This window comes from bacterium (Candidatus Blackallbacteria) CG13_big_fil_rev_8_21_14_2_50_49_14, from assembly GCA_002783405.1.
Taxonomy (GTDB): domain Bacteria; phylum Cyanobacteriota; class Sericytochromatia; order UBA7694; family UBA7694.
In genome coordinates this window covers 57,672-114,958 of sequence record PFGG01000074.1, presented here as the reverse complement: position 1 = coordinate 114,958, position 57,287 = coordinate 57,672, and the positions used below count along the sequence as shown (strand labels likewise).

55 protein-coding genes and 1 pseudogene (1 of these 56 only partly in view) are annotated in these 57,287 nt (G+C 50.4%); 17 read left to right on the top strand and 39 right to left on the bottom strand.

Annotated elements, in window-relative coordinates; genetic code table 11:
• Nucleotides 1-27 precede the first annotated feature (27 nt).
• Complete coding sequence (locus COW20_21435; GenBank protein ID PIW45260.1) at nt 28-681, top strand: hypothetical protein; 654 nt, start codon at nt 28-30, stop codon at nt 679-681.
• Nucleotides 682-826: 145 nt separating this feature from the next.
• Here COW20_21435 and COW20_21430 read toward each other — a convergent pair whose 3' ends face one another.
• The 8 genes from COW20_21430 to COW20_21395 form a co-directional block, all read right to left on the bottom strand.
• Nucleotides 827-1,216, bottom strand: coding sequence for a hypothetical protein (locus COW20_21430; GenBank protein PIW45259.1), 390 nt, complete (start codon nt 1,214-1,216; stop codon nt 827-829).
• Nucleotides 1,217-1,387: 171 nt separating this feature from the next.
• Entirely contained in the window at nt 1,388-1,879 is a 492-nt protein-coding gene (locus COW20_21425; GenBank protein PIW45258.1) for a hypothetical protein, read from the bottom strand.
• A gap of 124 nt (nt 1,880-2,003) precedes the next feature.
• Nucleotides 2,004-2,507, bottom strand: a complete 504-nt coding sequence (locus COW20_21420) for a YqeG family HAD IIIA-type phosphatase (protein PIW45257.1) — start codon at nt 2,505-2,507, stop codon at nt 2,004-2,006.
• Between the two features lie 3 nt (nt 2,508-2,510).
• Nucleotides 2,511-2,984, bottom strand: coding sequence for a hypothetical protein (locus tag COW20_21415; GenBank protein ID PIW45256.1), 474 nt, complete (start codon nt 2,982-2,984; stop codon nt 2,511-2,513).
• Nucleotides 2,985-3,061: 77 nt separating this feature from the next.
• A complete protein-coding gene (locus tag COW20_21410; GenBank protein ID PIW45264.1) occupies nt 3,062-3,469 on the bottom strand; it encodes a rhodanese-like domain-containing protein in 408 nt (135 codons plus the stop codon).
• Between the two features lie 204 nt (nt 3,470-3,673).
• Complete coding sequence (locus tag COW20_21405) at nt 3,674-5,857, bottom strand: hypothetical protein (GenBank protein PIW45255.1); 2,184 nt, start codon at nt 5,855-5,857, stop codon at nt 3,674-3,676.
• On the bottom strand, nt 5,838-7,640 hold the full coding sequence (locus COW20_21400; protein ID PIW45254.1) for a hypothetical protein: 1,803 nt from the start codon (nt 7,638-7,640) through the stop codon (nt 5,838-5,840). The genes COW20_21405 and COW20_21400 overlap by 20 nt, the downstream gene beginning before the upstream one ends.
• A gap of 168 nt (nt 7,641-7,808) precedes the next feature.
• The gene (locus tag COW20_21395) at nt 7,809-9,422 is read right to left on the bottom strand and encodes a peptide chain release factor 3 (GenBank protein ID PIW45253.1); all 1,614 of its coding nucleotides are present in this window, start codon (nt 9,420-9,422) and stop codon (nt 7,809-7,811) included.
• 280 nt (nt 9,423-9,702) lie between these two features.
• On the opposite strand from COW20_21395, the gene COW20_21390 reads away from it, so the two are divergent.
• Complete coding sequence (locus COW20_21390; protein PIW45252.1) at nt 9,703-11,037, top strand: hypothetical protein; 1,335 nt, start codon at nt 9,703-9,705, stop codon at nt 11,035-11,037.
• Nucleotides 11,038-11,080: 43 nt separating this feature from the next.
• Here the strand turns inward: COW20_21390 and COW20_21385 are convergent, their stop codons facing one another.
• On the bottom strand, nt 11,081-11,503 hold the full coding sequence (locus tag COW20_21385) for a hypothetical protein (protein ID PIW45251.1): 423 nt from the start codon (nt 11,501-11,503) through the stop codon (nt 11,081-11,083).
• Between the two features lie 372 nt (nt 11,504-11,875).
• Complete coding sequence (locus COW20_21380; protein PIW45250.1) at nt 11,876-13,984, bottom strand: hypothetical protein; 2,109 nt, start codon at nt 13,982-13,984, stop codon at nt 11,876-11,878.
• A gap of 190 nt (nt 13,985-14,174) precedes the next feature.
• Here COW20_21380 and COW20_21375 point away from each other — a divergent pair, with 190 nt between their 5' ends.
• Entirely contained in the window at nt 14,175-14,969 is a 795-nt protein-coding gene (locus tag COW20_21375) for a hypothetical protein (protein PIW45249.1), read from the top strand.
• Nucleotides 14,966-15,616, top strand: a complete 651-nt coding sequence (locus COW20_21370; GenBank protein PIW45248.1) for a metallophosphatase — start codon at nt 14,966-14,968, stop codon at nt 15,614-15,616. Before COW20_21375 ends, COW20_21370 begins: the two co-directional genes overlap by 4 nt.
• Here COW20_21370 and COW20_21365 read toward each other — a convergent pair.
• On the bottom strand, nt 15,613-16,791 hold the full coding sequence (locus COW20_21365) for a hypothetical protein (GenBank protein ID PIW45247.1): 1,179 nt from the start codon (nt 16,789-16,791) through the stop codon (nt 15,613-15,615). The genes COW20_21370 and COW20_21365 overlap by 4 nt on opposite strands.
• A gap of 104 nt (nt 16,792-16,895) precedes the next feature.
• Between COW20_21365 and COW20_21360 the strand changes: the two genes are divergently transcribed.
• The 3 genes from COW20_21360 (at nt 16,896) to COW20_21350 (ending at nt 20,086) form a co-directional block, all read left to right on the top strand.
• The gene (locus tag COW20_21360; GenBank protein PIW45246.1) at nt 16,896-17,780 is read left to right on the top strand and encodes a hypothetical protein; all 885 of its coding nucleotides are present in this window, start codon (nt 16,896-16,898) and stop codon (nt 17,778-17,780) included.
• A 96-nt stretch (nt 17,781-17,876) separates the two neighbouring features.
• Entirely contained in the window at nt 17,877-18,839 is a 963-nt protein-coding gene (locus COW20_21355) for a hypothetical protein (GenBank protein ID PIW45245.1), read from the top strand.
• Nucleotides 18,839-20,086: a hypothetical protein gene (locus tag COW20_21350; protein ID PIW45244.1), complete on the top strand. Its 1,248-nt coding sequence runs from the start codon at nt 18,839-18,841 to the stop codon at nt 20,084-20,086. The genes COW20_21355 and COW20_21350 overlap by 1 nt, the downstream gene beginning before the upstream one ends.
• A gap of 117 nt (nt 20,087-20,203) precedes the next feature.
• Here COW20_21350 and COW20_21345 read toward each other — a convergent pair whose 3' ends face one another.
• Nucleotides 20,204-21,535: an L-lysine 6-transaminase gene (locus tag COW20_21345; GenBank protein PIW45243.1), complete on the bottom strand. Its 1,332-nt coding sequence runs from the start codon at nt 21,533-21,535 to the stop codon at nt 20,204-20,206.
• A 148-nt stretch (nt 21,536-21,683) separates the two neighbouring features.
• Nucleotides 21,684-22,475, bottom strand: a complete 792-nt coding sequence (locus COW20_21340) for a 4-hydroxy-tetrahydrodipicolinate reductase (GenBank protein ID PIW45242.1) — start codon at nt 22,473-22,475, stop codon at nt 21,684-21,686.
• Between the two features lie 100 nt (nt 22,476-22,575).
• Between COW20_21340 and COW20_21335 the strand changes: the two genes are divergently transcribed.
• Nucleotides 22,576-23,205 carry a hypothetical protein gene (locus COW20_21335; protein PIW45241.1) on the top strand — a complete coding sequence of 210 codons (630 nt, stop codon included), beginning with the start codon at nt 22,576-22,578 and terminating at the stop codon, nt 23,203-23,205.
• Nucleotides 23,206-23,232: 27 nt separating this feature from the next.
• Here COW20_21335 and COW20_21330 read toward each other — a convergent pair whose 3' ends face one another.
• The 8 genes and pseudogenes from COW20_21330 to COW20_21295 form a co-directional block, all read right to left on the bottom strand.
• Nucleotides 23,233-24,159 (bottom strand): hypothetical protein, encoded by a 927-nt coding sequence (locus tag COW20_21330; protein PIW45240.1) that lies wholly within the window; start codon nt 24,157-24,159, stop codon nt 23,233-23,235.
• Between the two features lie 66 nt (nt 24,160-24,225).
• Complete coding sequence (locus COW20_21325) at nt 24,226-24,462, bottom strand: thioredoxin family protein (GenBank protein ID PIW45239.1); 237 nt, start codon at nt 24,460-24,462, stop codon at nt 24,226-24,228.
• Between the two features lie 13 nt (nt 24,463-24,475).
• On the bottom strand, nt 24,476-25,477 hold the full coding sequence (locus COW20_21320; protein ID PIW45238.1) for a hypothetical protein: 1,002 nt from the start codon (nt 25,475-25,477) through the stop codon (nt 24,476-24,478).
• Between the two features lies 1 nt (nt 25,478).
• Nucleotides 25,479-26,519 carry an arsenical-resistance protein gene (arsB, locus tag COW20_21315; protein PIW45237.1) on the bottom strand — a complete coding sequence of 347 codons (1,041 nt, stop codon included), beginning with the start codon at nt 26,517-26,519 and terminating at the stop codon, nt 25,479-25,481.
• A complete protein-coding gene (locus tag COW20_21310) occupies nt 26,516-26,974 on the bottom strand; it encodes a glyoxalase (GenBank protein ID PIW45263.1) in 459 nt (152 codons plus the stop codon). Before COW20_21310 ends, arsB begins: the two co-directional genes overlap by 4 nt.
• An 18-nt stretch (nt 26,975-26,992) precedes the next feature.
• A pseudogene (locus COW20_21305) lies at nt 26,993-27,373 on the bottom strand (low molecular weight phosphatase family protein).
• A 10-nt stretch (nt 27,374-27,383) separates the two neighbouring features.
• A complete protein-coding gene (locus COW20_21300; GenBank protein PIW45236.1) occupies nt 27,384-27,923 on the bottom strand; it encodes a hypothetical protein in 540 nt (179 codons plus the stop codon).
• On the bottom strand, nt 27,775-28,212 hold the full coding sequence (locus tag COW20_21295; protein ID PIW45235.1) for a hypothetical protein: 438 nt from the start codon (nt 28,210-28,212) through the stop codon (nt 27,775-27,777). Before COW20_21295 ends, COW20_21300 begins: the two co-directional genes overlap by 149 nt.
• Before the next feature lie 370 nt (nt 28,213-28,582).
• Between COW20_21295 and COW20_21290 the strand changes: the two genes are divergently transcribed.
• Nucleotides 28,583-30,136, top strand: coding sequence for a sodium-independent anion transporter (locus COW20_21290; GenBank protein PIW45234.1), 1,554 nt, complete (start codon nt 28,583-28,585; stop codon nt 30,134-30,136).
• Between the two features lie 90 nt (nt 30,137-30,226).
• On the opposite strand, the gene COW20_21285 is transcribed toward COW20_21290, so the two are convergent.
• The 8 genes from COW20_21285 to COW20_21250 form a co-directional block, all read right to left on the bottom strand.
• Nucleotides 30,227-32,182, bottom strand: coding sequence for a hypothetical protein (locus COW20_21285; GenBank protein ID PIW45233.1), 1,956 nt, complete (start codon nt 32,180-32,182; stop codon nt 30,227-30,229).
• On the bottom strand, nt 32,173-34,941 hold the full coding sequence (locus COW20_21280) for a hypothetical protein (protein PIW45232.1): 2,769 nt from the start codon (nt 34,939-34,941) through the stop codon (nt 32,173-32,175). The genes COW20_21285 and COW20_21280 overlap by 10 nt, the downstream gene beginning before the upstream one ends.
• Nucleotides 34,934-35,341 carry a hypothetical protein gene (locus COW20_21275; GenBank protein PIW45231.1) on the bottom strand — a complete coding sequence of 136 codons (408 nt, stop codon included), beginning with the start codon at nt 35,339-35,341 and terminating at the stop codon, nt 34,934-34,936. The genes COW20_21280 and COW20_21275 overlap by 8 nt, the downstream gene beginning before the upstream one ends.
• A 15-nt stretch (nt 35,342-35,356) precedes the next feature.
• The gene (locus tag COW20_21270; GenBank protein ID PIW45230.1) at nt 35,357-36,886 is read right to left on the bottom strand and encodes a leucyl aminopeptidase; all 1,530 of its coding nucleotides are present in this window, start codon (nt 36,884-36,886) and stop codon (nt 35,357-35,359) included.
• Nucleotides 36,887-36,932: 46 nt separating this feature from the next.
• Nucleotides 36,933-37,271 carry a transcriptional regulator gene (locus COW20_21265; protein ID PIW45262.1) on the bottom strand — a complete coding sequence of 113 codons (339 nt, stop codon included), beginning with the start codon at nt 37,269-37,271 and terminating at the stop codon, nt 36,933-36,935.
• A gap of 207 nt (nt 37,272-37,478) precedes the next feature.
• Nucleotides 37,479-39,935 (bottom strand): ATP-dependent helicase HrpB, encoded by a 2,457-nt coding sequence (gene hrpB / locus COW20_21260; protein ID PIW45229.1) that lies wholly within the window; start codon nt 39,933-39,935, stop codon nt 37,479-37,481.
• Nucleotides 39,932-41,260: a hypothetical protein gene (locus COW20_21255; protein PIW45228.1), complete on the bottom strand. Its 1,329-nt coding sequence runs from the start codon at nt 41,258-41,260 to the stop codon at nt 39,932-39,934. The genes hrpB and COW20_21255 overlap by 4 nt, the downstream gene beginning before the upstream one ends.
• A complete protein-coding gene (locus tag COW20_21250) occupies nt 41,218-42,216 on the bottom strand; it encodes a hypothetical protein (GenBank protein PIW45227.1) in 999 nt (332 codons plus the stop codon). Before COW20_21250 ends, COW20_21255 begins: the two co-directional genes overlap by 43 nt.
• 223 nt (nt 42,217-42,439) lie before the next feature.
• On the opposite strand from COW20_21250, the gene COW20_21245 reads away from it, so the two are divergent.
• Genes COW20_21245 through COW20_21235 form a run of 3 tightly spaced genes read left to right on the top strand, consistent with a single transcriptional unit; the run spans nt 42,440 to nt 45,849 of the window.
• Nucleotides 42,440-43,870: a hypothetical protein gene (locus COW20_21245; GenBank protein PIW45226.1), complete on the top strand. Its 1,431-nt coding sequence runs from the start codon at nt 42,440-42,442 to the stop codon at nt 43,868-43,870.
• On the top strand, nt 43,830-45,011 hold the full coding sequence (locus COW20_21240; protein ID PIW45225.1) for a hypothetical protein: 1,182 nt from the start codon (nt 43,830-43,832) through the stop codon (nt 45,009-45,011). Before COW20_21245 ends, COW20_21240 begins: the two co-directional genes overlap by 41 nt.
• 13 nt (nt 45,012-45,024) lie before the next feature.
• Nucleotides 45,025-45,849: a short-chain dehydrogenase/reductase gene (locus COW20_21235; GenBank protein PIW45224.1), complete on the top strand. Its 825-nt coding sequence runs from the start codon at nt 45,025-45,027 to the stop codon at nt 45,847-45,849.
• A gap of 6 nt (nt 45,850-45,855) precedes the next feature.
• Here the strand turns inward: COW20_21235 and COW20_21230 are convergent, their stop codons facing one another.
• On the bottom strand, nt 45,856-46,290 hold the full coding sequence (locus COW20_21230) for a MarR family transcriptional regulator (GenBank protein ID PIW45223.1): 435 nt from the start codon (nt 46,288-46,290) through the stop codon (nt 45,856-45,858).
• Between the two features lie 110 nt (nt 46,291-46,400).
• Here COW20_21230 and COW20_21225 point away from each other — a divergent pair, with 110 nt between their 5' ends.
• Nucleotides 46,401-46,949, top strand: a complete 549-nt coding sequence (locus tag COW20_21225; protein ID PIW45222.1) for a glutathione peroxidase — start codon at nt 46,401-46,403, stop codon at nt 46,947-46,949.
• A 109-nt stretch (nt 46,950-47,058) separates the two neighbouring features.
• On the opposite strand, the gene COW20_21220 is transcribed toward COW20_21225, so the two are convergent.
• The 4 genes from COW20_21220 to COW20_21205 are packed head-to-tail and all read right to left on the bottom strand — an operon-like array spanning nt 47,059 to nt 50,330.
• Nucleotides 47,059-47,517: a hypothetical protein gene (locus COW20_21220; protein ID PIW45221.1), complete on the bottom strand. Its 459-nt coding sequence runs from the start codon at nt 47,515-47,517 to the stop codon at nt 47,059-47,061.
• A 1-nt stretch (nt 47,518) separates the two neighbouring features.
• Nucleotides 47,519-47,941 (bottom strand): secondary thiamine-phosphate synthase, encoded by a 423-nt coding sequence (locus COW20_21215; protein PIW45220.1) that lies wholly within the window; start codon nt 47,939-47,941, stop codon nt 47,519-47,521.
• The gene (locus COW20_21210) at nt 47,941-48,525 is read right to left on the bottom strand and encodes a hypothetical protein (GenBank protein PIW45219.1); all 585 of its coding nucleotides are present in this window, start codon (nt 48,523-48,525) and stop codon (nt 47,941-47,943) included. Before COW20_21210 ends, COW20_21215 begins: the two co-directional genes overlap by 1 nt.
• A complete protein-coding gene (locus COW20_21205) occupies nt 48,525-50,330 on the bottom strand; it encodes a DNA topoisomerase IV (GenBank protein PIW45218.1) in 1,806 nt (601 codons plus the stop codon). The genes COW20_21210 and COW20_21205 overlap by 1 nt, the downstream gene beginning before the upstream one ends.
• Before the next feature lie 341 nt (nt 50,331-50,671).
• Between COW20_21205 and COW20_21200 the strand changes: the two genes are divergently transcribed.
• Nucleotides 50,672-51,328: a hypothetical protein gene (locus tag COW20_21200; GenBank protein PIW45217.1), complete on the top strand. Its 657-nt coding sequence runs from the start codon at nt 50,672-50,674 to the stop codon at nt 51,326-51,328.
• A 48-nt stretch (nt 51,329-51,376) separates the two neighbouring features.
• Here COW20_21200 and COW20_21195 read toward each other — a convergent pair whose 3' ends face one another.
• From COW20_21195 to COW20_21185, 3 genes are all read right to left on the bottom strand, one after another.
• A complete protein-coding gene (locus tag COW20_21195) occupies nt 51,377-51,715 on the bottom strand; it encodes an ArsC family transcriptional regulator (GenBank protein ID PIW45216.1) in 339 nt (112 codons plus the stop codon).
• 115 nt (nt 51,716-51,830) lie between these two features.
• Complete coding sequence (locus tag COW20_21190; protein PIW45215.1) at nt 51,831-52,517, bottom strand: DUF1361 domain-containing protein; 687 nt, start codon at nt 52,515-52,517, stop codon at nt 51,831-51,833.
• A 77-nt stretch (nt 52,518-52,594) separates the two neighbouring features.
• Nucleotides 52,595-54,766, bottom strand: a complete 2,172-nt coding sequence (locus tag COW20_21185) for a dehydrogenase (GenBank protein PIW45261.1) — start codon at nt 54,764-54,766, stop codon at nt 52,595-52,597.
• 140 nt (nt 54,767-54,906) lie between these two features.
• On the opposite strand from COW20_21185, the gene COW20_21180 reads away from it, so the two are divergent.
• The 3 genes from COW20_21180 to COW20_21170 are packed head-to-tail and all read left to right on the top strand — an operon-like array spanning nt 54,907 to nt 56,128.
• A complete protein-coding gene (locus COW20_21180) occupies nt 54,907-55,248 on the top strand; it encodes a competence protein TfoX (protein ID PIW45214.1) in 342 nt (113 codons plus the stop codon).
• Complete coding sequence (locus COW20_21175) at nt 55,245-55,898, top strand: class I SAM-dependent methyltransferase (GenBank protein ID PIW45213.1); 654 nt, start codon at nt 55,245-55,247, stop codon at nt 55,896-55,898. The genes COW20_21180 and COW20_21175 overlap by 4 nt, the downstream gene beginning before the upstream one ends.
• Nucleotides 55,895-56,128, top strand: coding sequence for a hypothetical protein (locus COW20_21170; protein PIW45212.1), 234 nt, complete (start codon nt 55,895-55,897; stop codon nt 56,126-56,128). Before COW20_21175 ends, COW20_21170 begins: the two co-directional genes overlap by 4 nt.
• 11 nt (nt 56,129-56,139) lie before the next feature.
• Here COW20_21170 and COW20_21165 read toward each other — a convergent pair whose 3' ends face one another.
• Nucleotides 56,140-56,469 carry a hypothetical protein gene (locus COW20_21165; protein ID PIW45211.1) on the bottom strand — a complete coding sequence of 110 codons (330 nt, stop codon included), beginning with the start codon at nt 56,467-56,469 and terminating at the stop codon, nt 56,140-56,142.
• A gap of 39 nt (nt 56,470-56,508) precedes the next feature.
• A protein-coding gene (locus tag COW20_21160) for a hypothetical protein (GenBank protein ID PIW45210.1) crosses the window boundary here: on the bottom strand, nt 56,509-57,287 show its 3' portion. The gene runs 64 nt beyond the window's last position; only the last 779 of its 843 coding nucleotides appear in the window; its start codon lies off the right edge, out of view; it ends in the stop codon at nt 56,509-56,511.

Here is a 57,287-nt window from a genome sequence, read left to right as displayed (position 1 = left end):
AGCTCCGATGAAGGCACCGTGCGTCAGATGGAAATGGCAAATACCAATTTTCAGGCAGCCTTTGAAACCCTGAATACCACCCTGCGTTCGATTGCCGAACAGACCAAAGATTTGCCCGATGTGCAAAGTGCGATGAAAGCCACCGATGGCTCGATTGCCAAAGCTTTCAACAATATCAGCGCGATTGAAAAAGCCACCGTCAGCGCCCAAGATGTGGGCAGCAAACTGGATCGCCTGGCCGATGAACAGCAGGCCCAAGCCACAGGCCGTACCACCCCCTTCGCTGGAGTGGGCGCAGGCATTGGGGCGGTAGCCGGCGCTGCGATTGGTTATTTCGCCGGGGGTAAAAATATCAAATCCGCAGGTATTGGTGCCGGTGTAGGTCTGGCTGCTTCAGCAGGCATTGGCGCCCTGATTGGCCACAGCATTGATATGAAATATATTGGCGCAGCCGATGATTTGCGCAAGCTTTCAGGTGAAGTCCGCAGCTATAATCCCGAAGCTGAAAAAGGCAAGCTGCTGAACGAAACCCAAAATACCTATAACACCATCTTGGAAGCCCGTGAGCACCATGATTTGGACAATGCCCGCGTCAGCACCAATAATCTGCGCAGTATCCAAAGCCGGGTCAGCCCGGTCGAACAGCAATCCGCCCGGATTCTGGGAGCTTACCAAAAGTAAAAATTTGTATCTTTCCTCCCTCTTTATAACACTTGAGTTGGCCGGTCTCTACCGGCCATTTTTTTTTGGCTGCTTTATGCTCAGCAAAAAGCCCCTGACCTCTCCAGGTCAGGGGCAACAGACTGAAGGTCTGTGTCAAGGGCTCTTATTTGGCAGAAGCGGCAGAAGCTGCTTTGGCCTTGGAAGCACCGCCGTCTTTGCCCAGCTCTTTGTTGAGCAGGTCACGACGGGATTTGAGTTCATCGATATGGCGCTCAAGTTCATCAATACGCTCATCGAGATTGTCTTTTTCTACTTTGGTAATACCCAGCGTGGTACCAATCTGTTGAACGCTGTTGACAACCTGTTCCCAACGCTCAGTGAATTCTTTTTCACGGCCTTCGAGGTTGCTGCGAACTTCAGAGACGAATTTCTTGGCTTCGTTGTCGTGCAGGGTGCCTTTTTTGACAAACTCATCAGCGACTTCCTGAACCTTATCGGCAGAGAGGGAAATGAATTCAGCGGTCAGAAGAGAAGCTTTCTTTAAAATATCCATGGTTAAATCTCCTTTAAAAAACGAACTAGCGGTTATTAATGCCTTCATGATTCTAGTCTATAACACGGTGCGTAAAAATGCAAGCAGTTTTATTGCACGGTGCGTAAAAAAATAAAAAAAAGCGGACTGAATCAGTCCGCTGGTCTCTACAAGTGAGAAAATTGAGAAGGATTAAACGCCCACCTCTTCCAGATGGCGCAGAATATCGAAGGTGCTGATCACACCAATTAAAACCCCCATATCATCCACCACAAACAGGCGGTGAACCCGTTTCTCGAGCATTTTTCGAATCACGTCTCCGGCTGAAATATTCGGTGTTACAGAATAGACCACGGGGGTCATGATATCGGTCACGGGGGTGGCGTCTACATTTTCCATATGCAGTTCACCCAGCATTTTGTCGCTGCTGTCGAGCACGACGCGCTCGTAAAACTCAGAAACAGAAAAAGGATAATCTGTTTTTTCGCGGTCATAGCGCACGATATCGGTTTGGCTGATCACACCCAGGGGGTGATTTTCTCCGTCTACAACCGCCAAGGCCCCAATCCCCATATCGACCATCAAGGCTGCTGCTTCCTTTACGGTTACAAACGCCCTGACCGAAATAGGCGCGGGGGTCATAAGATCTTTTGCACTTGTAACAGCAAGTTGTACAGTTGACATGATGAATACCTCAATTCAAGGGCCTGGGCCCGGTTCTCTTGTAACATTCTAGTGTGAAACGGGGTTGCATCAGCATGATATGAAACAAAACCAAGCTTGACCTGGATCAAGGTTTCGTATCAGCTCACTCTTTGCTGGCTACCTGCCGCAGGGAATTTTCAAAATCATAAATCAGGCGCTTGAAACCTCGGGGCTCGGGCGTAACAGGAGCCACCAGACAGGTTTGCATACCCATCCAGCTTCCCCCCAGAATATCTGTTAAAAGCCGATCGCCAATCACAACCACCTGTTCAGGCGCAAGCTGCATGGCCTGAAGGGCCAGTTGAAACCCCGGCGGAAAGGGCTTGCGTGCACGGGCCAAGGCCTTCATTTCCAACGCTTCAGAAAGCTTTTCAATATGTTCAGGGTAGCGGTTATTTGAAACAATATAACAGTGAAACCCGATTTCACGGGCTTCTTTCAGCCAGGCTTGAACGGCAGGTGCGACCACCGCACTGTTTTTCAGGGTCAGGGTATCGTCCACATCGAGAATCATGCCCCGCAAACCCGCAGCCCACCAGGCCTTTAAATCAATCGCTTCAACACGGTCAAAGATATAACTGGGGCGCAGTAACTGCTTAAAGGGCACGGTTCAGGGTTTCTCCTTGCGTTCTGTTTTACGGAATGAAGTCTGACGTGAGGCCCGGTGTTGCTGATGATGCCGGATCAGGGCATCTGGAGAACTGTCGGGGCGCTGTGAAAACACAGCATAGTAAAGCTGGCTCAGGCCAGGAATCACAGTATAGCGACCCCGCGTGGCATTGAGTGCGCAATAGGCAATAAAACCTGCCGTGACCAAAAGCGAAAGCGCAATTAAATTTCCGGTAATCATTGTCAGAATAAAGCTGAAACCTGTCATCTTGGCCATCAAGAGGCTGAACAGCCCTGTCAGCAGAAGAATCAGCAAATTGGCCAGCGAGAGCAGAGCGGCATGAATCAGGTGATACCGGGTGAAATAATTGAGCCGCCAGCGCTTAAACAAGAGCAGAACAGCCCAAAAGGGCGGCAGATAACCTGCGGCCGCCACAGTCAGCTCTTCGTGTGAAAGGAATTCGTCTTTGCGCATGCTCGCTCCGTCTTTTTATTATTCTAGCACGGAGCCTCCTGAATCGCATGAAATCAGGATTCTGGAGCTTTATCCCGCTAAGGCTTAACGACTTTTTGCCCTGAACCCTGCCATTGGGTAAAACCCCCTTCCAGGTCATAGACTTTTTCAAAACCCGCAGTTTTCATGATTTCAAGGGTGCTGCCACTGCGGCGGCCAGAATGACAGTAGAGCAGATAGGTCTTTTTTTTATCGAGTTGTTTCACTTTGGATTCAAAATCAGGCGCATAATAATCCAGTTGCTGAGCCTTGTCGAGATGCCCTGACTTAAATTCATCAGCGGTACGCACATCCAGGATATACAAATTGGGAGTGCTTTGAATCAATTGAGCGGCCTGGGTCACGGGAATGGTCTGGTGAATCCCTGAAGAGGTCTGACTCTGCTCAGAAGGGGTCTCCTGTTTCTGCTGTGGGGCACAGGCTCCCAAAAAGCTCAGGCTGAGCATCAGAATCAAAATCGGTTTCATGGCATACTCCTGGTGGTAGATTCTACCCACCAATATACCCCTTTGGGTATAACATTTGCAAGCTATCTCAGCGAATATCCTTGAGTTTAGCTATTAGGTTCCAGGTTTGTACATTGTGGGTCTGCCCCTGGGTTCTGGCCATCTGGGCCACGCCCCGGAAAGGAGCGGCTTAAAAATCTTCCGCTAAGATTTCTGCCCCAATAATTCAAGCAGGGTCAAAACAGCATCCTGGTTCCGAAGCCGGTAACGGGCCCGGCTTTCTCCTTCTCCCACCCGAAATGTCAAAGCCGAATCTGGCAAAGCGGCCATCATTTCTTCATCGGTGGTATCATCTCCAATCGCAAGGATCTGGTAATCCTGCTCCTCAGCACCATGCTGGGCAAGATAATTGCGCACAAAATAGCCCTTATTGGCTTCAACCACCCTGACTTCGACCACCTTTTTCCCGGCCAGGACCGTCACTGGCAAATTGGAAAAACCACTTTCAAGTTCTTCTTTCAATTTGCGGGCTTGGTATTGCGCAAAAGCGGGGGGAGAAAGACGGTAATGCCAGGCCAAAGAAAAAGCCTTTCTTTCAAGAAAACTTTCAGGAACCCGAAGGGCATAATCAGCCATATGTTGCTCTGCACTGGCATACCAGGAATCCTTATCGCTCCAGACCTGGGATTCCCAAACTTTCTCAATGGGGTGATAAAAGGCGGCTCCATGCTCTGCTGCCAGCGCAATCGGTAAATCCTGAAACTGGCTGTTTAAAAATTCTGCTGGCCGCCCACTCACAATCACCACTTCAACCTTTCGATTTTGAGCCAGATGGGCCAGCAAACCAAAGGTCATGGTGCTTAAAACAGCCTTCTCAGGTCGGTCCTCAATCGGCACCAGGGTGCCATCATAATCCAGAAAAAGCAGCAAAGGCTGTTCAAAATAAGGGGCGAGTTCTTTCTGCATTTCTTCACGTGATTTCAGACTGCGTTGGCGTAAAGAGGGCGCCATTTCACCCGCCTGGGCCAGGGTTTCCATAAAACCGGCCGCCCAATCAGAGGCTGTATAGCCACTTAAAAATTTCAACATGGAGCGATGTCTCTGCTGACGCTGCTCAAGGGGCAAAGCCAAGGCCTTTTCCAAACTGCGTGAGGCCTTCTGCGTATCCCAGGGATTGATCACCAAGGCCCCACTCAGCACCGAACTGGCTCCAGTAAACTCGCTTAAAACAATACTGCCTGGGTTTTCGGCATTCTGACTTACCAAATACTCCATGGCAACCAAATTCATGCCATCCCGTTGGCTGGTCACCAGCAAAACATCTGCCAGCCGGTAAAGGGCCAACAGCTCATGAAAACCAATCGAAGTGTACATGTATTGCACCGGCACATAATTGGGGCGTGAAAATTTACCGTTGATCTCCCCGACCAACTGCTCCATCTGGGCCCTGAGTTTTTGGTATTCTTCGACGTCTTGACGGGTGGGTATTGCGATCTGAAGCAGGGTAACTTCCCCTTGAAGTTCTGGGCAGTTTTCAAGCAAATTGCGAAAAATTTGAAGTTTAAGTAAAAGTCCCTTGCTATAATCCAAACGGTCGACCCCTAAAATCAGATAACGATAGCTTTTGTCTTCGCGATATCGTTCCAAAACCTGATTTGTCTCTAAGGACTCTGCCGCAGCCAGCAGGGCGGGGGTATCAATGCTGACCGGGTAAACCCCCAATTGCAGATTGCGACGCTCCCAGATCAGGTTCATCAGATTGGAATCGAGGTCAAAAACAGATTTCAAGGCGCTGCAAAAATGGCGCAGATAGGAATAATCATGAAAACCAATCAGATCAGCCCCGAGAATGCCTTCCAAAACCTCATGCCGAACCGGTAATTGACGAAAGAGTTCAGAACTGGGAAAGGGAATATGCAGAAAAAATCCTGTTTTTAAGTCTGGCTGAAGCTGACGCAGCATTTGCGGCAAAAGAAAAAGATGAAAATCGTGAATCCAGACCAAATCACCGGGTTGGGCTATTTCTGCCACAGTTTGCGCCAAAGTTTGATTGACCTCACGGTAGGCCGCCCAATTTTCAGGATCATATTTAATCAGACTGGCCTCATAGTGGAACAGGGGCCAAAAGACATCGTTGGCGATGCCATTATAAGAGCGATCGTAGAGCTCAGCTTCAATAAACACAGGGAAATAGCCCTGGGTAGAAGCAGGCTCAAGCTCAGCCCACTGCTCAGGGGTCATATCGCCTGGAGCAAGCCCCACCCACAGCTGATCCGCATCATTGTGAACGCCTGACAAAGCGGTGACCAGCCCCCCTGAGGCCCGGCTCAGCTGGCCTTCGGCAGTGATAGAGAGGGGCAGTCGGTTGCTAACGATAATCCAACGCATAGGTTGATCGGTTTCCTGTCAGTAGTTTTGCGGTCTGAATAATGCCCACATGGGTATAGGTCTGGGGAAAATTGCCAAACATTTTCCCGGTTTGAGGATGGGTATCCTCTGAAAACAGTCCCAGATGATTCCCTGCAGTCAGAATATTTTCAAAAAGCTCACGGGCCTGGGTTTCTTCTCCAATCAGATAAAGGGCGTGAATCATCCAAAAGGTACAGAAATTAAAGGCGCATTCAGGCTGACCAAAATCATCGGCAGCAATATAGCGAAAGACATGCCCATTGCACATCAGACGCTGCTGATAGGCTTTTACGGTAGAGACAAAGCGAGGGTCATGAGAAGCTATCAAGCCCATAATGGGCATCAAGAGAATACTGGCATCGGCATCGGCCCCTTCAAAGGACATAGCGAACATGCCCAAGTCCTGATTCCAGGCCCGTGAAAGAATCACCGCTTGCATCTGATCCGCACGTGTTTTCCAATCTCTGGCCTGAGCCGGATCGCCCATCTGCACGGCAATTTTTGCGCCCCGATCCAGCGCCACCCAGATCATCAGCTTGCTGAAGGTATGGTGCCTGAATTCATTGCGAAACTCCCAAATCCCACTGTCAGTTTTGTCAAAGGCCTTTTCTGCAGCCTCCACCAATTCCTGAACCAAATGCCATTCTTCCTGCAGGGAATGGGTTTCACCATAGTTCAGGCGTTGATCAAAGAAAAGGGGATACATTGAGAGAATCATTTCGCCATAGATATCGTATTGCTGGTGGGTATAAGCGGCATTGCCGACCCTTACCAGGCCAGTGCCCGCAGCCCCTGCCAAATGGGTAAGACACTGTTCTTCAAGGTGCGATTCGCCCAAAATACTGTAAACCGGTTGCAACGACTCAATGCCCTGACTGCAAAGCTGTTTGAGAAAGAGAATAAATTTTTCCATTTCTTCAAACTGGGCCAAACCACTGAAAGCATCAATCACAAAATAGCTGTCACGAATCCAGCAGAAACGGTAATCCCAACAACGCTCCGATCCGGCAATTTCTGGAATCGAGGTGGTGGTGGCTGCAATGGTCGCTCCCGTATCCTCAAACAAATGCATTTTCAAGGTCAAGGCAGAGCGAATCACCTCGGCCTGATACTGGGGCGGAATCGCACAGTGCTTGGACCAGGTCTGCCAATAACGGGTCGTTTCTTCAAGTGCAAAATGACTGTAACTCTTCAGTTCTTGCTCCAAGGGAAAATCACAGGTCAGTACAAAATATGCGGGTTTCTGGAGCAAATGCCATCCCTGGGCGAGAATGATTTCAAGACTGAGGTTGGTGTGCAGATACAGGGTCTGGTCTTGACTCTCTACCCGCAAACTGCGGGCATAATGCCCTATTCTGGCCTTTTCGCGTGCATAATTGGGCTGGGGATTAAACTCGATTTTAAGCGAGGCCGATCCTCGAAGGGGAATGACTTGACGATGCAGCTCAATCGGGCGCTGAATTTGCCCCCGATGGCTGTAACGGGGAATAAAATCAACGACCTTGAAAGCATAATCAGCACAGGTATAGAGCGTTTCAAGAATATTGGTATTGGGCAGATAGCGCTGTGAAATTTGAGCCGGCTGCTGCGCGATGACAGCAAAATGCCCGCCCTGATCAGGATCGAGAATACGGGCAAAGCTACTGGGACTGTCTAAACGGGGCAAACACAACCAATCAATACTGCCCTGTTGAGAGACCAGCGCACTGATCTGGCAATTGCCGATCAGGCCATAGTTTAAGTTAAATTCTGAAATGTTCATACTTCTTAATATATCACAAAAAATATATTTATGCTTATATTTTAATAATATATAAGCCTGGAGCTGGGTTTCAGACTCAAATTACATTGAATATTTTGATTAGAAATTCATTTAAAACGGAAAAGCGCCTGGCTTTGTGCCAGGCGCTTGTAACAAAGGGCGGAAAATTTAGTGACTTTGCCCGACCAGGCCCGCGCGAAAAGGCGTGTCTGCCAGTTTTATCTCGGGCTGCTTGTCCTGAAACAGGCGCAGCGACCATTCATTGCTGAACAGAATCACGGCATGGCCATCACGGTCTTTGCCTGAAATGGCGCCCACAGGCAGAATTGAGCGGTCGAGACGGTTGGGATCGACTTCAGGATCCACCCATCGCAGCACACTCCAATTGGCGGGAACTTTCTCGGTTTCGGCCTTGTACTCGTTTTCAAGCCGGTATTGCACCACGTCAAACTGCAAAGGGCCGACCGCCCCCAGCACATAGTTGTTCTGCGAGTGGGTATTCAGTTCAAAGCCCTGAATCACGCCCTCTTGCAGGAGCTGATCCAGCCCATCGCGGTAGCGCTTGTAATTGGAGGGATTGGGATTGTTGAGAAAGACAAAATGCTCGGGTGCGAAATAGGGAATCCCCGCATAGGTCAGACCCGAAGTCTCACTGAGGGTATCGCCAATGCCAAAGCGATCCGAGCTGATCAGACCGACAATATCACCGGCATAGGCTTCTTCTACGGTTTCACGCTCCTGCCCAAACAGGGCATGGGCATTGGAGAGTTTGACCTTGCGCCCGGTGCGGGAATGGTAAACCGAGAGGTTCTTGCTGTATTTGCCCGTGCAGATGCGCACAAAGGCAATCCGGTCACGGTGTTTGGGGTCCATATTGGCCTGAATTTTAAACACAAAGCCCGAAAAATCTTCGCGGGTGGGTGAAACCTCACCCAGCGAACTGGGATAGGGGCCGGGCGGAGGGGCGTATTTGAAAATATTATCGAGCAGCAGCTGCACGCCAAAATTGTTCATGGCCGAGCCAAAGAAAACTGGCGTAATCGCCCCCGAAAGCACCTGGCTGTGGTCAAAACTCTCCCCGGCGATATCGAGCATTTCAAGCTCTTCTACCACCTGGGCATAGGCCTCAGGTTCGAGGGTTTCTTCCACAAAGGGGTCGCTGATCTGGCCCACGGCCACGGGTGCCTTATAGGCCCCGCCAATTGTCCGTTCAAACAAATGCACCTGGCCCGCCAGGCGGTCAAACACGCCTTTAAAATCAAAGCCGGTGCCCAAGGGCCAATTGATCGGATACACCCCGATATTCAGTACTTTTTCAATTTCATCGAGCAAATCCAGGGGTTCACGGGTGGGGCGATCCATCTTGTTGATAAACGTAAAGATCGGAATCATACGCTTGCGGCAAACCTCAAAAAGTTTGAGGGTCTGGGTTTCAATCCCCTTGGCCGCGTCAATCACCATGATCACCGAATCCACTGCCGTCAGAATACGGTAGGTATCTTCAGAAAAATCCTGGTGACCGGGGGTATCGAGCAGGTTCATCATATACTCGCCATAGGGGAACTGCAGCACGGTCGAAGTGACCGAAATGCCGCGCTTGCGTTCCATTTCCATCCAGTCGGAGGTGGCCGAACGCTGGTTTTTGCGCGCACGCACAGCCCCCGCTTCCTGTACGGCACCGCCGTAGAGCAGAAATTTTTCAGTCAGGGTCGTTTTACCCGCGTCGGGGTGGGAAATAATCGCCACGGTGCGGCGACGTTTAACTTCGTCTTCAAGTTTCATGGAAAATGGGCCATTTCATTCAGATTCTGCTATCAGCGTACCTGATTCAGACCCAAGCGGCTATGGGAAGCAAGATCCACCGAGCCCTCCATTTCATCGACAGCAAGGCGCTATCTGTGCTAAGGTGAAGTTTGGGCTGAAAGCCATTTCAAATGCGGAAATACACGCCGCCTGCTGTCAGCGCCCGAATTCTCCCGCAGCAAGCCTTCTTCCGGCACCCCGCCGCAGCCGTTTCCTTCGGATAATTCCCAGCCCCAATCTGATGATAAGAAAGATCTCCATGAGTTTTAACCAATTTGAATTTCATCCTGAACTGCTCAAGGGCCTGAAGGCCATGGGCTATGAAACCCCCACCCCCATTCAGGAAAAAACCATTCCCCTGCTCCTGCAAAAAAAAGACGTGATTGGCTGTGCCCAAACAGGCACGGGTAAAACCGCCGCCTTCGCCCTGCCCATTCTGCACCAGTTGGAGCCCGGCCAAAAACTGCCGCAAGCCCTGATCATTACCCCCACCCGCGAACTGGCAGAACAAATCGATGTGGCAATTAAAGATTACAGTCGCTTTATGCGCGTACGCAGCGCAGCTATCTATGGCGGTGTGAAAGCCGGCCCCCAAGAATCTCAACTGAGAAGAGGGCTCGACATCGTTGTGGCCACCCCAGGCCGTCTGCTCGACCATCTGCGCAATGGCGTGCTCAGCCTGAAAAACATTCGCTTTTTGGTGCTCGATGAAGCCGACCGCATGCTGGATATGGGCTTTATGCCAGATATCAAGCGGATTGTATCCCAAGTGCCGGCAGCTCGCCAAACCCTGCTTTATTCAGCCACCATGCCCCCCGAAATTGAAAAACTGGGCCGCACATTTACCCGCAATGCCGAGCTGATCGTCGCGGGTTCACGCAATACCACCGCCAGCAGCGTACGCCAGGCCGTTTACCGGGTTGAACGCCCCGAGAAACTTCGTCTGCTGGTACATGTGCTGCGCCACGCTGAAACCGGTTCGACGATTGTCTTCAGCCGTACCCGCCACGGAGCAGACCGGATTGCCAAGCAACTGATTCGCCAAGGCATTGAAGCCGCCCGGATTCACGCCGACCGCAGCCAGGCCCAACGCCTGAGTGCCCTGGAAAACTTCCGCAGTGGAGCCTGTCAGGTACTGGTCGCCACAGATATCGCGGCCCGTGGCCTGGATATTGAAAATGTCACCCACGTGATCAACTACGATACCCCCGTGCATGCTGAAGATTATGTGCACCGCATTGGCCGCACGGGTCGGGCCGCCGCAACAGGCGACGCCATGACCTTTACCAGCCTTGAAGAAGAAAAATATCTGCGCAGCATTGAAAAACTGATCGGCAAGCCCGTACCTGTCAGCAAGGTGCCCAGCGATTTGCCCATTCTCAAAGCAGCGCCCCCCCTGCCCGCACAACATGGTTTCAAAGCCCCCAGCCGGGGGGCTGCACCTGCCGGTACAGCCAAACCCAGCTCACGAGGTAAAAACTGGGGTGAAAAACGCGCTGAACCCGCCCACAAAGGTTTAGCCAGCGCCAGCTATAAAGACCGGGGCCGTTCCCAGGCCGGTGGCAATCGCCCCCCCCAACGCCGCGGCGTCTAAACCCAAAATTCAAAACGCCCGCTCAGCCCTGCTGGGTGGGCGTTTATCTTTGAATTGAATAGCCCGCCACTCTCCAGACCCCACCTTTGTCTAAAAGTGTGGTCACCGTTTCTGTAACATTGGCTTGACGCTCAAAAACCGAACGGTAGTGCAGCAGCACGTAATTTCCCTTGGGAGCTTTGGGCAAGGTTTTGGTAAAAGCCGAAAACTTCAGTTGGCGGGATTTGAGCCGTCCCAAAGGGGCACGGTTGGTCTTCAAGGCTTTGACCCAGGTACTTTGCGGGATTGAGGCTTTAAAAAAGCCGGCTGCCTGCTGCCAGCTCTGGGCATATTGCTGCCGATCGGTCAAAGCCAGCCAGTGCTGGGCGGCAAGCTTGGCTTTTTCAACCCCATCGGGCGCAGCGGCCTGGGCAGGCAAGAAATTCAACAAACCAAAACAAGCCAAGCTCAGTAAAACAGGTTTCATTGCAGATGCACTTTCTCAATCTCAGGTCATCTTCTATTCTATACTTCATCCCCCCAAAAGTCTCAACCCCCTGTTCACATGAAAACTGAATCAGAATAGCGGATAGAGGGCTGAGGTGAGGCTCTCTTCTGAAAATTTTTTTGGGAAAGTTCAGCGAGACTCTCAGGCAAATCTTGAAACATGGGCCATTCAATCCGAGCTGTCAAACATGAAAAAAGGAGGTGAATTGCAACCATTGATGCGCTGCGCGTTGTGCTTTTTCAAGCAGGCCCGTTTCACCCGCCTGGGCGGGAAAGGCCGCCATTCCGCCCAGAAGAACACCACTCAAAATGAAGTATTTCATCTAAAACTCACTTTCGTGAGTCCTGGCCTCTATTTTATTTTTTGCAGGGCATTCAAAGCTTGAATGGCCGCATCAGAACGCCAACGGGTACGGTCATCGAGTAAATCAATCATGCGTTTGCGCAAATGAGCTGGAATCTGATTCAATTGGCCCTTGACCGAAGTGGCAGTCAAAGCAGTGCCCAAGACATCATCGGCGCGGGTATATTCCAAGGTACTCTCCAATTGGGTCAAAATTTCCGACAAGCCACTCCAATGTTGGGTTTTCATGCCCAATTCAGTCACCCAGGCCGTTAAATTGCCAAGCTCCTGGGCATTCTCAAGTTCAGAGGCCACCCCGCCCATATTCAGGCGAGAAAGCACCTGATCAAACTGCTCCCAGGAAGTCCCCTGAAGCAGATGGTAGATCGCCGTCTCTTCAGCACTGTCGGTGACACCCTCCATCAATTTTTCAACCATCAGACGCACGGCAGCAGCAGGCACCTTGTGAAGCAATTGACCCTCACGGGTAAAATGACTGTTAAGAAAAGCTTCAATCGCGGCTTCACGGTGGTTTTGAGCCAAACACACCGCAAAAGCGTCAAATTTAGGCCCCGTTTTGCCATTCTTAACTTCTGTTTTGGCAATCCAAGCCAAAACCTGCCCGGCCTGGGTATCATTTTCAAGGCGGGAGGCCAATTTACGCATGTCGATTTGGCCGATCAGCTCGGGGAATTGTTCCCAGGAGGTATCTTTGAGGATATTATAGACCAAATCCTGAATATGGCTGCGGTTGATCCCCGCACTGAGCAAATGATTGACGATTTCTGCCCGTTGTTCAACAGTAGCTGTTTTAGCCCGTTTGCGAATGGCCTCAACCTGACTGGCATCACCGCTCCAGAGATGGCTGAGAGCCCCCCAAACCCCGTCTTTGGCCCAGCCGCTCTGGGCTTCCTGAATCAGTTGCCCCCCTCTCTGGGCCAGGTTTTCCTGAAACTCACCGGCTTTCTGCATCAGTTCTGAGCCCACCTGCGCAAGCCTGCCACGAATGCCATCGCTACCCGTGGGCACAGAAATAGCGCCTGCCTTGTGGCGGGTTCCATCGGGGGCAATCACAAGCGCCTCTTCATCACGGGGCACCATGGCCACAAACAGGCGTTGCATGCCGGTATTGATGCGCTGATTGCCCGTGACTTTCTGCTCAAGACCGGGCCCGGTGCCCGCCCAGACCTTGTCAAAATCTTTGGCTGAAACCGTCTGGACAATGCCATGGGGATTGGCAATTTTAAAATAGAGTTCAGGCCGTGCCCGGCTTGAACCTGTTTTTTTATACTCATAACCGATCACATTTACCCAATGCAAAGACTGGGCATCAGGCTCAGCTTGGCTAGGATGGCTGCCATTTTCTGAGAAATTCCAATCGGTTAAACACAGACAGGGCACCCCTTTTTCAAGCATTCCCTTGAGATCTGCCAGGGAGCTGTTGTTTTTCAAGCCTGCGCGCATGCCCCGTTGATTGGCATATTTGACAATATCGCGGGGGGCCGTATAGCCATCCAATTCAACAGACTTGATTTTACCCGTGGGCAAGACAAATTCAAGGGTTCCCTTGGCACGGATGTATTTGTCGATCGTGGGCACGCTGTTTTCGAGGGTATGGCCTTGAAAATATTTTAATAGCATGGAAAGTGAAGTGGTTCCACAGGAGTTTCCGACCTGCTCCTGAACGCGAAACAAGCCCTGACGGGCCTGGGCCACAGATTTTAAATCCCGGGAAGCCAAAGTACGATCAGAAAAGGGCAAAACCGTCACGGCTTGGGTTTGGAAGGATTTCAACTCAGCACTGCTGTTCCATTCTCCAGCATCGTTTTTACTGAAAAGAGGCAATTCGGATTGGGCTGTGGCCAGCGCTGCTCCCAGCGATTTAATCGTGGTTTTATCAAAATCAGCGCCCCCCGCTTTGATCGCCAACTGTTCGAGTTCCTGGGCATCCAAATAGCCGTCATGGTTGCCATCAAAGCTCTGTTTCAGTTCCTGTACAGTGAGTTGACCATCGTGATTTGTGTCGGTTTCTTCCAGAAATGAAGCCTGGCCCTCGTTATTCCGCGCCCATTTCATGGCCTTATCCAAATAAAAATTCATGTTCTCGCCAATAGACATCGTGCAACTCCCATCGGGTATTAAGTCTATCTTCGCCCAAAATCCATCTGATCTGACGGTATGATCCTCTTAAATTCAGTTAAAGCAGCCTTAATCTCAAACTCTCAAACCCGCATTGCATAAAAGGGATCGCAGAATACCCGGCTTTTCCCTTATACTGAAAAAAGGAAGAAAATACCTCTGAGGGATTATGCTCAGTACCGCTCAATCGCATTTATCCGGTCAACGCGTTCTGGTCAGCCGCCCCCGCTCTCAAACCCAGGAGCTGGAAAGCCTGCTGTACCTTTACGGTGCACAGCCCCTGATTTGCCCCTTGATTCAGACCGAGCCCCTCAGCGATACAACGGCCCTCGATCAGGCCCTGCTGAATATTCAAAACTTTGATTGGCTGGTGCTCACCAGCCGCAAGAGCGTAGAGATTTTGGCCCAGCGTCTGCACGCTTTGCATCTTAACCCAGAGTCCACCCTTGGCCAACTCAAATTGGCCTGTGTGGGGGCCCGCAGCGCAGCCGAACTTCAAAAACTGAGCGGAAAGAACGTACTTTACCCAGCCCATCATCAAGCTGAAGATTTAGCCGAAATGCTCTGCCAACACAATCTCAGCGGTCAGCGCGTGCTTTATCTGCATGCGCTGCATGCCCGAGAACTTGTGGCAGAACGTCTCAGCGCAGCAGGGGCCCTGCTCAGCGCTCTGCCCATCTACCAAACCCTGACACCCCAACCTGAGGAAACCCAAGCCCTGCTCAGCTGGCTCGAAAAAGAAGAAGTGGATATTCTGACCTTTGCAAGCCCCTCTGCGGTGGCCCATTTTGCTGAAATCGTTCCTGCCGCGCTTTGGCTGAAAGCAGCAGCACACTGCAAAATAGCGGTCATCGGCCCGATCACAGCACAAGCAGCCAAGCAGGCCCTCGGCAGGGTAGATATTCTGGCCGAAAACGCCAGTGCCGAAGGTTTGGTTCAAGCCCTGCTGGAGGCACAGGCATGAGTGAAAATCGAACCCTGGTGATCGGAGATATTCACGGCTGTGCCCGTGAGCTTCAAAAACTGCTTGAAAACGTTCAGCCCACCCGGGTGATTCTGGTCGGGGATTTATTCACCAAAGGCCCCGACCCTTCAGGCGTTTGGGAGCTGATTCAGCAATACCGCATGCAGGCTGTCTTGGGCAATCACGATGCCTGGCTCTTGAAAATTCGCGATGGCGAAGTAGAACCTCGCCCCAAACATGAACGGATTGTCGATTGTCTTGATCAGCGCGCCCCAGGCTGGGAGAGCTGGTTGCGAAAGTTGCCGCTCTTTTTAGATTTGGACCCGTTTATTGTCGTGCATGCCGGCCTGCATCCCAGCGGGGAGGTCGAAAAAACAACTTCCGAAATGGCATTGCTGATGCGCCATTGGCCCATGGGCAATCTCAGTGCCCCGCATTGGCATGAGGTCTATACCGGTCAGCGAGGGGTCATTTTCGGGCATGATGCCCGCCAGGGACTGGTCTATATCCGCCGGAACAACCAACCTTTTCTGATCGGCCTGGATACAGGCTGCGTCTACGGCAAGAAACTGACGGGCTATCTGCTTGAAAAAGATGAACTGTTTCAAGTCTCCGCCGCCCAGGTTTATCAGCCGATTTACTGCTAAAGAATCATCTTCCATTCACGCTCAAAAAACTGCCTGAGCGTGTCCAAATCGGGCTGAGCGCCACAGCCGGGAAAGAGGCCTGCCAGTTCAGGGCCTGGTTCAAGCGCTCCATTTTCAAGTAGATAGGGCAAGGCCGCTAAAAAGCGCAGGTGGGGAGGGTGCCAGTTCCAAGCAGAAGCCCAATCCCAGCTTTTAAAATATGTGCGGTTCTGCTGAAAATTCTGCCAGCGTTGGCGCAAACCTGGCCGGTGGTATAAATGGGCCTTTACCGCCTCAGGATAGGCCGTTTGGACATTTTGAACCGGCATGCCGAGATGCTGCAAACTGAAATAAAAATAGTTTAAAAACAGTTTGCGCACAACTTCGAGCTTGCCCACCACCCATTCCACAGGTAAATCCCGGTAATCGGAGGGTGAAAGCTTATACTGAATGGCCTCTGGGTAAAGAAAAGTCAACATAGAGGCCTCAGGTAACCCGTGGCCCTGCTGAAAATAACGTTTCAGAATCTGAACCCGCTCCTGATATGACCAATGGTACTGCTGATTGAGAATCAAGAGACTGTCGCCGATACTGATCACCGCATTGTGCAAAGCCATCAACAAAGGCTCCCAACGTATATCTAACCAGGTTTCACGCAGGGGAATACCGGCTTCAATCACCCGCCACAGCTCCACGCCCCGATTGAGCAAAAGCTTAAAGGCTTCACTGGCTGGCAATTCAGCATCTGGAAAATCAGGCAGATTTTCCATGACCTCGGGGCGGCCCCAAATCACCTTGTGCCCATGGCGCAATTCATACCAAAAAAGATTAAAGGGAGCTTTGCGCAAACTTTCAATATCACAGGCCGGGGCAATATCAACCTTGAAAGCAGTTCGTTGGCTTAAAGCCTGGGCAGCATTGTGCAGAGAGGTATTGTAGGCCTGCAAGTCGGCAGAACGTATCTGCCGGAACACCACCAGCAGATCATAATCATCAAAGGGATATTCCTGACCATTTTTACGAAGTACTCCCCCTTCTCCGCGCCCATAGCCACCACTGAGCACAATGGCTTCAATCGTATGTTCGGGCCAGCGTTCACGCAAAGATTGCACAATCATGCGCAAATCCCGCTGGATATGCTGATCCAGCAGCTGTGAACCGTAAAGTGTAAAGCGTGAGGGGGTAAAAAATGTCACCTTCCTATTGTAACTGCCTCCCCTCTGGTTTGTGAGATATTTCCTTCGCAGTTTGCCTGTTATGGGCTATTATAAAGCAAGATGTGAGCGAGAAAGGTGTGCGTATGTATCAGAAACGCACCGCAGTCACCCTTTTGGGAACTGCTGTTATTTTGATTTTTTTCAGTGTCAGTTGTCAACCATCACAACCTGCCGCCAGTCCTTCTGAGCCCCCCTCAGCTTCGGCGACGGCGGTTCAACCCAGCCCCTCGGCCAGTGCAGCAGGTATGCTCAGCAATGTGAAGCTTTGCCCTGCCTGTCATGGCGAATATACCGTGGTAGCAGGTGATAAAACCTGCCCCGCAGAGCCGGTCAATTGCCCCGCCGCAGATCCCCGCGTACGCCCCCTACCGCCCCAGGCCATCGATGAAGCCAAGTTTGAAAGTCTGCAAAAAGAATGGGGGCTGACAGGCCTGCGTACCCCCCCTGAATCCTTGGGCGGCTTAAAACCTGCACTGGCTTTGGCCCAGGGCCAGAAATTTCAATGCGAATCTGGCAATGGCCTCGCGATGATAGGGGGCCTTGGCGGTTTTTGTAAGATTCTACTCACTGAACAGGGCGGTAAAACCGTTCAGATCAATACCCCAGAGGCCTTCCGTAAAATCTTTGCGCCGGTTGAATCGACAGAAGAAGCACTGGCCTTTGCCACAGCGCTGACCACAGCCACCCCGCTCTATGAGTTTGACAAACGCGCCATGAGCAGCCGGGACTTTGGCATGATTGATCTGCGCCCTGAGTTCCGCTATTTCAGCACGTCTTTCGTACCCACCACCGTGGTCAAAGAAGGCGAAAATTACCGCGTCAATCTCTTTGACTTCCAACAGTTTGGCTGTGGCCCCCACCCCCACTATGCGGTCAGCTATCGCGTCAGCAGTGCGGGTGAAGTGAGCGAAATCAGCCGGGTCAAACTCTTTGAAGATCCCAATCTTGATGGTCTGTGCGTGGATTAAATATACATTTTTCTATTATTTTGTTTATTTTTTGAGACCTTTGGGTAAGATAATGGAAAGGGCTTCCCCATTGAAATCTAATCTGGAGAATTTGATATGGCGTCTATAGAAAGAAGAGTTACCCCAACCGCTCCGTTTACACCGGCTCCCCCTTCTGCGCTGCCCCAACCAAGAAACACATCGGCCCCCAGCATCGGCCCAGCCAACCCAGAAGCATATAACGCCGCCCGTCCCCGGCAAAACACATCATCCTCTGGAAATTCAAATGTCAACAGCACCCTGAGCACCATCGCAACAGCCACCCAACGCGTTGAACGGGGCGCAAATGCTGGCGCCAATTTTGTTGAGGCCGCCCAGCGGGTTACTGGCTCAGGCGCAACAGGAGGCCGGGCAGGTTCAGTAATAGGAGCCGCTGCGCCCCGTTTGGGCGTTGCTGCTGCAGGAGTAGGCATTTACAATGCTGTGAATGATCCCAATGCCAGCAATATTATCGGCGCGGTGGGTGCAACAGCTACTGCCGCCAGTGGTGTCGCACAAGCTCGGGCCGCAGCTGCGGGAGAAAGAGCAGCCACCCGCGCAGTTCAAAACCTAGCAGCCCGCTCAGGCAACAGGGCAGCCGCTACGGCAGTCCGTGCCGCAGCACCAGAAATTGCCCGTTCAGCAGCTCAGGCAGCTGCAACCGGCGGTTCACGGGCTGTTGCCAATGCCACAACCGCAGCAGCTCGAACCGCAGCCCGCAGTGGTATTTCTACCACAGCCAGGGTTGCCACCCGTGCCGTTCCCACGGCCGCTCATGCCGCAGCAGGAGCAGCCGGAAGAGCGGGAGGCCGCTTTGTTCCCGGGCTGAATGTCGTGGTTGCTGCTGCTGATACAGCTCAGGCTGGAGTAGATATTTACAATGCCGTGAATGGCAATGGTTCAGTAGGCCGTGCCGTTCTGAGCGGAGTCACAGCGGCAGGTTCAATTGTCGCTGCCAGCAATATACCCGTGGTGAGTCAGATTGGGGCAGGTGTTTCCGCAGCCACAGGCCTGGTTCGGGATCTGTTCTGGAGCAACTGATGGCTTTTGAAATTTTGGAGCAGGTGCCGGGGCATCAGACCCTTCAATTTGAAATTCCCCTGCCCGAGCTTCAACCTCAATATGATGAGTGCTTGGCTCAAGGGTTAAATGGCTCAGCCCTTGAGCTTGCTCTGACGCAGTCTGTTCTGCTCGCTTACTTACAAGAACGGCACTATGCTCTCTGGGCCGCACCTCATCTGTCTGAGCTGCAGCTCACTGAACAGGGATTGGAATTTCGGGCGGCTTTACAGCTTTTACCCAAAGTCGCCCTGCCTGAATACTGCGGAATTCGAGTGGAAGTGCCCCCTGTACCCGTTCCCGATCAGGAAGATTTACTGGAGCGGGTTTCTAATCTACAACTGGGGGCAGCAAAAGAAGAGACTGTGGCGCGTGAAATTTCCTGGGGAGACCGGGTCTATCTCGACCTTGTTGTGACCGTCGGTCAACAACCTGTCCCCCTGAGTGCACGGGTCAATTTTCCAGTTCTGATTGAACCGGAACTTTTTTTTCCGGGATTTGCCGAAGCCCTGATCGGCCACAAAACAGAAGATGCAGTGGATATCACGACTCATCTGCCCATGGACTATGAATACCCAGCCTGGCGTGGTAGGGAAGCAATCTACAATGTTTTTATCCGCCGAGTTTGCAGCTTACAATTGCCCCCACTGGATGAGCATTTTCCAGCTCTGGTGGGCAAGGGTTCAGATTCCGATACCATGATGCAGACAATTTATGACGAAATGCTGGCAGAAAACCAATTATACTGGCAGGATACCGTTGCTGAACTTCTGATGGCAAAACTGGTTCCTGCCTGTGAGTTTGAACTGCCTGAGGACTTAATTCAGGCAGAACAGCTCTCAGATTGGGAAAGATTGGACCATCCGGCTCTGCGAGAGCAGGGGCTTGAAGAATCACTGATTGAACAGGCCAAAACCACCTGGATGAAGTTTCGAAACCTGCGTGAGGAAGCTTACTGGCGCACAGCTGGAGCACTGGTTTTACGTGCTGTCGCAATTCAAGAAGGTTTCAGTCTGAGTTCTGCAGAATGGCAGGAAAGCTTGGATGAACTGGCTGGTAGCTTTGGGCACCAAGGCTCTGAAATGGCTGCCGAACTACGCCAAAGCGGAGAACTTTCTCTGCTGGCAGATCGATTGCTATTGGAGCGGACCTTGCGCTGGCTCGTCAGCCAGGCTGAACTGGTCTATGAAGGACAGCCCCTGAGTGCTGGCGCCTCGGCCCCCCCCTGAACAAATCGCCGAAGAAAAGAGCCAAACAGGCTCTTTTCAGGCCCAAAGGAAACTGTTGTTCTGATATGCTTAAACAAAGCCCCTGGTTGAACCAGGGGCTTTGTTTTATCGCTTTGCTCAGACCGTTACAGCCTGTTTTTCCATCTGCTTGATGCAGCTGGCAAGGATTTCAAGACCCTTGTCGGCATCGCTCTTGTTCATGGCCAGACCCGGACGGAAACGCACACTCTGTTCACCGGAAGAAAGCGCCAGCATCTGGTGCTCAAAGAGTACATCAATCAGCTGATTGCGATAGGCTTTGCTCGGGCAGTCAAAGGCCAGAAGCAAACCACGACCACGGGCATTGGTCATCGAGGCAAATTCGTTTTGCAAACCTTGCAATTGGCCCAGAATATAGTCACCCACTTCAGCGGCATTTTCAATCAGATGCTCTTCAGCCACAACTTCAAGATAGCGGGCACAACGCACCATATCAACCAAATTGCCTCCAAAAGTGGAGTTAATCCGACTGGAAACCTTAAACACTGAATCCACTTCATTGAGACGCTCATTGGCCATAATGCCGCAGATTTGGAATTTCTTACCAAAAACCACAATGTCTGGGTGGGCTTCGGGGTAATGTTCGTAGGCCCACATTTTACCGGTCAGCCCAAAACCTGTCTGCACTTCATCAAAAATCAGGATAATTTCATGTTCATCACAAATCTGACGCAAGGCCTTCAAAAATTCGGGTCGAAAGTGGTTATCGCCCCCTTCTGATTGAATCGGTTCAATAATCATCGCAGCGATATCATCGGGATTCTGAGCGATCGCAGCATGAATTTCAGCCAAAGCCTGCTCTTCAGAGGCAATCACCCTGGCAGTATTGGCTTCATTCATGGGATAAATGCATTTGGGGTTGCTGATCCGGGGCCAATCAAATTTGGGAAAATACATAATCTTATTGGGATCTGTATTGGTCAATGACATGGTATAACCACTGCGGCCATGAAAAGCTTCACGAAAATGCATGATTTGCGTGCCCTTTTCACCCTTGCCCTGGGCCAAATTTTTGCGTACTTTCCAGTCAAAAGCAGCTTTCAGGGCATTTTCAACGGCAAGTGCGCCGCCTGAAATAAAGAAGAAATGCTTGAATTCATCATCTCCGGCCAAACGACCAAAGGTTTCAATAAACTCAGCCATTTCAAGGGTATAAATATCTGAATTGCTGGGCTTGATCTGAGCAACTTTCAGAAGTTTTTCCTGATAAGCCGCATCTTTCATTTTGGGGTGGTTAAAGCCGATGGGCAAACTGGCAAAGAATGAGAAGAAATCTAAAAATTCAGTACCTGTTTTGGCATCATGAAGATAATTTCCATGACTTTTGTCAAAGTCCAGAATAAAATTCATGCCATCGCGCAAAATATGCTGTTCGAGCACTTCAAAAGCATTATCAACTGTAATCTGCATGGTTTTACGATCCTTTTGTTAAAAAAGTCAGCGCGTCAAAAGTATAGAAAAAAAGAGACATGACGCAAAAATTCAGGAATCGCTGCTGTGGCGATCCGCAAGCTCTTAAATATATCTTAACATATCTCGTCAGAAAGAATGAACTGGTTCAGATCAGGCTTTCCAGACCATAGACCAGTTCTTTCAGGCCTTTGACCTTTTCAATCGCCAGCAAAAGCCCTGGCATAAAGGAACTGCGATGGGTACTGTCATGCCGGACGGTCAAAGTCTGGCCCTCGGCTCCGAAAATGACTTCCTGATGGGCCAGCAGCCCTGGCAGACGCACACTGTGAACCGGTATGCCATGCACCTGCTGACCGCGGGCAGGATGGGCTTCTCCCGCATGCTCAACAGGCTTCACAGCATGAATCAGTTCAGCAGTTTTCAAAGCCGTTCCAGAAGGCGCATCTAATTTTTTTTCGTGGTGCAATTCAATCAACTCAACCCAGTCAAAATAAACACGGGCTTGCTGGGCAAAGCGCATCAAAAGCAAAGCCCCGATCGAAAAATTGGGTGCCAACAAAACCCCCAATTGCTGCTTTTGAGCCCGTTGACGAAGATCTTCAATCTGTGCGGGGGTCAGCCCTGTCGCACCGATCACGACGGGCAAGGCAGCCGCTAAAGCCTGACAGGCATGAACATAAGCCGATTCACCCCGGGTCAGGTCTACCCAGACAGTCCCTGCGGGCGCATGGGTCAAGACAGAAGCCAATTGATTGGTCAATTCAAGCCCTGTGGGTTCTATTCCCGCCAAAATGCCAATATCCTGACCCAATCCAGCCTGACGGGTCAAGGCTCCTGCCAAACGGGTCTGGGGCGAGGCCACAATGGCACGAACAGCCTCTAATCCCATGCGTCCAGCCGCTCCGGCTAAGATAACAGGCGTAGAATTTTCTGACATGAAACGATCCTCTGCTCTCAAAATAAAAGCATTATACCCCGTACTGGTCAGCAAATCTCCATCATGGTAAGGTATACAGGCAGCCTAAAATGAGGTGTTTATGCATCAACCCTTTCAACGGATTTTTCCTGACCACAGCCGCGAAGCCTGGTGCAGGCGTCGGCGTTTGAAAAAAAACAATGCGTATTCTCTGCCCGCAGGAGACTACCTGATCTTTGATCTTTACCCCTCTGCATTGGATGATCCTTCGGTCATTTACCTTTTGATCCAGCATGCCCGCAGCCAGACCCACCTGGCCACCCTGGAACTCTCCTTCAACGCAGAAAACGTGCATTTGCGTCTGAGCCATGAGCATCTGCAAAGCCCTGCTGCGCCTCAAACCTTTGAATTGGTCAAAGACACCCTCTCCCAAGAAAGTGCTTTGCAAGAAGAACTCTGGGAGCGCATGCAAGAAGTTGGCTGGATGCACCGTGAACTGCTGCAACAACCTGCGGCGTCAGAAAGCAGTCTGCTTTCTGAAATGACGATTCAATCCCTGGCAGCGGCAATGGAATCCTTGATGCAGGAAACCCACCCCCGCCAATGGGAAAGCCTTTTGGATAGCATGTTGGGCTCTCTCAAACACGAACTGATGGCCGCCATGCATGAACATGTCGCCAGTCAAAACAAAGTCGTTTCACTTTCAGCGGTGCGCAAACAGAAAGAAGCAGCCCAGAAAAAACCCGACTGAATCTAAGTATCCAACTGGGGCCCAGGATTAATCAACGATCGAGCGCCCAAACTCTGACCAGCGGGCCCATAAAATACCGGCGGGAGGCACCAGCAGAAAACAAAAAAACATAACCCCCGCCAAAAACGGCAGCGACCAACCAAAATGATCGGCCAATCTGACAAAATCATTTTCCAAGCCAAAGGAACCATTTTCGGTGTACCAGGCCCGGCTTTCCTCTGAATAGACCAGGTTCCAATTCATAATCAGGTTCTGGAACCAGAGATACCAGCCCAAAGCTGCGTAAAGCGTGCGCTCTTCCTCTTGAACCTTATAGGTAGGAACCATACTGCGCCAGAGAAAAATCGTGGCAATCGCCATTTCACCCCCATGCCCAGCCAGTAAAAAAAGCCACTCTTTGGCTTCACTGAAAGCAAAAAAGGGATAGCACACGGCCATCAGCCCGGTACTGATCAGCAAAGGTTTGCGTTTACTGAAGCCAAACCAGACCGTTGTGAGAATCAAAAGCCACCAGACCAGCAACTGCAACCAAAACGAAGGTTCCAAATGAACCGTTACGGCGTGCCCATCCAGGCGAATGGCCGGCAGGGCAATACTGCCCATAAAATACGCCATCAGCGTATGCCCCATTTCATGCACCACGGATTCAAAGACCCAGCCAATGCTTTTAAACAGAAAAAAAGGCAGCGAAAAAATACCCGCCAGAACCAGCCCCACCCCCAAGTGATGTTTGGCGGATTTGGTCTTAAAAACAGGTTCCATCCAAGACTTGTGTTCAGGTTCGGACGGCGTTTCAAGCAAGGGTTCCTCAAAAGCAGAGGGCTGGCGAACCCCTTCTACCTCTGTCACACTGGCGGAAGCAGAACGCCGCAAGACAAGGCTGCACATCGAACAGCTCAAAGCGGCCACAGAATTCTCATAACCACATTGGGGGCAAGGGAAAGTCTCTGGCATTTCAACCTCTTCTCTGCGCAGAATCGATTTAAAACGGCTTCAGCATAGCCTGAGAACGATTGTTTTTCAAGCCTTCAACCAGTCCAGAATCTGTTCGCGACGGGGCAAGCCCCCACTGTGCACCAATTTCCCATCGATCACCACCGCAGGGGTGCTCATGACCTGGTATTTCAGCAAACTGTCCATGGAAGTATCTTTTTCAACCACCGCCTCAACCCCCAGGTTTTTGATTTCTGAGGCGATCATTTCTGCCGTTTTCTGACACTTTGCACATCCCGAACCCAAAACATAAATTGTTTTCATTGCAATACCTCACTTATTTTAATAAAACAGGGCCCCAAAGATTCAAAATCCAGCCAATCAGGCTGAATGCTAACAAAAGAAAACCAAAAACCCAAGCCAGCAATTTAAACTGCATGACCTGTTTGAGCAGAATAAACTCAGGAAAACTGGCCGCCACTGTGCTCATGCAGAAAGCCAAAGTCGTGCCAATCGGCATGCCCTTGAGCAATAAACTCTTCATGACCGGAATCACACCCGTGGCATTGGAATAAAGCGGAATCCCCAGTACCACAGCGGCAGGAACACTCCACCACTGTCCAGCCCCCAAATAGTCTTCAAAAAATCCAGCAGGAACAAAACCATGCAGGCCAGCGCCCAAACCAACCCCAATCAAAACCCATTTCCAAACCCGTTCAAAAATTTCAAACAGTTCAGATTTGGCGAATTCATGCCGTTCACGCCAGCTTAAGCGTGTATTGAGCGTTGGCTCAGTGGTTTTGGACTGGGCTTGGGCAGCAGCGGCATAGACCTTGGCCACTTCTGGCACCAGCCAACGCTCAGCCTTGAGCAGGTCAAGCAAAGCCCCACCCAACATACCGGTCATCAAGCCCACGAAGATATAAGCAAGGGTCAGTTTCCAACCCAAAAGCTCCAAAAGCATGATCACCGCGACTTCATTGATCAGGGGCGAGGTCAGTAAGAAAGCCAGGGTCACCCCCAGCGGAATTCCCGCTGAGCAAAACCCCAAAAAAAGCGGAATGCTGGAGCAGGAGCAAAAAGGAGTCACTGCGCCCAGAACCGCCCCCATCACATACCCTGTCAGGCGATGACGTCGCGCCAAAAAATCACGTACCCACTCCACCTTGAGCGAAGCCCGCAGCAAGGCGATGCCGTAGATCATGACCGCCAAAAGAAAATAGATTTTAGTGGTATCTTCGATAAAAAAATGCAGGGCATCGCCCCATTTACTCTGGGGGCTGAGCCCCAACAGCGAAAAGACCAACCCATCCGCCAGCCAGGTAAAAATCTTGAGCATTTTAATATCTCCAACGGTTTGAGAGTGCTACCAGTGAGAGCATGACGGGTACTTCAATCAAAACCCCCACCACGGTCGCAAGGGCCGCCCCCGAAGTCAGGCCAAAGAGCGCAATCGCCACAGCCACTGCCAGTTCAAAGAAGTTGCTGGCACCAATCATCGCTGCAGGAGAACAGATCGCGTGGGGTAAGTCTAGTTTTCGCCCCAGCAACCAGGCCAGAAAAAAGATCAGATAGGTTTGCAAAGTCAGCGGCAGGGCAATTAAAAAAATATGCAAGGGATTGCTGAGAATCTGCTGTCCTTGAAAGGCAAAGAGCAAGACCAAGGTACTGAGCAGGGCCAGAATCGAAACAGGCTTGAGTTTGGGCAAGAAAACCTGTTCAAACCAAACTTGGCCCTTGCGGGCCCAAAGAATTTTATGCGTCAACCAACCCGCCACAAGCGGAATCACCACAAAGACCAGCACAGAAGTAAAAAGTGTTCCATAGGGAATCTGAATATTGCTGACCCCCAGTAAAAATCCCACAATCGGAATGAAAGCGACCAATAAAATCAGGTCATTGATCGCCACCTGCACCAGGGTAAAATTGGCATCTCCCTCGGTAAGATACGACCAAACAAAGACCATGGCAGTACAGGGCGCAGCCCCCAATAAAATCGCACCAGCCAGATAGGCCTGGGCCAAGTCCGGTGAAATCCAGGGGCTCAAAAGATGCTTGAAAAAAACCATGGCCAAGAGAGCCATGCTAAACGGCTTAATCAGCCAATTGACCGAGAGCGTCACCACCAGACCTTTGCCATGCTGACTCCAGTTTTTGAGTGAGGCAAAGTCGATCTTGAGCATCATCGGATAAATCATCAACCAAACCAAGACCGCCACGGGCAAATTGACATTGTAAATCTCCCATTTACTGAGCACTTGAATGGAAGGCCCCAAGAGCTGCCCCAAGCCAATGCCGCCAACAATACAAAGCCCTACCCAAAGGGAAAGGTAACGCTCAAAAAAAGCCAACTTGCCCACAGTTTGATCTTTTGTGCTCATGCTGCGCCTCCTTTTGTCAAAAAAAGCGGCGCTTGATCTTCTGGCATTTGCGCCAATTCTTCAGGAGTCAGGCGGGCATAGATTTCAATTAAATTACCATCAGGATCTTTGAGCCAAAGCTCATGCAAGGGTGTGCCCCGCCAGGTGGTACGCGCCGGTTGATGAATCAGCCAATTTTGACGTTCAGCCAATGCTTCAGCCTCAATGACCGCCTGCCGGTCTTGGACTCCCACCCCCAGATGATACAGCGTATCGTGGTGCAATTCCTGCCCATCATTCACCAAAATCACAAAATTAACCTGGAGTTCTGGTCGGTAGAAAATCGCATAACGGTGTGTCCACTCTTTGGGGGGAGCCCCCAACAACGACGTGTAAAAAGCCACACTGGCAGGTAAATCTGTGCTGCGAATACTGAGATGAAACTCTTCAGGTTGAAGAAACGCTTTGACTTCCAGACTGGCTTTCAGCAATGCCAGCCGCCCGGCGATCTGCTCGCGAATGATACGAAAATTTGCCAATTGAGCAGCTTCGCTCTCCGCCGGGGCTGCCGGGTCAGACAAAGGCCAATGCAAGCGCTGCAAAGGCCCCGAAACCACCGGGCAGACCTCTTCCGCGCAGAGGGTAATGACCAGATCGACCTGGCTCAGGTCGATCTCCTGAACCGATTTTGAACGCTGAACAGCAGTGTCTATGCCCAACTCAGACATAGCCTGAATCGCCAGCGGATGTACAGATGAAGGCTTTGAGCCTGCGCTTTGAATCGTGTACTCGGACCCCAAGATTTGGCGGGCCAAGCCCTCGGCCATTTGGCTACGGGCCGAATTGGCGACACAGAGAAAGAGAATACTTTTCATAAAAACCTTTCTAACAACAGTCCTTTCCGTTTTGAATACGACAGAGGGCAACCGGATCCAGCTCCAAAATCTGTTGAATCTTGATTTGATCAGCTTCTAAACTGAGATCATTCTGCCAAAATTGCGTCAACCAGAGGAAGGTCGCAGCAATTTCAGATCGAGGTTGGGAGGGCAGAAAAAAATAGATCCAGCGGCCCTGTTTACGGGATTGAATCAATCCCGCCTGTTTTAAAATCGCCAAATGCTTAGATATTGTGGAATTTGCGAGTTCAAAAACGGCAACAATCTGACAGGCACAAAGTTCCCTGCTGTTCAGCAGCGCCAAAATCCGCAGACGGGTTTGATCTGCCAGCGCTTTTGTTAAAAACTCAAGATTCTGTAGGGGAGTGTTTTGTAAAAGATTATTGGGAGCAGCAAACGGCATGCGCCTGCTCCTTGACCACTTGAGAGCTGAATTCTGGATCATTCCACTCGCTGTCTTCATGGAAGGCATACACTTCCCATTGCACCCCATCGGGGTCATGTACCCAAAATTTGTCTTGCAGGGCATAACAGCAACGGGTCTGCTGCTCAATCAGGGCAATTTGAACCCCCCTTTGCTCGGCTTGGGTTTGCCAAGCCTGAACAGCATCAGCACTCTCGACCACAAACCCGACATGCCCAAATCCCGCGTTGACACGCTCAGGGTTCTGCACCAGAGAAAGTACCAAGCCCGAGTCGAGCAGCTCAAATTTGGCATAATCGGCTTTGATTTTAACCGGTTCCACACCTAAAAATCGGGTGTAAAAATCTGCCGAAGCCACAAGATTGGAAACATACAAACTGAGATGGTTTTTCATCGGAGAGCCTCATTTTTATATTTCGCTATATATCGAATTATATAATATCACAGAGGGCCTCCGTCAATTCTTTCGTCGCCCCCTCAAAAAACATTTTTAGTTGCCGAGCGGATGCAAAAGCTGGAAAGGCTTACGAACGCAGCCTGAGCTGTGCTAACCTGAGAGCTCCAATGAAAAAAAAGATTCCCCACACCCCATTTCAAACCTATTCAAAAAAAGATTAAATCAAAGCATGTTTTAATCTAAATATTTACTGTTTTCATTCATTTTAGGCAATATTATTGATTTTTATTATTCTCCTATTTTGAACCAAATGGATTGAAAAAGCTGTCTGATACCTCTATTGATGAAAAGAAAGTTTAACCTCGTAATGTTGCAAAAAATAAGCGCTTATCTTTCCCCCCAAAATTTCAAACCCGATCTCTTATCTGGTTTAACCGTTGCACTGGCCCTGATTCCCGAAGCAATTGCCTTTGCCTTTGTCGCCAAGGTAGACCCCATGGTGGGTCTCTATGCGGCGTTCATGGTCAGCCTAATTGCGGGCCTGCTCAGTGGCCGCCCGGGTATGATTTCGGGCGCCACCGGGGCCTTGGCCGTGGTCATGGTTTCTCTGGTGGTTTCGCATGGCGTACAGTATTTATTCGCCGCTGTGGTGCTGATGGGACTAATCCAAATCCTGGCAGGCCTCTTCAAGCTGGGTAAATTTTCGCGCATGATTCCCCACCCGGTCATGCTCGGGTTTGTCAATGGTCTGGCCATCGTGATTATGTTGGCTCAAATTCCGCAAATGCAAACCCAAACCCCTGAAGGTCACTGGGGTTGGCTGCACGGGGAATGGCTCCCCCCCCAGATCTTAGTCCCCATGCTGGCACTGATTGCCCTGACCATGGCCATTACCCATTTTTTACCCAAACTGACCCGCGCGGTGCCCTCTTCTCTTGCCGCAATTGTTCTGATCAGCCTGGGGGTAGGCCTCTTTCAACTCCAAACCCCCACGGTCGCAGATATGCTCAAAGGACAAAGTTTACACGCTGCCCTGCCCGCATTTCAGATTCCAGCCGTGCCATTGACGTTTGAGACCCTGAAAATTATCCTGCCCTATTCTCTGATTCTGGCTTTTATTGGTTTGATCGAATCTTTGATGACCTTGGCCCTGATCGATGAAATTACTGAAACCCGTGGCCAAACCAACCGCGAATGCCTGGCCCAGGGAACCGCAAATATCATCACAGGATTTTTTGGCGGCATGGGCGGGTGTGCCATGATTGGTCAAAGCATGATCAATATTCAATCCGGAGGCCGGGGGCGACTGGCTTGTATCGTCGCCGGGCTGGGACTTTTAACTTGTATCTTGTTTGCCGCCCCCCTGATGACACGAATCCCGCTGGCAGCACTGGTCGGTGTAATGTTCATGGTCGTGATCGGTACCTTTGAATGGTCAAGTTTGCGCATTCTGGGCAAAATCCCCAAAAGTGATGCCTTTGTCTTGATTTTGGTCTCTGGGGTGACTGTTTTGACGGATCTTGCTACTGCGGTTCTGGCAGGCATCGTGGTTTCGGCGCTGGTCTTCAGTTGGAAAAAAGCAGAATATATTCAGGTCGAGTCCTCTCTTGACGCTGAGGGGGGCAAACATTACCAGATCAAAGGCTATCTGTTTTTTGCTTCGGTGCAAAACTTTTTAGAAGCCTTTGATGTCAAAGCCGATCCCCTGGCCATTTATATCGACTTTGAAGCTTCAAGAATCATGGATCATTCAGGGCTTGAAGCGGTACACAGCTTAACCGAGAAATATCTGAAACAGGGCAAAGAGCTGCATCTTTACCACCTCAGTCAGGAATGCCGTGAGCTGGTCAAAAAAGCAGAGGGACTGATTCAGGTCAATGTCAAAACCGGCCCCTTGAGCGAAGTTTCACTCAAGGTTTGAGTTCTTTCACACGGGTTAAATATGCCTATAACCATTGCTTTCGCTTGAGAGCCTTGATTATTATCGCGTCGATGGTATTTTTGATCTTTCTTATAAAAAAGGCAATAAACCCGCCGCAATCATGGGCAAGATCAACAACGCCAGCTTCAAACGCTCAAAAGGCGTAAAGTCAGGGTATTCACTGAGATGTTGCTGGGTTTCACCAAATAATAGTTTAAACATAAACTTAAAAAACGAATACATATTCAATATATTGACAGCCAAAAAGAAAATCATAATAAATTTTGATTTTTCAGATATTTCTTCTAAAACAGCATCAAAAACAATAAAAGAAGCAAATCCAGGTGTAAACGTCAGCATCAACAGAATCGAAATCGCGATCATGCTGATATATTTATAGCGATTGCCAATACCCAAATAGGCCTGAAGACTGTCAAGATCCAAACGCCGGGACAAATACTTGATAAAGAAATCGAGAATGAACAAAGAGATCAAGTTGAGACCAAAATAGTAAAGCGCATTGTAGTGCTCTAGATTACCAAAAAATAAGATCGCACTTGCAGAAACGCAAAAATAACTGGATTTTATTTTGATAAGATAATGCTCAATGGTTGTGTGTTTCAAACTCAAGAATGAAAAAAACAAAGCCCCCAAAAGCAGACCACCGGAAAGATACAACTGCTGAATAAAGGCATGGCGTTCCAGCCAGATCAACCCCAATACGCCACTCCCCCCAATCAGCAAAACCAGGGCTTGAGAGCGAAAAATCGGCACTTGAACCAACCGCTCAGTGAGCGCTTCCAGCTTGTGGTTCAGAAAAGTCTGAAACTGCTTCAGAGGTTTTAAAAGCGTCTGCCAAGCCAGGGTCAGCCCAAAATTATGGTAAACCAGTTTATAACTCCAAATGCGTGTCGAACGGGGCAAAAACATTTCAAAATGCAACCCATGGGGGTCAAATAAATGGTAATTCATTTTTTCAAGATGGTGAAAATGGTGAATATTGGAAGGTGTGCGAATAAATTGGTAGGTTTTCAAAAGCGCATTGGAAACGGTATGCAATAAAACAAGTTCATACCAACCCAAGGCAAACTCCATATAGATCAGGCCGACCTGCACCACCGTGGCATAGGCCAATGTCGATTTAACATCGGTTTGAATCCGGCTTTTCAAACTGGCGTAGACAGCCGAAAGCAAGCCCATCCAAAACAGCAGAAAATGAATCCAGACATGGGCTTCAAAAAAGACGCGAAACTTGACCAATAGAATCACCCCAGCATGAATCGACAAGGCCCCATAAAAGATCGCGCTGGAGGTTGTCGGCCCTTCCATGGCCCGAGGCACCCATTTTGAAAAGGGAAAAAGAGCAGATTTTCCCATCGAGGCAAGACAGAGCACGCAAAGGAAAAAGACGGAAGCCTGGTGAGAAGTTTTTGAAAGAATAAAGCCATGTTGTTCGTGCTGAAAGAGTAATAGCGCCAAAATTAAAAACAAATCACAAAATTTATAAATTCCCAATACAAATAGTGCATTGTCTACTGTTTTTTGACTGCCTTGATAAAAGGAGATCAGGAAGATTGAGGCCAAGCCAAGCAATTCCCAAGCAATCAAAACAAAGTAGAAATTAGCGCTTAAGATCAGCGTATAGAGCGCCAATTGCATTAAATAGAAATTGATAAAAAACTTGTAATAGCCTTCTTCGTAGGCCAAATAGCTGATCGAAAAACGCCCGATCACACCACTTAGAAAACTCGCCAAGAGCAAGAAAACACAAGTTGAAAGCTCAAGGTGAATTTGCAGATGATAGACAGGTTTGGCATCTTGCATCCAGCTAAAAAGTAAAAAGTCATAGTTTCCATGCCTGGCGACAAAAGCCGAAGTGCCCAAGGCACACGCAAAGAGCAAGATTTGGGTCAAGATCGCCAAAAAGCTGAGCGAGCGGGAATAATTCCGTACCTTCACAACCCGCACGAGAATGGCATAAAGAAACATCAAAAGCGGCAAAACAATCAGAGGAACACCAAACAGAGGGGCATAGCTCACGGGCATAGTTGTCTCTCCAACAAAGCAACGGGGATCAGGTTGCTGGCATCAGTGGGAATATTTTCTGAACAAACATAGCTCAAATATTCGGCTTCAGGAATTTCAAGCGGCACAAAACCCTGATTTTGAAAACCAAAGAAGGTTTCAGTACGCGCATGGTAAACAAGCAAAGAAACCCACCTGTTTTTCACAAGATTTTCGAGTTGTGGATTCTCCAACAAAATTGCGTGTACAATTTCGGGTTCGCTTTCTATCACAAAGAGAATTCTGCGTGGGTCGTGAATTTCAACCATCTGTTTTGAAAGCCCCAAGCGAAGATCACTGGCAAAGCCACTCATCACGGCATAATCACAGGTAATATTGTGGCTCAGTTTCGAGCCACAGCCATAGACTTCGGGATCCATACTGCTGAAATAGTATTCCAAACTGATGCCCGCACAGACGGGCATGACCGCTGCCATGCTTTTGGCAAGCACAGAACCATCATCCGAATCGGGATTATAGGAACAGAGAAAAGCTCTGCGATCAAAAAAGATATGTTGATTGAGGCTGCGCCGCCCAATCACGCAAAGCGCCTGGGTTGCATGGTTGTATTCCGGTCGGGCCTCGGCCAAATCATTCGAACGCTTGAAGACCTGTTTAAACGCACTTAAAATGCCCAGACGCTTGGAAATATTAAAAAATTTACGTGCCCGCTCAGCAGCGTTGTATTTCAAGGCCCGATTCATTTTCGCGACATAATGCGCGTGGCGCTGCTTTTGCTGCGCGGTTAAAGACGGTTCAGACCAGAGCAAACTGTCCTGGCAGGTATCATGATACCCTGCGATAAAAATCGTTGTTTCGGGAAGCTCAAGTGCATGATTGGCTTTGAGCAGAGTTCGTACTTCAGGGGTATTGGCAAGTGTCGCAAAAACACGGGCATTGGCCCGTCCTTCTCCCCCGCCACAGGCGCCACAGTTATAGGCATATTCATGGGGGTTGTTGATACTTGAAGAGCCATGCCCCACCACATAGATAAATTCACTGAAATTTTCAAGTAAATCAATCGTTTTCAGCAATTGATAAACCTTTTCAGCGGCCTGAGCATAAGACAAACCCAATACCTGGCCCTGTTCATGAAAGATCAAATCTTCAAGCTCTTGTTCTGGCAGAAAATAAGCACGTATCGATTGGCGTAAAACCAGATCTAAATAGGGCAAAAATACCTTGATAAAAAAGGGAATCGCGCTGAGAAAACCAGTCACCACAGTAATCAGATAAGCAAAAAATGAAATTTTGGAATGCGTTGAATAGCTACGGAAGACTCTGGCATAGGTTTGACTGAGCGAAACTTGAGCCTTGCTCTTTTTCACCTGTTGAACCTGAAAAGTTTCTTGAATCACACCCGGGCAGAGTTTGCGTGAACGAACTTCATTATGGGCTTGAAAATACATATTCATTTCAAAATAACCCGCCACACCAAAGGTTTCACAATCTGGCACCTGGGCTTCAATATAACGACGCAACGATTCTTCACGATCATCGATACAGGTAATATATTGAAAAGCGGGAGGGGATGAAACCGTTTGTTCAAGCTGTTTCACCTGCTTAAAAACCGAAAGAACCTCAAGGGCATAGGTCTTCTCAAGGGCGCGTTGGTAAATTAATTTACGCTGTTCCTTAAGCAAAACACGCAACAGATGCAGCCATCTTTTCTTCTCAGTAGGAGAGGCCTGCCATTCGCCCGGCCCCAGATGCAAATCAAAAAAGTGAAGACTCAAATAAAGCCATTCGGCTTGCAGATCGTCTTGCTTTTGCTTGGCCCGTTCAAGCTGGTGGTACAAAAGCACTTTTTCTTCAAAACGGGGAAGATAGGCCTTGCAGGCCACATACTCAAACACCAGTTTGACCAGGAGAAACTCCTTCAAAACAAAAGAAGTACCATCCAAACGCTGCTCAGGCTCGTGCTCCATCTGATTGAATAGACCCGCCCAACCGCGCAAACGCAACCCCATTGCCAAGAGGTATTTTTTGTAGTTTTCAGGTTGAAGCTGAAGGGCTTCAAGATAGTAAAGCAAAGCCTGATCTGGATTAAGATCTTGAACCGAAGAGTGAAACAATTCCAAGTGAAGCATACGGGCAAAGGTATTTTCGAGTAAATAAGGCGAGCGATAATTTTCAAGGAAACAGGCCCAAAGACCCTCTCGCTTATACTCCACTTTCCAATAAGCACAGCCCGGATCAGCATAGGCACTGAAAAATTTTGCCATCAAAGGATTGATCTGGGTATCAATATCGACCCCTTTTTGCGCAAGAATGACCTCACGATAGGTGGGGTAAGTCAATGTCGAAGAAATTGGCTCAGCAATTGCAACTTCAGCGATCAGGCTTTTAAGCTCGCTGAGAAGCGCTTGGCGAGGTTCCTGTAACAGTTTTTTTTCAATCGTATTTTTCAAGCTCAAACGGGGGGGATTCAGAAAAACCTGCAAAAGCGCCTGTAATTCTTGCTCAGAAAGAGATTCCTGCTCAGAATACCAAGCCCTTAATTCAGACGCTAAAACAGACAAGGCGATCTTTCCCTGCTGAAGATATTCCAAATAGCGTTTTTGTTCTAAAAAACAATATCCCCCGTAGAGCTCACGCGCTTGCTGGCAAGCCACCTCAAAGGGCAGAGATTCAAATGCTGCCAGCGGATTATGGTGTACAAAATGCTGCAAAGCACCCTGATGGGGCAAATAACGACTTACCCAGTCTAAATCCAGCTCAAAGCTCACAGATTCAGCCATTCTCAGACGTTTCAGTCAACTCCGCCACCATGAAAAAATAATAGAGGGCAAGAGAAATCAGTTTGCAATAATTGTAAATCAGCAAAGGAATCACCACCGCTCCCACCCCAATCAGCCCAAAAGCGACAGGATAGGTCAGTGCTTTCATAATCCAGGCTGCCGAAACCGGCAAAAGCCAGACAAAGATAAACACCACATAGGAAATTGGCAAAGCCCCCAATAAAAAGCCATTGCCCTTGTCGATCAACAAATCGCAACCCGGACAGCGGGTTTGAAAGGAAAACAAACCCGCGATCGGACGCCAACCGCAACGCGGACAGGCCAAACTTAAACAACGGCCCACGACTTTTAAGCGCGGCAAAAGACCTGGAGATTCTGTCTTTTGAGGTAGATCACGCATGGCTGAAGTTCCCGTTTAGGCCTTTCTGGCAAAGTTTTCAGCAAAGGTATATAGCAGGCGTGTGCCGGTACCCGTGCCGCCTTCTTTGGGGATATAAGGGGTTTTGACATAACGTGCGATTTCTTCTTCCATCACAGCGGTTCCTGCAATATCCAAATGCAACCAAGCCCGGTCGGGATCAATAAATTCTTTCAAAAACATCGCCGCCGTAATCGTTCCCGCAGAACGCCCGCCCACACTTTCAATATCTGCCACATCTGAAATCAGCTGCGAACGATACTCTTCATAGAGCGGCAAGCGCCAGACGCGTTCTCCGGTATACTCTCCTGCCTTGAAAAGGTCAGTATAGAGTGTGTCATCATTGCTCAAAACCGCCGAAACGGTTCTGCCCAGCGCGACTATCGCGGCTCCGGTCAAGGTCGCGATATCAATCAAAACATCGGGTTGGTGGTATTTTTGAATATAGGTCAGGGCATCACAGAGCAGAAGTCGGCCTTCGGCATCGGTATTGAGCATTTCAATCGTCTTGCCTGACATCGAAGTGAGAATATCAGAAGGTTTATAGGCTCTGCCATTGATCAGATTTTCGGCCAAAGGCATGACCGCCACCAGATTCAGCGCCAATTTTTCATGGGCAATCGCCCGAACGGCTCCCAAGGTCGCAGCAGCACCCGCCATATCGCCGTGCATGCGCAGCATCGAAGGAGAGGGTTTGATATCATAGCCGCCAGAATCAAAGGTTACGCCTTTGCCGACCAGGCCCAGGGTCTTGCCGCCTGGATTGCCCTGATAACGCATGACAACCATACGTGGAGGTTCTTCAGAACCACGGGCCACAGCCAGAAAAGCACCCATGCCTTCACGCTCCAGCTCTTCGGGCCCCAGAATCTGAATTTCAAGCCCTTCGGCCTCAGCCACTTCCTGCGCATATTCAGCAAAGCGCACAGGGGTTAGATAATTGGCGGGCTCATTGACCAAATCGCGCACAAAATTGGTGCTTTCAGCCAGGTTTTTACCTTTTTCAGCCCCCACACGCAGAGCTTCAATCTGTGCGCCTTCACTCGCGATAATTTTGATCTTCTTTAATTTTTTCTCTGAATTTTTCTTTTGAGTTTTGTATTTATCAAAACGGTACATGCCCATCAAGACGCCCTCAATCAAAGCCGAAGCACAGTCATGGGGGGAAACTGCATATTCTGAAAAATCATGAATGGCAATTTCAGAGACCCGGATCCGGCGGGCATAGCGGGCTGAATTGGCAGCAATCGAACGAACTCTGTCAATTGAAAAGTCTTTTTGCTGGCCCAAGCCCATTACCAAAAGCCGTTTGGGGCCTGGCCCATCCAGATGCAGAATCGTAAACTCGCGGTACTTCCCTTGAATTTCTTTGCTTTCAATCATGCGGCTGAGCTTGCCGTTCAATTTCTGATCCAGTTCACTCAAATACCCCAAATTGCGCAGGGTATCCTGGAAAATCGTCAGAACCAAAATTTCGGTTTCAGCTTCATGCAAAGCTTTTGATACAATTTGAACTTCCACTGTTATACTTTCCTTCTTTCAGCAGAGACCTGAGCACAGACCCCTGACTGTTTCATTCATTCGGAGCAGGCATCATTGAGGGATTTTCAGCAGGGCTGACCAGCCCCTGTAAATCGATCAGGTTGTTTTTAAAAATTCGGGCAGCATCATCCAAAAGCACGAAAATCGCGGGATCGGCAATCGAATAATAGACACTGTTGCCTTTTTTGCGGTTTTTGACCAGGTGTTTGGCCCTTAAAATAGCAAGATGCTGAGACACACCCGCCTGTTCAATCTGAATCGAAGCCGCCAGATCATTGACGCTTTTCTCGCCTGTGCGCATTTCGATTCTCGATCTTTTGCGCACAGGATTGGCCAAAGCTTTGAAAAATTCGGCTTTAAAAATGCGCATTTGCGTGATGGTCATAGGAAACTCCTAAATCAAGAACATGGCTTAAGTATATTAGAAGATTCGAATATTCGAAAGAGTTTACAAATTAAAGACCTCAATAATACCCCTCCTACAGCCCCATTGCCCCCGGCCCCCAAGCAGACTAAACTGAAACAGCATTGCGGGAAGGGGCTCTCAGCGTGTATAGCCGAGATTTTCAAGCGCGAATCAGGCCTTTGGCTCGGGCTTACGCTTAATTCCTCGCACAGCCTCGGCCTGAAGCGGATCCTCGGGCCAGTAATGCTTGGGATAACGGCCCTTGAGTTCTTTTTTAACCTCAGGATAGGTCTCCCGCCAGAAACTGGCAAGATCACGCGTGACCTGCACTGGGCGGCGGGCCGGTGAAAGCAGATGAATTAATAGAGGCGCCCTGCCACCTAAAATTTTGGGGGTATCCAGCATACCAAAAAGCTCCTGCAAGCGCGCAGCCAAGACAGGCTCTTCTCCAGAGTAATCCAGCCGGATACGCGAACCACTGGGTACAGGCCAATGACTGGGAGCCCAGGAATCCAAAAGCGCGAGCTTTTCATAGCCCAAATAGTATTCCAAAGCCTGCTGCAAAAGCGCTGGGGTAATCGCCTCCAGGCGTTTCAAGCCCGTGAGAAAAGGCAAAAGCCAATCCTTCAAAGCAGACTTCAGTGCATCATCGCTCAGATCTGGCCAGTCCTGAGGTTGGTGGCGATGCAAAAAAGCCACCCGCTCGCGCAGTTCCAACTGGTTCTCGCTCCAAGGCAGTTTGGCGATTCCCTTTTGACGCACGCCTTCCAACAAAGCCAAAGCCAAGGTATCGGCATCGGGGTTCTGAATCCGCTCTTTTTTAAGCACCAAGGCCCCATAGCGGGTGACCCGCCAAGCCTGAACTGAACCTGTCTGCTGATTAAAACTGACTTCCAGGCCGGTTTCCGTTTGAGCTTCACTTAAAAGCTCAAGCTGTTCGGGGCTGAGGGCCGCCGCCAGAAAGATTTTGGCTTCGCGCGGATGACCATCGAGCTGGGCAATCGCCAGCAGGGGTTCACGGGCCAGAAAATCACCTTCAGGTAAAACAGCCCCCCGACCGTTGGCCAGACGATAACGTGCGCTTTCGCCCCGTCTTTGTGCCAGACGCTCGGGATAAGCCAGACCAATCAGCAGTCCCAGTTCTTCAATCGGGTGAAATGCTGGCTTGAGCCCCAATTTTTCACCCACCTGGGCTGCAGCTTTTTGAATCGCCTCCTGACGGCCTGCCCGCCCCCGGCTCAAGGCTTGCAAACGGGAGCCCAAATCTGCATCACGACTGGCTGCCCCCTTGAAAATATCGCGTTCTGAGAGCAGAGCGGCCAGGGTACAGGCCAAACCGCCTAAATTCTGTTCACGGGCTTTCAGCACCATATGCCCCAAACGGGGGTGCAGGGGCAGACCAACAAGCGCTTTGCCATGGGAGGTCATCAGGCCTTTGGCATCCAGTGCCCCCAAGGCCTGAAGCAGACTTTGGGCCTGTTCCCAAGGCACAGACGGTGGGGGATCCAGCCAGGCCAGTTGAAAGGGATCCGAACAGCCCCACTGCGCCAGTTCCAACACCAAGGGAGCCAAATCGGCACTGAGAATTTCAGGTTCAATCTCGGGCAAGAGACGTGCTGTATCCGATTCCTGCCAAAGCCGAATACAAAAACCGGGTTCCAGTCGCCCTGCCCGGCCCTGGCGCTGAAGGGCTGATGCCCGTGAAATCCGACGGGTGGTTAAACGGGTCATGCCACTGATGGGATCAAAGACAGGCGTGCGCTCTTGGCCCAGATCGATCACGCCCCGAATGCCTTCAATCGTCAGACTGGTCTCAGCAATATTGGTCGCCAGTACGATTTTTCGCTGCCCAGCAGGAGCGGGTTGAATCGCACGGTCCTGCTCTATAGGCGCTAAATCACCATAGAGCGGTGTCACCTGGCAGTTGGCAGGCAAATCACCCAAACGTTCAGCCAGGCGTCGGATTTCGCCTGAACCCGGCAAAAAAACCAGAAGACTTCCCGCTTCTTCACGCAGGGCCTGACGTATCACCCCAGCAGCATGGGCCAGCTCATCGCCTCCCAAAGGGGGGGGAGCATAGCGCAAACTGACAGGATGGGTCACACCCCCGGCCCGCAAAACGGGCACATCGCCCAAAAGACCCGCCAAACGCTCGGGCAGGGTGGCCGACATAATCAAAAGACGCAAGTCCTCCCGCAGCACCTGCTGGCTCTCACGGCAGAGAGCAAGGCCCAAGTCGGCCTGCAAGCTGCGCTCGTGAAACTCATCAAAGATCACCAGCCCAACCCCCTCTAAAGCGGGGTCGGATTGGAGCATGCGGGTCAAAACCCCCTCGGTGACGACTTCAATCCGGGTCTGGGCGCTGACCCGGGTTTCCATGCGTACACGGTAGCCCACACTTTGCCCCACCTGCTCAGATCTTTGCTGGGCCATATAACGGGCAGCAGATTTGGCAGCCAAGCGGCGCGGTTCGAGCATCAGAATTTTCTGCCCAGCCAACCAGGGCGCGTTTAAAAGCGCGGGGGGTACTGTGGTGGTTTTGCCGGTTCCAGGAGGGGCTTCAAGAATCACACAGAGAGAAGTTTCCAATTGCAAGCCCAGTTCAGGTAAAAGTGCATTCAAATTCATATTTCGATATCTTTCATGGCCTCACGGGCAAAGGCATGCGAGGCCAGCGCCGAAGAACTGAGCGCCACGTCAATACCAAAATGCTCGCGCATATGTTCGGCAAAATCGCGCTCATAAATCCGCACCACAATCCGAATCGCAGGGTTGAGGGCACGGGCATTGAGGGCAATTTCAATATTGACCAAATCCTGATGGGTTGCACAAATCAAAGTGCGCGCCCTTTTCACCCCAGCCCGAATCAGGGTTTCTTCAAGTGTGGCATCGGCAATCAAGAGCGGATAATGCAAATCGCGAATCCGCTGGTTGAAACGGCCTTCTGAATTGTGCTCTACCACCACAGTTTCGGCCTGGGTCAAACGCAGACATTCGACCAAACGCACCCCCACATCCCCAGCCCCACAGACAATCACATGGCCCGAAGCTTTGACCTGCCGCCGTCCCATCAGGGCATCCAGGCGCAGGCTGAAGAGTTTATCCGTGAGCAGGGCATAGAGAATCGCAAAAAGACTGGCCCCTGCCAGCATCAGCGACATGCCCGCCAGTTTGGCAGAAAAGGGGTAATCACGCAGACTGTAATCCCCATAGCCCGTGGTGGTCAGGGTAGTGACCACAAAATAGAGGGCATCCCCCAGGGGCATGCCATGACGCAGGGAAAAAAACAGGGTGCCACTCGCAATCACGCCCAGCAAACCCACCAGAACGGCCCAAAAAAGAAGATCCGGTTTGTGACGCACAGCAGCAGCCCCCATCGAGGCCAGGCTTTGGGGAGCCGGAAAATCTTCAACCTGAATACAAAGAGTCTTTTCACTGCTGTCTGCACCCACACGGGCCATCAGATGCTCCTGATCGTGCCAGGCCTCCTGAACATGATCGACAAAGGCCGCAGCGACAAAATAGGGGGCGGCCAATTCAGAAACACTCAAGACACGCACATGGGGAAAACGACTTTCAATCTCCTGACCCAAAGCCAGATTAAACAGACGGGTGACAATCCGCATCTGGGGGTAACGGGCATTGAGCATCATGGTGGTATGCAGATTAAACTGTTCGTTGTCACTGGCCACCACAGCCCGCTCACAATTGCGTAAATCCTCAGGCAATTCAGCGGGATGCAAATGCGGTCGGGGTGAAAGCTCAACCCCTGCGGGCAGGGTGGGCACCTGGTGCAATTCCGACTGGTTGACCAAAAACTGAACGCGTTGTCCTTGTTCGGCCAAACGGCAGACCGTATGAAAAGCCGCATGCGAAAAGCCAATCACCGCAATCGGAGCTGTTTCAGGGGTTATTTCTTGAAGGGAATGGTCTTGGTTAATTTGACGGTCCATTGGCTGGCCAGCGCATCATGACTGCCGGTGCCGCCCCCCACGGTCGAATAACGGGCATAATTCAGATAGGAAAAGGCATGGCCCACTTCAAGGCCCAAACGCCCTGCTTTGGGGCCCAGTTCATAGCGCAGGGCATTTTCAAGCTCAAAGCCATAACCGGCAACCCCCAGGGGAGAAGTCGTCTGCTCAAATTCCCCTTGGGGATTGAGCAAAGCCGTTCGGGTGGTGCTGGTTTGCAGGCTGGGGCCGGCCTTGGTAATAAAAGAGAAACGGTGGTTGGCTGGGGCGGGAAGGTCGAAACTGCGGGTGCCCAGCAGCGAAATTTCCATATTGCCAAAGGTCTGCTCATGCTGACGCAGATAGGTATTGAGCGGGGCATCGGTGTTGACTTCTTCGCCGTTCATCTGGCCTTCAAAATGCACCACCTGATCATAGCCTGCCGCCGTGATTTTATTGTGCTTGAGGTCGAGTTCCAAGCCGAACTTATTCTCAAAGCCCAGATTCACGCCCAGATTAAACTGGGGCTCATCGGGGGCAAAACGCTGACCTTTTTTGATTTGCAGATATTCAAAGCTGGTGCGCTCTTTCTGCTCCAGACCGGTGATGGTGAGATCGGTGCCTGTGCCCGGATTCTGAATCTGCATCGGCCCAGTGTGCAGGATATCATTTTTGACAATATACCCCGCATTGACATGCATCGAGGTAATTTTCCAAGGGTTCTTGCTGTGTTGGGGTTCAGAAGCTTTCAACCCCAGCTTGGGTCCAGCGGTTTCCACCAGTGAAAGGGTGGGCATTTTCTGGGCCGATTGCGCCAACGGGCGGGTCTGAAGCGTATCAGGCACAGAAGCAGGAGCCTGCGTTTGCTCAGCAGCCAACAAAGCCTGTTTTACAGCGGGCTTGGGGGCAGCGGGCACAGGAAAAGAACCAGGTTGGAGAGGATTGTTTGAAGCGATCATGTTTTCAGTATAATGGCTTCGGCACAGAAAGTAAATTCGCCTGAATTGAACCAGAAATACAGACATTCTCAGACCCAAAGACAAGAAATTCTGTCAGAATGCTACAATTCTGTTCAGGCCCGTGGAACTTCAGGGGGACTTCCGCAACTCGCTTTGTAACGACCACTGTCTGTCTCCTTGTGCATTTGTCCCGGGCCTATTCAATGAGAGTGGAGAGTAGGGCATGGCGCAATATACGGCCCAGGTCGAAGCAGCAGATATTCTGCTCTTTCTCAGTGCCTGTCTGAGCGGAACCAGCCAAAATGTATACTATTCCAGCGCCAGCGCACAAAAAGCAGCGCTTGATTTTCTGCATGTGTATATCTGCGCCAATTATCGCGATCTCTACGCCTCGGCCCTGGCCCAGGAAATCAACCACCACAACCAACAACGCATTATTCACATGCTTTTGGCTCACCCCACACCGAATCGCGCCCAACAAGCGTTTGAACAGGCTCAAATTCAGCGGGCCCTGCGCAAAATGCCCGTACATCGGGTGTATAAGCTCTTTGCCGGCTTGGCCGAAGCCCGCGTCAACAATCGCCGCAGCCGTGCCACGCTCAAAGCCTGGCTGGCCTGGCGGAATAACTGGGTTTTTGACTGCGTAAAATACCGCCGTCTGCTGCGGATCATCAGCCGCCACTGGCACCTGCCGCTGCCTGCCGAAGAACATATTTTTTTACAGGATCGCCACTGGCAATTGAAAAAGTTTGAGACCCCCCTGCTCGAAAACTTTCGCCAGGCCCATTACAGCGCACAGGCTCTGAGTCTGTTGCCCCTGACAGTCGCCGAAGGGCTTGCTCCCCGCTTTAATCTCAGCCGGGCCCAACTGCTCGAACGCCTGGCTCCCCAAATGACGGCCCAGGAAAAACTGCGCCTGCAGACCCAGGCCCACCAAGAAAAGCTCAAGCTGGAGCTGAACCCTGAAAAACTCAGTTTGACCCGCCTGCTGGCATATATTCTCTCGCTGCCCCTGCATGAGCGCAAGGCCCGTCTGTCAGAATTAGAAAGCCTCGTGGATCGCTGTCGGCAACGCTTTATCCCCAGTTGGCTGCGTCTGCCCAAACTGGCATTGGTTCTCGACAACAGTCAATCCAGTCGGGGCAGTCGGGAATCCTGGCTGCGCCCCCTGATTGCCGGGCTGAGTGCCCATTATCTGCTCGCAGGCTTGAGCGAAAACTACCGCCTGTTTTGGATTCACCCCCCCGAGCACCCACTCCTGGTTGAAGCCAAAGGTCAGACATCTCTGGCTTCTCCCCTGTTGGAGGCCTTGGCCTGGCAACCCCAAGAAGTAGTGCTGATCTCGGATGGGGCCGAAAATGACCCGGCAGGCGGAGTTCACTGGTTGCTCACCCAGCTCAGCCAAGCCCCATGGGCAGGCAAACGGCCCTTTATGCTGCATTTTAACCCCACACTGAACCCCGAAGATTTTGGCCCCTCAGCGCTCAGCCCGGAACTGCCCATGCTGGGCCTGCACAGCGGGGAGCAGATCGCCCTGCTCTGGATCATGGGACGTTTTGCCACGGGGCAAATTTCGCTTGCCGATTTTAAAATCTACCTCAGGAGGGCCGCCCATGCCACAGTGGAATCAGACACAACTGGCGCAACACTTTAATCTCAGTGGTATTTCCTGCGCACCTGGGCAAATTTGGAACGGTATCCGGCTTGTGCCCCTCTTGCGTGAAAAGCCGATTGAGGATTTACGCCTGTTTCGAGAGCGCAACAGCGCGGATCTGAGTGTGGTCGAGGTAGACGATGATCTCAATTATTTCTCCTATATCCCCCACAGTTACGTGCTGCACTGGCGCCCCGACGGCGTTCCCGATTGCGTAAGTGGCACACAGATCCGCAAAAAAAATCAGGATGGCAAGCGCTGGAAACATGCACCTGTCGCGCAATTTGAACGCATGGCGAAAAAACGGGGCACCCGCCAATTGCGTTTTTTGCCCCAGCACCTGGGCATCGAAAGCTATCTTCACCAGTTTTTCAATGTCCCCAAAATCGACTGGCGCGACACTTACAGCCGTTCAGCCATTTCCAAAGGCCTCTTGCCCCGCAGCACCTGGATGCTGAGTGGCTGGGGAATCGACGGTTTTCGCGATGCCCTGCGGCTGTTTGAACGCTACCCCCAGCAAATTGGCATGATGCTTTTCGTGGGAGACCTGCTGGCCGCGATTCAGGTTTGCCCTTCAGCCCAGGATTACCAGGCCTTGCACAGCAGTTTTTTAGAGGATCTCTATGGCGAGATCTTCTGGTACTATAGCCGCTTCCCTGGCAAACTCCCCGAATTGCAGGCCGAAGGTGACAGCCAGGCCCAGAGCTTTGAAGATCTGCGGGTTGAACTTCAAAGCTTGCGAGGCGAGATCAGCGCATTTCAAACCTGGATGGCCAACGGACTGCTGGAAACACCCATTCGCAGCCAAGAGGTTCAGGGAGTAGGCCCCTATCATCTCCACCGTTTTATCTCAGAGCTGAGCCCCCCCTTTGGCGATCAGACCCATTTGGGGGAGTTTATCTGTGACAGCCAGGGCCGTTTGGCCTATCTCAAAACCTGCAGGCTTTCGCGGCAGCAGAGCGAGCAGGCCTGGCTACTCGAACAATTGGATGCCCAGCTCTGGCATTTGGAAAAAACTGCCAAAGCGCTGAATATTTCTCACGATCAGTTGGTTTTAAAAATGGAGAAACTGGGTTTGGGCAAGCTTTTAAAGCCCCAGGTACTGGATCAGGTTCACAAACGCGAACGCGAAAAAAAATAAAAAGGTCTACAAGATGTCAAAGAAAGTTGTTTTGATTACCGGAGCCTCCTCAGGCATGGGCAAAGTCACCGCCCTGCACCTGCTGCAGGCAGGCTATACCGTCTATGGCGCAGCCCGTCGTGTTGAACTGATGCAGGAATTAGAGCAAGCGGGGGGGCATCCGCTCAAAATGGACGTGACCGATGCAGACCAGGTCAAAGCCGCTGTTGAACAGATCATGGCCCAAGAAGGACGGATTGACGTACTGATCAACAATGCGGGCTATGGCAGCTATGGCTCGGTCGAAGAGACCAGCATAGAAGAGGCCAAGCGCCAGTTTGAAGTGAATAATTTTGGCCTTGCCCGTTTGACCCAAGCCGTGATCCCACACATGCGCAAACAGGGCGCAGGTAGAATTATCAATATCTCCTCGATGGGGGGAAAAATCTATTTCCCCCTGGGAGCCTGGTACCACGCCAGCAAACATGCCCTTGAAGGCTGGAGCGATTGCCTGCGGATTGAGTTAAAACCCTTTGGCATTGACGTGGTGATTATTGAACCCGGAGTGATTGCCACAGAATTTGGTGAGGTCATGTCAGAACCCCTGTTGGAGCGCTCAGGCCAGGGGCCCTATGCCAAAATGGCAAAGACCATGGCGAAAATGACACAGGAATCCTATCAAAAGCCCAATGCAGCTTCACCTGCCCACTTGATCGCAGAAACGATTGCCCAGGCCATTCAGGCCAAACGCCCGAAAACGCGCTATGTGGCAGGCAAAATGGCTCGCCCGATGATCCTGCTGCGCAAGATTTTTGGCGACAGAATCTACGATCAGGCCCTGTTCGGCATGCTGAAATAGCAGATCTCAAATCTCAAGATCCTGATTGAGTTTATCTATCAGCTCAATCAGGGTCTGAAACTCTTTCAGTGAAAGCGATTTGAGTTTGCAGAGCATCAGTCCGGGAATTTTTAAAGCGGCCTGTTTCAAAGCCTGCCCCTTGGGCGTGAGACACAGCAGACGCTTGCGGCGGTCATCAGAGGCGGTGCGACTTTTCAGCAACTCTTTTTCCTGCAGCTTGGCCAGAATTTGCGTCAAGGATCCCCCATCAATCAAAGTCAACTCAATCAAACGATTGACCTGGATTTGATCTTTTTGCCAAAGGGCGAGCATGACCAAATATTGCGGATACGTCAGATCCAATTCGCTCAAGAGCGGACGATAGGCCCGTGTCATGGCATTTGAAGCCGTGTACAGGCGGTGACACAATTGATTTTCAAGTTTGAGGCTGTCTTCGTGCATGGCGTTCTCCTTTTTCATTTTAACGCAAATACTTTGCATACAAAATAGTTTATCGTATAATTAGTTTGTACACAAAATAATTTTTAACCCATTTACACAGGAGTTTCAAGATGAGCAATCTGCAAACCATTCCCTTCAAAGACAAACAGGGCGAAGAAAAAACCCTGAAAGATTTTCAGGCCAAGGCCACCCTGGTTGTCAACGTGGCCTCGAAATGTGGATTAACGCCTCAATACACAGGGCTCCAAGCGCTGTATGAAAAATACCATGCCCAAGGGCTTGAAATTATGGGGTTTCCCGCCAATGAATTTCTCGCTCAGGAACCTGGCAGCAATGAAGAAATTCAGAGCTTCTGCAGCCTGAACTATGGTGTGGGCTTTCCCATCCATCAAAAAATCGTGGTTAAGGGCGAAGGCCAACACCCGCTTTACAAAGCCCTGACAGAAGGTCAGCCCGAAGCAATTAAAAATGAAAACGGTCAGTTTGAAACCCTGCTCAGCAGCAAGGGCCTGATCACGGGCGAGCCCCATGAAATTCACTGGAATTTTGAAAAATTCCTGCTCAATGCCGAAGGCCAGATTGTGGCCCGGTTTTTTCCAGATATCACCGCCAAAGACGAGCGGGTAATCAGCCAGATTGAGGCTTTGCTCGCTGCTTAAATCCTGGAGAATCTACCGGACCGCCTTCTGCCCAAGCACTGCTTCCCAGCCAAAGCCCCAGCAGCAGTCCCGCTCTGATGAGGTGTTGATTCATGATCTGGCCGACCGACTAAGCCCATTTTACTGATTTAGGAAGCTTCAGTTCCAAGGCCAACATTTGACGAATCATTTGACCTTCATGCATGGTTTCGTGCTCCAGCAACTGCAAGAGAATCTCCTGCCGTGCTTCACTCCAGTCGTCGACAGCAGCAAGTACCTGATGAAAGGTCTGAGCTGAGCTTTCAAGCTTGGCTTGGATCTTTTCAGGGCTCTCTATCGATTCCAAGGAGCAGTCAAAACCCACCCAAACCCCTGCCTGCAGCGCACGGGTATAGGACTCCCGCGCACCAATCAGACACCAGAAGTGCTCACCCAGAGATTTGTTTTTTTTCACCGGCAGTTTAGCCTTTAAATCCTCTGAGGATAGGCCCCTAATCCAATCATGATAAGAAATAAAACGATTATTGAGATGTTTGATCAGACTCGCTTGCATATTCTCTCTCCCTTTGTCTTCATCAAAACTTACCACGCTACTCCCCTTGCAGGGTCAGCGTCAGGGTACGGCGACCGCCCTGGTCGCGGTGTTCACAGAGATAAATCCCCTGCCAGGTGCCCAGCAAGAAATGTCCATCCCGAATCGGCACCGTCAGCGAAGCCCCCAGCAGGGAAGCCTTGAGATGGGCTGGCATATCATCCGGCCCTTCAAAGACATGTTGGTAATAGGGCGCATTTTCAGGGGCCAAAAGATTGAAATGGCGCTCAAAATCACTGCGCACAGTGGGATCTGCATTTTCATTCAGGGTTAAACTGGCAGAGGTATGCTGAATAAAAAGATGGGCCAGCCCAATCTGAAGCTGGCGCAATGCAGGCAAAGCCGCTTCCACTTCAGGGGTGATCAAATGAAAACCACGGGGATAGGGCCTGAGCTGAAAGGTTTTTTGGAACCAGGGCATCAGGGGCTCGCGGGTCGGCTTTCGCCCTCGACAAAGAGCGGAGGATGCTTGAATTCACGGGCCAAAGCCAGAACTTCTTCACGGGTTTTATAATTGAGCACCGCACAGGATCCGGTCAAGACCAGGCTATCCTCATAGGGCAGCAAGCGGCAGATCGCATAAAAACCCGGCATCATATAGCGCCAGGCTTCCCCATCGTGGACCTCCACCGGACTGTCATCCAGCAAATCACGCAGAAGAAGACGATCGGGCTTGTGGCGCTCAAGAATTTCATAACAGCCCAGGGCCGAGGTCTTAAAGCGTTGGTAAATTTTAAGCTGGCGGGGTTTTAACTGGGCCTGGTAATGCTCAATAAAGCGATCCAGAGGCGTTTTGCGATCAATAAAGGTTTCAAAGATCAGGCTGTCAACAAAGAAAGGCATCAGTTCAATTTCTTCAGGAATTTTGGCACGCTCATAGCGCGCGCTGATCCGACGCAGAAAACGGGCATACCAGGGGTCGTAAATAAACTCCACCAGTTTCTCAAAATAGGCAAGCGGCGTTTCTTCTTCAATTGAAAAAGGTTTTTTTTCAGCCGAACTCATCAGACCAGATTTTCCATAATATATTGCTTGCGCTCCTGGGTATTTTTGCCCATATAAAAGGTCAGCAGGCGGGGAATCTCATGTTTTTCACGTACGCTGACAGGCAACAGGCGCATATCTTTGCCAATAAACTGACCAAATTCCTGCGGTGAAATTTCGCCTAAACCTTTAAATCGGGTAATTTCAGCCCCTTTACCGAGCTTTTTCAGCGCACTCTCTTTTTCCTGCTCAGAATAACAGTAAAGGGTCTGTTTGGGGTTGCGCACGCGGAAAAGCGGGGTTTCGAGAATATAGACATGCCCGCGCAGCACCAGCGCCTCAAAGAAATGGAGAAAAATCGTCAGCAGCAGATTGCGGATATGCATGCCGTCCACATCGGCATCGGTGGCAAGAATAACTTTGTTATAGCGCAAATTATCAACATTGTCTTCAATGCCCAGGGCCTGCACAATATTGTAAAGCTCCTCGTTTTCGTAGAGCAGATTGCGTTTGGCCCCATAGACATTGACGGGTTTTCCCTTGAGTGGAAAAACGGCCTGGGTCATCACGTCACGGCTCATGACAATCGAACCACTGGCCGACTGGCCTTCGGTAATGAAGATCATCGATTCTTCACCCCGAGGCTGCTTGGCGTTGAGATGAAACTTACAATCCTTGAGCTTGGGCACCTTAACTGCGACTTTTTTCGCCTTTTCTTTGACCAGCTTTTTAATGCCTTGCAATTCCTTGCGAATGCGCTCATTCAGACTGACCTTGTCGAGAATAATCTGCGCCACTTCAGGATTTTTATACAGATAGTCTTCAACCTCGCGCTTGACCTCTTGCACGATCCAGGTTTTAACATCGGTATTGCCAAGCTTGTTTTTGGTCTGGGATTCAAAAACCGGGTCTTTGATCTTGATTGCAATCGCACCCGCCAGCCCTTCACGTACGTCATCGGCCTGAAAACTGCGTTTGGCAAACTCATTTACGCCCTTGAGTACGCCCTCTTTAAAGGCCGAGAGATGGGTGCCGCCATCAGAGGTATATTGCCCATTGACAAAAGAAAGATAGTCGTCGCCATAGGCTTGGGTATGGGTCAGGGCAAATTCAATCCGGTGCCCCTTGAAATAGATCGGATCGTAGAGTTTTTCGCTTTCCACCTCATGTTGCAGCAGATCATAAAGGCCCTGATCGGAATAAAAGATTTCACCATTAAAATCAAGGCTCAGACCAGCGTTGAGATAGGCATAATAGGCAAAGCGACGGTTGAGGAACTCCAAATTATAGTGGAAAGGGCCAAAGACCTCGGTATCTGCCACAAACTGAACCAGCGTGCCGTTGCGCTCTTTGCTGGGGCCTTCTTCTTCATGCACGAGTGCACCCTGCTCAAATCGGGCTTCTTTGTAGCGGCCCTCACGGTAGCTGCGCACGGTAAAACTGGCAGAAAGGGCATTCACAGCTTTGGTGCCCACCCCATTCAGCCCAACACTGAACTGAAAGACATCGTCATTGTATTTGGCACCCGTATTGATGGTCGAAACGCAATCCACGACCTTGCCGAGCGGAATCCCACGGCCAAAGTCACGCACAGTGACCAGATCTCCCTCTAAACGAATTTCAACACGGGAACCGTGGCCCATAATAAATTCATCGATGGCGTTATCAACCACCTCTTTGACCAGGACATAAATCCCATCATCGCGGTGATTTCCATTGCCCAAACGCCCGATATACATGCCCGGACGCAGGCGGATATGGTCGAGGGAACTGAGGGTCTTGATTGCGTTTTCATCATAGGCCACGGGGGTGGTTTTCTGGGACATGGCTTTTCCTGTTAAAGTGTTGTGGTGGTATGCTTACCCGATTATACACTGCCCAAGCGCCTCAGCGGGTCAGGTAGCTCCAGGTTAAGCTTGTATATTTATTGTATCATAGAGTATCTTTTTTACCCCCCCTTCTGAGAACAAGACTTATGCCCGCACACGCACAGTCCAAAGATTAAATAAGTAATAATTTTTATTTAAACAAAAATACGCCAAGGCTTAACTCTATCATAAGAATAAATTGCACCCCATGCGCCGATAAAAAACCTATCAGATTCAGGCAAAAAAACCTGATTCCTTCCAATTTATATATTCAAGTGTGCAAAAGAGGAAATTGAACCATGGGAAATTTAAAATTATCTTCTCAAGACTATATGGCCGTTACCCGCGCCATGGATTCCAATCGCAACAACCGCATTGACCGCAATGAAGCGACGATCTCCTACAATGCCCACCGCAATATTGGCAATTCAAATGGGGTTGCCGGCACCCGTGAACTGGCAAACTCCCTGGCAGAGGGCGATGTTTATCTGAACAATATCAACCCCGAAACCGCAGATAAAATTGCAGCTTATTTTTCTAAACGCAATGAAAATTTTGATCGTCCGGTCTCTCAGTGGGTCAGTGACGCTTGGATTTCCAAGGATGATTTGGAACTGCCCTATGACGTCAAAGACCGGATCGATCGCAATGGTGACAACCGCATCAGCACCCGTGAATTTGCAAATGCCTTGTCTTCAGGCTCGCTGACCATTGGTGAAAGCCGCCAGGTAGGCCAAAATCCTTTCCATGAGCCTTCTCATCATGATGCCTATGATCACAATCCTTTTCATGAACCTGCCCCCTATCACAATGATCCCTTCCGTGATCCCGTGCGCCATGAGCCCTACCACAACAGCTACCCCAGCGATGCTGCTGATGCAGCTGCAGGCGCTGTAGTCGGGGGGTTGCTCCTGATTGGTCTGGGTGCCGCCCTCTTGAGCCAGGATAAAGAGTAAATTTTTCAATTCCAAAAGCCCCCGTCTGGGGGCTTTTTTGGTGGGCGTTTAAGCCAACCAGGTTTTCCAGATTTCAGGCTGAAAACCCACGGTTGCTTTGGGGCCCTGGCGCACAATCGGGGTCATGAGGAGCAGGGGATGCTCTAAAAGCTCAGTCTCGATATCATGCACAATATATTTGAGGTTGCGCTTCTGGTACTCTGCGCCCTGGGTATTGATCAGATCCTTTAAAGGCACAGATTTGCGGATACTGTTCAATTCTCCCTTGCTGATTTTCGTCTCTTTGAGATCAATAAACTGAAACTTCTGTCCCCGTTCCTTGAAAAAGCGCTCAGCCTTGCGGGTTTCAGAACATTTGCGCGTGCCAAAAATTTGCAGATTGCTCATGGTGGCTCCTGGCGATTTACTCTTTTTCGATTTTAACAGAGCCCCACGGCTCTGAATCGAAAATCGCAATAAAAAATCGGCACCCATTGCATGAGTGCCGATGGTCTGAAACAGCTTAAATGGTTTCGTGGGGCAAACGCAGCATCTGGCGGAAGCAGAGATAAACACAGGCTTGAAACATGAAGATAAAACCAATCACGCCCAAAACAGGCAAAAACGCACCCGGCTGAAAAAAGGGCTGCAGGGTATCTGTCAGCACCGCGCGGGGATGGTGAAGCAAATCCCAACTGTTCCAGCGCAGAAAACGCCCAAGATAAATACCCACGCCAGCCAGAAACAGGGTCAGACCTGAAAAGCCAACCCCTGCCCAAGCCCCCCAACGCCGGGCAATCGCCTGCTCAAAATCCCAAAGCGAGAGAAAACCCGCCAAAAGCCCACAGAGCGCAAAAGAAAGAATCAGCAAGGCATCAAACCAGACCGGCATATTCATGCGATAGCGCAGATGAATCAGATCGGTAATAATATACGGCGCGTTTGGAAAAAAAGGCAGCCAAAGCGCCAAGCCAGCAACAAGCCAGGGCAGCCCCTGAAAGCGGTTTTCTCCCAGGCGAAAGATCGTACTGACCGCCAGGGGAATCAAGGCCAAAAAGAGATTCCAAACCAAAAATGAAAAATAAGGGGTGCCGGTATAGCGAATTCTAAAAAAAAGCAAAGCCACACTGAAAAGCCCAAGCAAAGAAAAGGGCAGCAACAAACCAGGGCGCAGCTTTTGCGTGATGGTCAGAGATGAGGGTTCAGACATGGGGGCTTCCTCCTGCGATTATCATAGCGATTTTGAGGGGCAAAGCTCAAGCATTGAAATAAAAGTTCACCGCAAACTCAGGAATCTTGCTGAGCGGGCTCAATTTTGCGAATTTTGACCGACACCCCATTGAGGGCGGCATTGCCAGAAAGCGCGTCAATGCTCAAATGCTCGGTTATATCGTTGAGGCTAACCCCGGCATGCTCGCGGGCAATTTTCAATTGGACGCCCTGGCGATCATGTCCCCAGCCATGCGGTAAACTGACCACCCCAGGCATGATCGCATCCGTCACCTCAACCGAAACCTGAAGGGCCCCAGTCGCAGAACAGACCTCGACCCAATCCCCTGAAACAAGCTCCAAATTTGCTGCATTCTGGGCATGCATCAGCAGCGTACAGGGATTTTTTCCCCTTACCAGTCTCAAACTGTTATGCATCCAGGAATTATTGCTTCTTAACTGTCTGCGTCCAATCAACAGAAATTCAGGAGCGGGTCGCTTCAAATCCTGTTTGAGCCGCGAGAGATCAGCAAGATATTCCCGGGGGGCCCAGTTGATTTTTTGATCTGGCGTGCAGAGAATCTCGGGCAAAGCAGGCTGAAGCGCTCCCAAATCCAGTCCATGCGGATGCGCTTTGAGTTTTGCAAGATTCAACCCCTGCGAAAAAGGCAAAAACCAATCCCCATAGCGCCCGAAACGGATCATTGTGTCTACCAGTGCCGCAGGTTTGAGGCCTTTGCCCAAGAACTGCATGGCCTGCGCGAACAGGGAATCCAGGCCTCCTTTTTTGATTTGCAGACGTTGGGCCAATTCAAAAATAATTTCCCAATCGGGTTTGGTATTTCCCACCCGCTCAAACAGGGCGGGGGAATACTTCAGGGTATTTCTTACCGAGAGCAGATTAAAAATCAAATCAAAATGATCCTCTTCAAGCGCAAAACTGGCTGGCAGCAAAATATCTGCCTTGCAGGAGGTTTCATTGCAATAGAGATCAATTGAAGCCATAAACTCAAGCTGCTCCAAAGCTTTTTCCAGACGCCCCCCATTGGGGCTTGATAAAACAGGGTTCCCCGCCAGGGTCAAAAGCCCCCGAATCTGAGCTTGACCCGGTGTCTCCATCTCGTCAGCCAAGGTGGAAACAGGAAACTCCCCCCCAAATTCAGGCAGGTGGCGCACGCGGGAAAAATAGCGGCCAAAGCTGCCTGCTTTTCCTAAACGTTTGGAAACACCCACCAAATCGGCAGCCGGTGAAGTAAACATCAAACCACCCGCCCGGTCAAAATTCCCTGTCATGCCATTCAAGACATAGCTGAGCCAAACCACAAGAGCCCCAAAGGCCTGGGTGCAGGCCCCAAAGCGAACATAACAGACAGCAGAGCGGGCCGCGCAGAAATCCCGTGCCAAGGTTTTTATGTCTTCAGCAGAAATCCCCGTCACCCCAGCCACAGCCTCGGGGGGAAAATCAGCTACCCAGCCCGGCATTTCACCTCCCCCGAACAGGGAAGTGGCATGGGGAGACTCTTTTTTGACGAGATTTTCGGCAAAAAGAGTATGGAGCATGGCCAAGAGCAGAAACGCATCCCGCCCAGGCGAAATAAACAGATGCTGATCGGCAATTTGACTGGTTTCTGTTCGCCGGGGATCAATCACAACCAGTTTGCCGCCGCGTGCTTTCAAGGCTTTGAAACGTTTACGAATATTGGGTGCGGTCATGATACTGCCATTTGAAGCCAGGGGATTGCCCCCAATATTCAGAAAAAAATCTGTGCGATCCAGATCGGGCACCGGCATGAGCAGCTGGTGGCCAAACATCAAGAACCCCGCCAGCATATGCGGGAGCTGGTCGACAGAGGTCGCCGAGTATTTGTTGCGGGTTTTGAGGGCTTCATGCAAGGCGCTGAGATACAAAACCCCACCAAAATTGTGAGCCATCGGATTTCCCATATAAATCGCAACAGAATCGGGACCATAGCGTTCTTGAAGCTGAGAGAGTTTTGTAGCCACCGTATCCAAAGCCTCATCCCAACTGATCTCAACCCAGGCCCCCTTGATTTTCTTCTGGGGGGCGCGCACACGATCCGAATCGGTATGAATATCCTGGATAGCCACCGCCTTGGGGCAAAGATGTCCCTGACTGAAGGGATCCGCCTGATCTCCGCGAATGGAGAGTACCCGCTCGCCTTCATATTCAATTTCAAGACCGCACATCGCCTCACAGAGATGGCAATTTCGATAATGCAGATTTTTCACCCAGCCCCCCCTTTCCACTCTCCTGCCCCGAAAGCACTCCTCAAAGCTTTGCACAGCATAACGTAAGCGTCAAAGAATTGCCCAATTGCACAGTCTCGATTAGAATAGCAAGAGCAAATCAACCTGAAAAGAGCAAGCACATGCCCACCGATAAAGCCTGGCTCGAAACCCTGCTCAAACAGTTGGACCTTCAAGCAGAACTCTCAGCCAAAGCCATGTTTGGGGAATACGCCCTTTATGCCCAAGCGAAAATTGTGGCCCTGCTTGCCGACAACCAGCTTTTCGTCAAGCCCACAGAAGCAGGCCGCGCCTTTATTCAAACCCCGATTGAACGTTCACCCTACCCCGGTGCCAAACCCTGTTTTCTGATTCAAGAGCCACTCAAAGATCCGGCTTGGCTCAGACAACTGATTCAGATCACAACCCAAGAACTGCCTGCCCCCAAACCCAAGAAACCAACTCAGCGCAAAACCAAGTCATGAAAGGCGATTATTCCATTTACGATCCTCTCTACGCTGAAACCATTGCCACAGGGCAAGCTGGCTGGGGAGGCGCACAACGTCTGGCAAAGGAATATCTTTGGCTCGAACGCCTTTTCAGCCATTCCCAGGTTCCCCAAACGGGGCGGGTACTTGAATTGGGCTGTGGCGAAGGCCATTTCAGCCGTTTGTTGAGCCAAAGAGGCTATCAGGTGCATGGGGTAGATGTCTCGGCGCGTGCAATTGAATGGGCCCAAGCCAAAGCCTTGGCGGAAGGTTTCAAGATTGAGTATTCTGTCGCAGATCTCTCGCAAGCAGGGGTTTTGCCCGAGCAAAGCTATGATTTGATTGTCGATGGCAATTGTCTGCACTGTATCATTGACGAGGATCGCGCTGTTTTTCTGGCAAATGTTTTGCAGGCCCTGAAACCGCACTGCCTCTTTTTTGTCAGCAGTTTGTGCCATTGCGGCGATACAGAGAAAGAAATCCAGATGCGGGCAGGCCATCCCTATCGCCAGATCGTCTCCAAGACAGCCCTTGAGAACGAGTTGCTCAGCGCTGGATTTGAAGTCCTCTCCAGCCGGGAAGTTCCTTCTGAACCCGCCTCACACTGTACGCTTCACGCCCTCAAACCCAGCCCTCAAAAGCCATGACCAAGAGCAAGCAGAACACGCAGCCCCGTATCCGCCTGAGAAAATTCACAGCCAAGGATGATCTCAAACTTTTTCAGATGAGCCAGGAAAAATCACTGCTTGAATTTCTACCCGCATTCAATTTCAGCAACAAATCAATCAGAAATTGTATTATCAAATTAGAATCTGGATATTCTAAATACAAACTGATTCAAGCATCAAAACAAACCCTTGTGCAATTGAGCTTTTAATCCAAGCAAACTCAAGTTGGTGGGGCTTCTGCAATGCGACAGAGTGCTTCCCGGTTTTCATCAATCCAGAGCAGGCCCAAGGCAGTCCAACCTGATGAGGTCTTGAGATCGTCAAGCGCCTGCTGAATCGTTTCCTGCCACTCTAAAATCGAGGCAGCATCGGTTAAAATCTCACTCAAATCACAACAGATCCCAGAAAAAAAGAGACGGTAATGCTCCAATGACCATTGCAAGAGCAGCGAGTTTTCAGGGCTGTATTTGATCAATTTGATCAAAATATCTTCAATACAGCCATTGCTGCCCCAAACCTGGTTATTTTGATAACAGATCGCACTTGTCATTTTTGCCAAACCTGCCTTTCAAAGAACAGATCCATCGGGTCAGGCAGAACGATAGCGCCTAGCCTTTTCCATCAATGCGGCCGTACGCTCATAGCTCACAGGGTTTTGCCAGGCTCCGCCCGCTTTAAAATACGAACCAATGATCAAAGCATCCGCAATCGCCAAATAGGCTTCGAGATTGTCGAGTTCAACGCCAGAGCCTACCATGACAGGCAATTGTACTGCAGCTTTTACGGCTTCAAGTTCTTTTAAACTGGCCTGTTTGCCCGTGGCCGAACCCGTAATGATCAACCCATCACTGCGAAAAAATTCAGCGGCTTGGGCTGTTTCGACAATATCCACATCCTGGGTCAGGGCATGTGAACTGTGCTTTTTTTTAATATCTGTAAAAACCAATATCTGCTGGGCCTCTATCTGTCTGCGGTAACGCAAGAGTTCACCGGCACAGGCATCCATCTGGCCCTCATCAGCAATATGTGAAAAAACAAAACCCTCAGCCCGAATAAAATCCAAACCGGCAGCAGCAGCCACGCCCAACGCGGCCTGATTGGCCCCTGCTAGAATTTGAATCCCACAGGGCAAGGCCGACCTTTTTTTGATTTCGTAGGCAATCACTCCCATCATGGCCACGATTTCAGGCCCCACAGTACGGTTCAGATAGGGCAAATCATGCATATTTTCGATCATCAAAGCATCAATACCTGCCTTGAGATAGGTTTCGGTCTCCTGCAGAGCCGTTTCTAAAATCTGCTCGCGGTTGTTCTGGTAGGCGGGCGTTCCCAACAGGGGCAAAAGATGGATCATGCCAATAATCGGTT

What these genes read in the sequence shown, in the direction of transcription:
- COW20_21435 (PIW45260.1), top strand. Translation starts at nt 28, where the DNA reads ATGGAAATGGCAAATACCAATTTTCAGGCAGCCTTTGAAACCCTGAAT.
- COW20_21430 (PIW45259.1), bottom strand. Translation starts at nt 1,216, where the DNA reads ATGGATATTTTAAAGAAAGCTTCTCTTCTGACCGCTGAATTCATTTCC.
- COW20_21425 (PIW45258.1), bottom strand. Translation starts at nt 1,879, where the DNA reads ATGTCAACTGTACAACTTGCTGTTACAAGTGCAAAAGATCTTATGACC.
- COW20_21415 (PIW45256.1), bottom strand. Translation starts at nt 2,984, where the DNA reads ATGCGCAAAGACGAATTCCTTTCACACGAAGAGCTGACTGTGGCGGCC.
- COW20_21410 (PIW45264.1), bottom strand. Translation starts at nt 3,469, where the DNA reads ATGCTCAGCCTGAGCTTTTTGGGAGCCTGTGCCCCACAGCAGAAACAG.
- COW20_21405 (PIW45255.1), bottom strand. Translation starts at nt 5,857, where the DNA reads ATGCGTTGGATTATCGTTAGCAACCGACTGCCCCTCTCTATCACTGCC.
- COW20_21400 (PIW45254.1), bottom strand. Translation starts at nt 7,640, where the DNA reads ATGAACATTTCAGAATTTAACTTAAACTATGGCCTGATCGGCAATTGC.
- COW20_21395 (PIW45253.1), bottom strand. Translation starts at nt 9,422, where the DNA reads ATGAAACTTGAAGACGAAGTTAAACGTCGCCGCACCGTGGCGATTATT.
- COW20_21390 (PIW45252.1), top strand. Translation starts at nt 9,703, where the DNA reads ATGAGTTTTAACCAATTTGAATTTCATCCTGAACTGCTCAAGGGCCTG.
- COW20_21385 (PIW45251.1), bottom strand. Translation starts at nt 11,503, where the DNA reads ATGAAACCTGTTTTACTGAGCTTGGCTTGTTTTGGTTTGTTGAATTTC.
- COW20_21380 (PIW45250.1), bottom strand. Translation starts at nt 13,984, where the DNA reads ATGTCTATTGGCGAGAACATGAATTTTTATTTGGATAAGGCCATGAAA.
- COW20_21375 (PIW45249.1), top strand. Translation starts at nt 14,175, where the DNA reads ATGCTCAGTACCGCTCAATCGCATTTATCCGGTCAACGCGTTCTGGTC.
- COW20_21370 (PIW45248.1), top strand. Translation starts at nt 14,966, where the DNA reads ATGAGTGAAAATCGAACCCTGGTGATCGGAGATATTCACGGCTGTGCC.
- COW20_21360 (PIW45246.1), top strand. Translation starts at nt 16,896, where the DNA reads ATGTATCAGAAACGCACCGCAGTCACCCTTTTGGGAACTGCTGTTATT.
- COW20_21355 (PIW45245.1), top strand. Translation starts at nt 17,877, where the DNA reads ATGGCGTCTATAGAAAGAAGAGTTACCCCAACCGCTCCGTTTACACCG.
- COW20_21350 (PIW45244.1), top strand. Translation starts at nt 18,839, where the DNA reads ATGGCTTTTGAAATTTTGGAGCAGGTGCCGGGGCATCAGACCCTTCAA.
- COW20_21345 (PIW45243.1), bottom strand. Translation starts at nt 21,535, where the DNA reads ATGCAGATTACAGTTGATAATGCTTTTGAAGTGCTCGAACAGCATATT.
- COW20_21340 (PIW45242.1), bottom strand. Translation starts at nt 22,475, where the DNA reads ATGTCAGAAAATTCTACGCCTGTTATCTTAGCCGGAGCGGCTGGACGC.
- COW20_21335 (PIW45241.1), top strand. Translation starts at nt 22,576, where the DNA reads ATGCATCAACCCTTTCAACGGATTTTTCCTGACCACAGCCGCGAAGCC.
- COW20_21330 (PIW45240.1), bottom strand. Translation starts at nt 24,159, where the DNA reads ATGCCAGAGACTTTCCCTTGCCCCCAATGTGGTTATGAGAATTCTGTG.
- COW20_21325 (PIW45239.1), bottom strand. Translation starts at nt 24,462, where the DNA reads ATGAAAACAATTTATGTTTTGGGTTCGGGATGTGCAAAGTGTCAGAAA.
- COW20_21320 (PIW45238.1), bottom strand. Translation starts at nt 25,477, where the DNA reads ATGCTCAAGATTTTTACCTGGCTGGCGGATGGGTTGGTCTTTTCGCTG.
- arsB (PIW45237.1), bottom strand. Translation starts at nt 26,519, where the DNA reads ATGAGCACAAAAGATCAAACTGTGGGCAAGTTGGCTTTTTTTGAGCGT.
- COW20_21300 (PIW45236.1), bottom strand. Translation starts at nt 27,923, where the DNA reads ATGCCCTGCAAGACAAATTTTGGGTACATGACCCCGATGGGGTGCAAT.
- COW20_21295 (PIW45235.1), bottom strand. Translation starts at nt 28,212, where the DNA reads ATGAAAAACCATCTCAGTTTGTATGTTTCCAATCTTGTGGCTTCGGCA.
- COW20_21290 (PIW45234.1), top strand. Translation starts at nt 28,583, where the DNA reads ATGTTGCAAAAAATAAGCGCTTATCTTTCCCCCCAAAATTTCAAACCC.
- COW20_21285 (PIW45233.1), bottom strand. Translation starts at nt 32,182, where the DNA reads ATGCCCGTGAGCTATGCCCCTCTGTTTGGTGTTCCTCTGATTGTTTTG.
- COW20_21280 (PIW45232.1), bottom strand. Translation starts at nt 34,941, where the DNA reads ATGGCTGAATCTGTGAGCTTTGAGCTGGATTTAGACTGGGTAAGTCGT.
- COW20_21275 (PIW45231.1), bottom strand. Translation starts at nt 35,341, where the DNA reads ATGCGTGATCTACCTCAAAAGACAGAATCTCCAGGTCTTTTGCCGCGC.
- COW20_21265 (PIW45262.1), bottom strand. Translation starts at nt 37,271, where the DNA reads ATGCGCATTTTTAAAGCCGAATTTTTCAAAGCTTTGGCCAATCCTGTG.
- hrpB (PIW45229.1), bottom strand. Translation starts at nt 39,935, where the DNA reads ATGAATTTGAATGCACTTTTACCTGAACTGGGCTTGCAATTGGAAACT.
- COW20_21255 (PIW45228.1), bottom strand. Translation starts at nt 41,260, where the DNA reads ATGGACCGTCAAATTAACCAAGACCATTCCCTTCAAGAAATAACCCCT.
- COW20_21250 (PIW45227.1), bottom strand. Translation starts at nt 42,216, where the DNA reads ATGATCGCTTCAAACAATCCTCTCCAACCTGGTTCTTTTCCTGTGCCC.
- COW20_21245 (PIW45226.1), top strand. Translation starts at nt 42,440, where the DNA reads ATGGCGCAATATACGGCCCAGGTCGAAGCAGCAGATATTCTGCTCTTT.
- COW20_21240 (PIW45225.1), top strand. Translation starts at nt 43,830, where the DNA reads ATGCCACAGTGGAATCAGACACAACTGGCGCAACACTTTAATCTCAGT.
- COW20_21235 (PIW45224.1), top strand. Translation starts at nt 45,025, where the DNA reads ATGTCAAAGAAAGTTGTTTTGATTACCGGAGCCTCCTCAGGCATGGGC.
- COW20_21230 (PIW45223.1), bottom strand. Translation starts at nt 46,290, where the DNA reads ATGCACGAAGACAGCCTCAAACTTGAAAATCAATTGTGTCACCGCCTG.
- COW20_21225 (PIW45222.1), top strand. Translation starts at nt 46,401, where the DNA reads ATGAGCAATCTGCAAACCATTCCCTTCAAAGACAAACAGGGCGAAGAA.
- COW20_21215 (PIW45220.1), bottom strand. Translation starts at nt 47,941, where the DNA reads ATGCCCTGGTTCCAAAAAACCTTTCAGCTCAGGCCCTATCCCCGTGGT.
- COW20_21210 (PIW45219.1), bottom strand. Translation starts at nt 48,525, where the DNA reads ATGAGTTCGGCTGAAAAAAAACCTTTTTCAATTGAAGAAGAAACGCCG.
- COW20_21205 (PIW45218.1), bottom strand. Translation starts at nt 50,330, where the DNA reads ATGTCCCAGAAAACCACCCCCGTGGCCTATGATGAAAACGCAATCAAG.
- COW20_21200 (PIW45217.1), top strand. Translation starts at nt 50,672, where the DNA reads ATGGGAAATTTAAAATTATCTTCTCAAGACTATATGGCCGTTACCCGC.
- COW20_21195 (PIW45216.1), bottom strand. Translation starts at nt 51,715, where the DNA reads ATGAGCAATCTGCAAATTTTTGGCACGCGCAAATGTTCTGAAACCCGC.
- COW20_21190 (PIW45215.1), bottom strand. Translation starts at nt 52,517, where the DNA reads ATGTCTGAACCCTCATCTCTGACCATCACGCAAAAGCTGCGCCCTGGT.
- COW20_21180 (PIW45214.1), top strand. Translation starts at nt 54,907, where the DNA reads ATGCCCACCGATAAAGCCTGGCTCGAAACCCTGCTCAAACAGTTGGAC.
- COW20_21175 (PIW45213.1), top strand. Translation starts at nt 55,245, where the DNA reads ATGAAAGGCGATTATTCCATTTACGATCCTCTCTACGCTGAAACCATT.
- COW20_21170 (PIW45212.1), top strand. Translation starts at nt 55,895, where the DNA reads ATGACCAAGAGCAAGCAGAACACGCAGCCCCGTATCCGCCTGAGAAAA.
- COW20_21165 (PIW45211.1), bottom strand. Translation starts at nt 56,469, where the DNA reads ATGACAAGTGCGATCTGTTATCAAAATAACCAGGTTTGGGGCAGCAAT.